The 48151-nt window shown below is 52.8% G+C and carries 48 protein-coding genes and 1 riboswitch; of the genes, 32 read left to right on the top strand and 16 right to left on the bottom strand.

The genetic code is table 11. The features are described from left to right. From ACFSX3_RS21590 to ylbJ, 5 genes are all read right to left on the bottom strand, one after another. Nucleotides 1–771, bottom strand: a 771-nt coding sequence (locus ACFSX3_RS21590) for a transposase (protein ID WP_379313242.1), incomplete at its 3' end; no start/stop codon positions are given. Between the two features lie 347 nt (nucleotides 772–1118). After that, nucleotides 1119–2570 (bottom strand): S41 family peptidase, encoded by a 1452-nt coding sequence (locus ACFSX3_RS21585; protein ID WP_209993189.1) that lies wholly within the window; start codon nucleotides 2568–2570, stop codon nucleotides 1119–1121. A gap of 33 nt (nucleotides 2571–2603) precedes the next feature. After that, nucleotides 2604–3782: a copper amine oxidase N-terminal domain-containing protein gene (locus tag ACFSX3_RS21580; RefSeq protein ID WP_209993188.1), complete on the bottom strand. Its 1179-nt coding sequence runs from the start codon at nucleotides 3780–3782 to the stop codon at nucleotides 2604–2606. Between the two features lie 243 nt (nucleotides 3783–4025). After that, nucleotides 4026–4823: an NAD kinase gene (locus tag ACFSX3_RS21575; RefSeq protein ID WP_209993187.1), complete on the bottom strand. Its 798-nt coding sequence runs from the start codon at nucleotides 4821–4823 to the stop codon at nucleotides 4026–4028. 132 nt (nucleotides 4824–4955) lie between these two features. Beyond that, the gene (ylbJ, locus tag ACFSX3_RS21570; RefSeq protein ID WP_209993186.1) at nucleotides 4956–6224 is read right to left on the bottom strand and encodes a sporulation integral membrane protein YlbJ; all 1269 of its coding nucleotides are present in this window, start codon (nucleotides 6222–6224) and stop codon (nucleotides 4956–4958) included. A gap of 483 nt (nucleotides 6225–6707) precedes the next feature. Here ylbJ and ACFSX3_RS21565 point away from each other — a divergent pair, with 483 nt between their 5' ends. Together ACFSX3_RS21565 and ACFSX3_RS21560 are read left to right on the top strand one after the other, a co-directional pair. Then, nucleotides 6708–7091 carry a globin domain-containing protein gene (locus ACFSX3_RS21565; RefSeq protein ID WP_209993185.1) on the top strand — a complete coding sequence of 128 codons (384 nt, stop codon included), beginning with the start codon at nucleotides 6708–6710 and terminating at the stop codon, nucleotides 7089–7091. A gap of 29 nt (nucleotides 7092–7120) precedes the next feature. Beyond that, nucleotides 7121–7825, top strand: coding sequence for a DUF2225 domain-containing protein (locus ACFSX3_RS21560; RefSeq protein WP_379313240.1), 705 nt, complete (start codon nucleotides 7121–7123; stop codon nucleotides 7823–7825). Between the two features lie 119 nt (nucleotides 7826–7944). On the opposite strand, the gene ACFSX3_RS21555 is transcribed toward ACFSX3_RS21560, so the two are convergent. Together ACFSX3_RS21555 and ACFSX3_RS21550 are read right to left on the bottom strand one after the other, a co-directional pair. Next, nucleotides 7945–8175, bottom strand: a complete 231-nt coding sequence (locus ACFSX3_RS21555) for a hypothetical protein (RefSeq protein WP_209993183.1) — start codon at nucleotides 8173–8175, stop codon at nucleotides 7945–7947. Then, nucleotides 8172–8360, bottom strand: a complete 189-nt coding sequence (locus tag ACFSX3_RS21550; RefSeq protein ID WP_209993182.1) for a YycC family protein — start codon at nucleotides 8358–8360, stop codon at nucleotides 8172–8174. The genes ACFSX3_RS21555 and ACFSX3_RS21550 overlap by 4 nt, the downstream gene beginning before the upstream one ends. Nucleotides 8361–8465: 105 nt before the next feature. Here ACFSX3_RS21550 and ACFSX3_RS21545 point away from each other — a divergent pair, with 105 nt between their 5' ends. Both ACFSX3_RS21545 and ACFSX3_RS21540 read left to right on the top strand, forming a co-directional pair. Next, nucleotides 8466–10265 carry a M3 family oligoendopeptidase gene (locus tag ACFSX3_RS21545; protein WP_209993181.1) on the top strand — a complete coding sequence of 600 codons (1800 nt, stop codon included), beginning with the start codon at nucleotides 8466–8468 and terminating at the stop codon, nucleotides 10263–10265. Between the two features lie 392 nt (nucleotides 10266–10657). Next, entirely contained in the window at nucleotides 10658–11032 is a 375-nt protein-coding gene (locus ACFSX3_RS21540; RefSeq protein ID WP_379313265.1) for an O-methyltransferase, read from the top strand. Nucleotides 11033–11146: 114 nt separating this feature from the next. On the opposite strand, the gene ACFSX3_RS21535 is transcribed toward ACFSX3_RS21540, so the two are convergent. Together ACFSX3_RS21535 and ACFSX3_RS21530 are read right to left on the bottom strand one after the other, a co-directional pair. Continuing rightward, complete coding sequence (locus tag ACFSX3_RS21535; protein WP_036701727.1) at nucleotides 11147–11380, bottom strand: alpha/beta-type small acid-soluble spore protein; 234 nt, start codon at nucleotides 11378–11380, stop codon at nucleotides 11147–11149. Nucleotides 11381–11484: 104 nt separating this feature from the next. Further along, the gene (locus tag ACFSX3_RS21530) at nucleotides 11485–12453 is read right to left on the bottom strand and encodes an aldose 1-epimerase (protein ID WP_209993179.1); all 969 of its coding nucleotides are present in this window, start codon (nucleotides 12451–12453) and stop codon (nucleotides 11485–11487) included. A 448-nt stretch (nucleotides 12454–12901) separates the two neighbouring features. Here ACFSX3_RS21530 and trpS point away from each other — a divergent pair, with 448 nt between their 5' ends. Further along, nucleotides 12902–13897 (top strand): tryptophan--tRNA ligase, encoded by a 996-nt coding sequence (trpS, locus tag ACFSX3_RS21525; protein WP_209993178.1) that lies wholly within the window; start codon nucleotides 12902–12904, stop codon nucleotides 13895–13897. On the opposite strand, the gene ACFSX3_RS21520 is transcribed toward trpS, so the two are convergent. Both ACFSX3_RS21520 and ACFSX3_RS21515 read right to left on the bottom strand, forming a co-directional pair. Beyond that, the gene (locus ACFSX3_RS21520) at nucleotides 13894–14085 is read right to left on the bottom strand and encodes a hypothetical protein (protein ID WP_036701722.1); all 192 of its coding nucleotides are present in this window, start codon (nucleotides 14083–14085) and stop codon (nucleotides 13894–13896) included. The two genes, trpS and ACFSX3_RS21520, sit on opposite strands and share 4 nt — an antisense overlap. 552 nt (nucleotides 14086–14637) lie before the next feature. Beyond that, a complete protein-coding gene (locus ACFSX3_RS21515; RefSeq protein WP_209993177.1) occupies nucleotides 14638–15642 on the bottom strand; it encodes a metal-dependent hydrolase in 1005 nt (334 codons plus the stop codon). Nucleotides 15643–15848: 206 nt separating this feature from the next. On the opposite strand from ACFSX3_RS21515, the gene cyoE reads away from it, so the two are divergent. After that, nucleotides 15849–16781 (top strand): heme o synthase, encoded by a 933-nt coding sequence (gene cyoE, locus ACFSX3_RS21510; RefSeq protein WP_209993176.1) that lies wholly within the window; start codon nucleotides 15849–15851, stop codon nucleotides 16779–16781. A gap of 31 nt (nucleotides 16782–16812) precedes the next feature. Continuing rightward, nucleotides 16813–17430 (top strand): SCO family protein, encoded by a 618-nt coding sequence (locus tag ACFSX3_RS21505; protein ID WP_209993175.1) that lies wholly within the window; start codon nucleotides 16813–16815, stop codon nucleotides 17428–17430. 107 nt (nucleotides 17431–17537) lie between these two features. Here the strand turns inward: ACFSX3_RS21505 and ACFSX3_RS21500 are convergent, their stop codons facing one another. Then, nucleotides 17538–17897, bottom strand: coding sequence for a DNA primase (locus tag ACFSX3_RS21500; RefSeq protein ID WP_209993174.1), 360 nt, complete (start codon nucleotides 17895–17897; stop codon nucleotides 17538–17540). 111 nt (nucleotides 17898–18008) lie between these two features. Continuing rightward, nucleotides 18009–19187 carry an MFS transporter gene (locus ACFSX3_RS21495; protein WP_209993173.1) on the bottom strand — a complete coding sequence of 393 codons (1179 nt, stop codon included), beginning with the start codon at nucleotides 19185–19187 and terminating at the stop codon, nucleotides 18009–18011. 253 nt (nucleotides 19188–19440) lie between these two features. Here ACFSX3_RS21495 and ACFSX3_RS21490 point away from each other — a divergent pair, with 253 nt between their 5' ends. The 14 genes from ACFSX3_RS21490 to ACFSX3_RS21425 all read left to right on the top strand — a co-directional run bounded on the left by ACFSX3_RS21490 (nucleotide 19441) and on the right by ACFSX3_RS21425 (nucleotide 35702). Next, nucleotides 19441–19884 carry a hypothetical protein gene (locus ACFSX3_RS21490; protein WP_036722049.1) on the top strand — a complete coding sequence of 148 codons (444 nt, stop codon included), beginning with the start codon at nucleotides 19441–19443 and terminating at the stop codon, nucleotides 19882–19884. 51 nt (nucleotides 19885–19935) lie between these two features. Then, nucleotides 19936–21075 carry a transglutaminase domain-containing protein gene (locus ACFSX3_RS21485; protein WP_209993172.1) on the top strand — a complete coding sequence of 380 codons (1140 nt, stop codon included), beginning with the start codon at nucleotides 19936–19938 and terminating at the stop codon, nucleotides 21073–21075. Between the two features lie 107 nt (nucleotides 21076–21182). After that, complete coding sequence (locus tag ACFSX3_RS21480; protein WP_339220104.1) at nucleotides 21183–23246, top strand: peptidoglycan D,D-transpeptidase FtsI family protein; 2064 nt, start codon at nucleotides 21183–21185, stop codon at nucleotides 23244–23246. Nucleotides 23247–23279: 33 nt separating this feature from the next. Next, on the top strand, nucleotides 23280–25394 hold the full coding sequence (locus tag ACFSX3_RS21475) for a peptidoglycan D,D-transpeptidase FtsI family protein (RefSeq protein ID WP_209993171.1): 2115 nt from the start codon (nucleotides 23280–23282) through the stop codon (nucleotides 25392–25394). Nucleotides 25395–25488: 94 nt separating this feature from the next. Continuing rightward, complete coding sequence (locus tag ACFSX3_RS21470) at nucleotides 25489–26268, top strand: Cof-type HAD-IIB family hydrolase (RefSeq protein ID WP_209993170.1); 780 nt, start codon at nucleotides 25489–25491, stop codon at nucleotides 26266–26268. Nucleotides 26269–26532: 264 nt separating this feature from the next. Next, nucleotides 26533–27018, top strand: a complete 486-nt coding sequence (locus ACFSX3_RS21465) for a DUF456 domain-containing protein (RefSeq protein WP_209993169.1) — start codon at nucleotides 26533–26535, stop codon at nucleotides 27016–27018. Nucleotides 27019–27044: 26 nt separating this feature from the next. Continuing rightward, nucleotides 27045–28673 (top strand): putative polysaccharide biosynthesis protein, encoded by a 1629-nt coding sequence (locus ACFSX3_RS21460; protein ID WP_209993168.1) that lies wholly within the window; start codon nucleotides 27045–27047, stop codon nucleotides 28671–28673. 114 nt (nucleotides 28674–28787) lie between these two features. Next, nucleotides 28788–29132, top strand: a complete 345-nt coding sequence (locus ACFSX3_RS21455; protein ID WP_036722030.1) for a thioredoxin family protein — start codon at nucleotides 28788–28790, stop codon at nucleotides 29130–29132. Nucleotides 29133–29217: 85 nt separating this feature from the next. Further along, on the top strand, nucleotides 29218–30162 hold the full coding sequence (locus tag ACFSX3_RS21450; RefSeq protein WP_379313264.1) for a COX15/CtaA family protein: 945 nt from the start codon (nucleotides 29218–29220) through the stop codon (nucleotides 30160–30162). Between the two features lie 61 nt (nucleotides 30163–30223). Beyond that, nucleotides 30224–31996, top strand: a complete 1773-nt coding sequence (locus ACFSX3_RS21445; protein ID WP_209993166.1) for a UbiD family decarboxylase — start codon at nucleotides 30224–30226, stop codon at nucleotides 31994–31996. 26 nt (nucleotides 31997–32022) lie between these two features. Beyond that, nucleotides 32023–32769: a Cthe_2314 family HEPN domain-containing protein gene (locus ACFSX3_RS21440; RefSeq protein ID WP_209993165.1), complete on the top strand. Its 747-nt coding sequence runs from the start codon at nucleotides 32023–32025 to the stop codon at nucleotides 32767–32769. Between the two features lie 91 nt (nucleotides 32770–32860). Continuing rightward, nucleotides 32861–32995: riboswitch (SAM riboswitch) on the top strand. 100 nt (nucleotides 32996–33095) lie between these two features. Next, nucleotides 33096–34112, top strand: coding sequence for a methionine ABC transporter ATP-binding protein (locus ACFSX3_RS21435; protein WP_209993164.1), 1017 nt, complete (start codon nucleotides 33096–33098; stop codon nucleotides 34110–34112). Continuing rightward, nucleotides 34112–34780 carry a methionine ABC transporter permease gene (locus ACFSX3_RS21430; protein WP_209993163.1) on the top strand — a complete coding sequence of 223 codons (669 nt, stop codon included), beginning with the start codon at nucleotides 34112–34114 and terminating at the stop codon, nucleotides 34778–34780. Before ACFSX3_RS21435 ends, ACFSX3_RS21430 begins: the two co-directional genes overlap by 1 nt. Nucleotides 34781–34838: 58 nt before the next feature. After that, entirely contained in the window at nucleotides 34839–35702 is an 864-nt protein-coding gene (locus ACFSX3_RS21425) for a MetQ/NlpA family ABC transporter substrate-binding protein (protein WP_209993162.1), read from the top strand. A 186-nt stretch (nucleotides 35703–35888) separates the two neighbouring features. Here ACFSX3_RS21425 and ACFSX3_RS21420 read toward each other — a convergent pair whose 3' ends face one another. Beyond that, nucleotides 35889–36137 carry a NifU family protein gene (locus ACFSX3_RS21420; protein WP_036701687.1) on the bottom strand — a complete coding sequence of 83 codons (249 nt, stop codon included), beginning with the start codon at nucleotides 36135–36137 and terminating at the stop codon, nucleotides 35889–35891. An 82-nt stretch (nucleotides 36138–36219) separates the two neighbouring features. Between ACFSX3_RS21420 and ACFSX3_RS21415 the strand changes: the two genes are divergently transcribed. Beyond that, nucleotides 36220–36474, top strand: a complete 255-nt coding sequence (locus tag ACFSX3_RS21415; protein WP_209993161.1) for a YuzB family protein — start codon at nucleotides 36220–36222, stop codon at nucleotides 36472–36474. Between the two features lie 10 nt (nucleotides 36475–36484). Here the strand turns inward: ACFSX3_RS21415 and ACFSX3_RS21410 are convergent, their stop codons facing one another. Both ACFSX3_RS21410 and mqnE read right to left on the bottom strand, forming a co-directional pair. Beyond that, the gene (locus tag ACFSX3_RS21410; RefSeq protein ID WP_209993160.1) at nucleotides 36485–37546 is read right to left on the bottom strand and encodes an NAD(P)/FAD-dependent oxidoreductase; all 1062 of its coding nucleotides are present in this window, start codon (nucleotides 37544–37546) and stop codon (nucleotides 36485–36487) included. 78 nt (nucleotides 37547–37624) lie between these two features. Continuing rightward, the gene (mqnE, locus tag ACFSX3_RS21405) at nucleotides 37625–38731 is read right to left on the bottom strand and encodes an aminofutalosine synthase MqnE (protein ID WP_209993159.1); all 1107 of its coding nucleotides are present in this window, start codon (nucleotides 38729–38731) and stop codon (nucleotides 37625–37627) included. A gap of 396 nt (nucleotides 38732–39127) precedes the next feature. Between mqnE and ACFSX3_RS21400 the strand changes: the two genes are divergently transcribed. The 10 genes from ACFSX3_RS21400 to ACFSX3_RS21355 all read left to right on the top strand — a co-directional run bounded on the left by ACFSX3_RS21400 (nucleotide 39128) and on the right by ACFSX3_RS21355 (nucleotide 47870). After that, nucleotides 39128–39487, top strand: a complete 360-nt coding sequence (locus ACFSX3_RS21400) for a HesB/IscA family protein (protein WP_209993158.1) — start codon at nucleotides 39128–39130, stop codon at nucleotides 39485–39487. Between the two features lie 651 nt (nucleotides 39488–40138). Next, a complete protein-coding gene (locus ACFSX3_RS21395; protein WP_209993157.1) occupies nucleotides 40139–40801 on the top strand; it encodes a GntR family transcriptional regulator in 663 nt (220 codons plus the stop codon). A 21-nt stretch (nucleotides 40802–40822) separates the two neighbouring features. Continuing rightward, nucleotides 40823–41983 carry an amidohydrolase gene (locus ACFSX3_RS21390; protein ID WP_209993156.1) on the top strand — a complete coding sequence of 387 codons (1161 nt, stop codon included), beginning with the start codon at nucleotides 40823–40825 and terminating at the stop codon, nucleotides 41981–41983. A gap of 42 nt (nucleotides 41984–42025) precedes the next feature. Next, nucleotides 42026–43069, top strand: a complete 1044-nt coding sequence (locus tag ACFSX3_RS21385) for a methionine ABC transporter ATP-binding protein (protein WP_209993155.1) — start codon at nucleotides 42026–42028, stop codon at nucleotides 43067–43069. Then, on the top strand, nucleotides 43044–43703 hold the full coding sequence (locus tag ACFSX3_RS21380) for a methionine ABC transporter permease (protein WP_209993154.1): 660 nt from the start codon (nucleotides 43044–43046) through the stop codon (nucleotides 43701–43703). The genes ACFSX3_RS21385 and ACFSX3_RS21380 overlap by 26 nt, the downstream gene beginning before the upstream one ends. 27 nt (nucleotides 43704–43730) lie before the next feature. Further along, nucleotides 43731–44750, top strand: coding sequence for a uroporphyrinogen decarboxylase family protein (locus ACFSX3_RS21375; RefSeq protein ID WP_209993153.1), 1020 nt, complete (start codon nucleotides 43731–43733; stop codon nucleotides 44748–44750). 12 nt (nucleotides 44751–44762) lie between these two features. Continuing rightward, complete coding sequence (locus tag ACFSX3_RS21370) at nucleotides 44763–45596, top strand: MetQ/NlpA family ABC transporter substrate-binding protein (RefSeq protein WP_209993152.1); 834 nt, start codon at nucleotides 44763–44765, stop codon at nucleotides 45594–45596. A 22-nt stretch (nucleotides 45597–45618) separates the two neighbouring features. After that, nucleotides 45619–46428 carry a pyrroline-5-carboxylate reductase gene (proC, locus tag ACFSX3_RS21365; protein WP_209993151.1) on the top strand — a complete coding sequence of 270 codons (810 nt, stop codon included), beginning with the start codon at nucleotides 45619–45621 and terminating at the stop codon, nucleotides 46426–46428. Continuing rightward, entirely contained in the window at nucleotides 46428–47204 is a 777-nt protein-coding gene (locus ACFSX3_RS21360; protein WP_209993150.1) for a VOC family protein, read from the top strand. The genes proC and ACFSX3_RS21360 overlap by 1 nt, the downstream gene beginning before the upstream one ends. Nucleotides 47205–47318: 114 nt before the next feature. Beyond that, a complete protein-coding gene (locus ACFSX3_RS21355) occupies nucleotides 47319–47870 on the top strand; it encodes a GNAT family N-acetyltransferase (RefSeq protein ID WP_209993149.1) in 552 nt (183 codons plus the stop codon). Nucleotides 47871–48151 lie beyond the last annotated feature (281 nt).

Below are 48151 nucleotides of genomic sequence, written 5' to 3'. Positions count from 1 at the left end.
CTTGCTAAAACTGTTCCGGTCCCCAAGCAGCTTTTGATATTGTTCGTACTTCTGCAGTCGAGGGAGCAAATCCTTACGCAACTTCCGAACGGCTTTTTTCAGGGGCTTGTCTTTGGGTTTCTCAAGCAGTTGTGACTCCAGCGCCTGAGTCATTTGTTCGAGTTTCTCACTGCTGATCTCAGCGGACTCGCCAAGTTCGCTCAGGTCCTGGCCGCGGTGTTCCTGTTCTTCTTGTTTCTCTGCAGCCTCAATGCCCTCAAACAAAGCCTGTACCTTTTCTTGCAGCTTGGACTTATGTTTACTAACGGCTTTGCCCCATACGAAGGTATAGCGATTGGCGTTGGCCTCAATCTTGGTTCCGTCCACAAAGTAATGCTCCAGGGAAACGTATTTTTCGTCAGCCAAAAACTGAAGCACGGCGGTAAATACCGTTTCAAGGACATTCTTCATCCGCTGGGAACGGAAGCGGTTCAGCGTACGAAAGTCAGGTCGCTGCCGTCCGGCTAGCCACATGAAGGGGATGCTCTCACGCACCGCTTTGGCGATTTGACGGGAGGAATAGATGCGTTGGGTGTAGGCGTAGATCATGACTTTAGTAAGCATTTTGGGATGGTAGCTGTCGCGGCCGCCGCCAGGATAAGCAGCGTCAAAGATGGAGTCGTCCAGCCGATTCACAGCTGTGTTAACGACACGAGCGAGGTGGTTCGAAGGAATATCTTCTTCGAGATCCATTGGCAAGCAAAGTAGGTTCATGGTATATTGAATGTACAAAGAAACCCCTCCTTTGAAATGGTTGTGTGGTAACTCCATTTTAACAAAAGAGAGGTTTCTTTTTTTGCGTTTTTATAAATATTGTCGTCCATTTTCCGCTTAAACAGCGGAGAGAACGGAACGATTGTGGAAAAGCGGCAGCGGTCGCCTTGGTCTCCGGATTTTCACCGCTAAGGGGAATGAAAAAAATCTGGAGACCACAGCGATTGGAACAACGGTCCGTTCGCGCAGCGTCCACCCAAGTGCTCACGTTGATTCTACTTCAAAACAAAGGGCTGTCTCAAGCAGCCATTTGATGGCTTTTGGGACAGCCCCTTTTGCCGGATGCCCCCACAGGCGGGCAGATTCTATTTCACAGCTAATTTGAGCTGTTTCAGTGAAGCATTGTAGCTCCATACGAGCGCAGGGAACTTTTTCTTGAAGGCATTCAGCTCGATGAAGGTCTCACCGTCCTGGAACAGCGCCTCTTTGGAGGCCAGGGTGAACCCGGATACGTTACCGGCGCCGGTGGTCAGCAGCACCTTTTTGTTCTTGGCATCCCAGGAGACTTCATTCTCCACAAGAGCAGACAATATACGGGAGGCGGCATATACCTTATCGCCCTGCTTGATTAGACCTACATTTCCGGCAAAAGCAGTGCCGTTAACATCCAGAATATGATGGTCACCAGAGGCGACAATCTCCTTCATCCCGGCAATTTGCAGCGCGGTAATCAACTGGGCGGTTTTGCCCTTGACCTCGATATCAGGTGCAAGTCCGATATGGTTGAAATCCTCCTTGTTCGGAGTCAGATACTTCATGGTGGTCAGCTTCAGCTCGCCGCCGCCGGACATAGGAATCAGGCTCTGAATCCGTGCCTTTCCGTAAGAGCGCGTGCCTACAACCGTAGCCAGCTTATTGTCACGAAGCGCACCGGTTAAGGCTTCAGAGGCGCTGGCCGTGTATTCATTGGTCAATACCACTACAGGAACGCCGATCTTGCTGCCGTCCGTAATTGCGACCGGCTTCAGTGCACCTGTCTGGTCGGAGGTGTACATCATAATGCCGGCATCCATGAATTTGGAGACGATATTCTGGGCGCTATCCATGTAACCGCCCGTATTATCGCGCAGATCAAGAACCAGCGATTTCATGCCGCCTGAACGCATTTTGTCCAGCGCGGCGGAGAATTCCTCATCGGCAGTCTGGGTGAAGCCGTTGATGGAGATATAAGCAATTTTGGAGCTAAGCATCTTGCTGGTTACCGAGCTTGTAGCAATTTCACTGCGGGTTACCGTATAGGATTTGTTAGCTCCGTTTCGCTGAATAAGCAGCGACACCTTCGTGCCCGCTTTGCCGCTCAGCTCATCGCCATTCGTCTCAGCCACCCGCACCCCGTTGATCTTGAGAATGGAGTCACCGCGTTTTAGTCCCGCAGCCTCGGCCGGGGAACCGCTCATGACCTCTTCAATGTACAGCTCTTTGGCAGTATACATCAGCCGGACCCCGATGCCGACATATTCCAGATCGACCTGATGGCCAAAGTCCGCAGCCTCCTCCTTCGTGAAGTATTGGCTGTAAGGATCGTCCAATGTGCCTACCATACCGTCAATCGCACCGCGGATAAGCGTATCCTGGTCTACGCCCTCGACGTTGTAATACTCCAGATATTGCATAATTTCATTGATGATCTCCGTCTTCGAGGCTTGCGCGGCGTCGGTGGTGGTGGCAGCGTCTGCCGCTGAGGCAGCAGGAGCCCAGGCGATGGATAGCGCCAGACAGCCGCTTAAGAGTGCGGTAACGATTTTGGCTGATTTCATGAGTTCATACATCCTTTTGATGAATTTTTGAATTTAGGATTTCACGGTGAATTCTATATGATAAGTGTTGTCGATCGTCCAGGTACCGCTCTCCGACTTGGAGAGCAGGAGGATCAGAGACTGGGTATAGGTCTCCTTCGATTCACCGTCGGTAATGACCACATCCGCATAGACTGCGGCTTCATCGGCAGCATAATAGAAGACATTTGAGGAAGACACCGCATAGCTAAGATCGTAGGTTTCAAAATGATCACTTAGCTCCTCTTTGTAAGAGTCATCCACTTCCGCACCGTACGAGGTCATAGAGGCAAGGACTGCGTCAGCATTGCGGTCATTCATACCCTGATAGTATTTGCTGAGCGTATCCTTAATCGCGGTCTGATCGCCCTGAGGCAGCAAAGCCGGTTTCATGCCTTGTTCACGTGTCAGCAGCACGGAGGATTCCTGCAGCTCCATTTCGGAGATCTTCCAGGCGCCGTCTTGACGAATCAGCGTATATAAATATTCGTACTGCTCATCCGGTGTATAATAACCGCCGGTTCGTACTGCTTTTTCGACAGTATAGGCTGTAGCTTCATTGCCCGTAACACTGAGGACTTTAAGACTCTCGATCGTGTTCTTGATGTCATATAGCTCGAACTGGGAATTCATATTGCTTACAGCTTCCGTATTATCCGACTCTGCATCAACGAGCGAATAGAAGCTGATGGCCTTCTCTTCATTATAATATTGGTTAGCTAGTTGAATGATAGCCTTGATCTCCTGCTCACTGGAGGCGGAGGAGGGCGATGCGGTAATCTTCACGCTGCGGCTGGCCGAATCCCAGACCGCTGTGCCCCCGGTAGCTTCTGCGATGAAGCGCAAGGGGATGTAAGTGGTCCCGGCGTTAGAGACAGGAGCGACAGTAAGCTGCTTGACGGTTCCGTTGACACTGGCCCGCTTACTGCCTACCTTAAGGCTAATATCCAGGCCTGTTCCGGTGCCAGTCACCGTACCCGCCTTGGAGTCCCACAGCACCCGCAGCCCAAGCTTCTCAAAAACAACGCGGAAAGGCACAAGCACCGTATTATCCTTCAGATAAGGAGTGCCGGCTGTGAAGGCAAGATTGCTGCCGTTAATATACACTTTAATGGGTTTGTCTGCGGCAAAAGCGGGAACCGCCAGCACAAGGGCCAGCAGACTGATGCCTAGCAGGGATACTAATTTCTTCAATAGATTCGCTCCTTCAAATAGAAAACTATGTAAAATAGATCCATTATACCATTTGAAATTTCCGTCTGTCTACGTATTCTGCGGGTTGCTGCAGAGCAGAGCACGGTTCATGGAAATAGGCATAATAAAAGCCGGAGAGCAGGGGCATCTCCGGCTTTTATTATGGATATCCTGCAGAAACGGACCGTCCTTTGTAAAGGGCGCAATACCGTTCCCGCTTGTGCATGAGCAACAGGGATCCGGCTAGACCAAGAAGGCCTCCCGGACACGGTTCCAGAAGGGGAAGGGGCGGTAGCGGGCGAAGCTGATTTTTTTGTCCGCTACCTGAGCGCGTACCGAAATCAGATCATCCACCGGGATATTATTATGGTCAATGGTCAGCAGCAGGCGCTGCTCCTTGCGCGAGAAGATATCGCAGTGATGATGCCCCGGCAGCAGCAGCGGCGAGCCCATGGTCCGGAATACCCGGTTATTAATGGAGGCAATTTCAGCAATCTGCAGCGCCTCGATCGAGGGGTGCACCATAGCGCCTCCCAGACTTTTGTTATAGGCGGTACTGCCGGAAGGTGTGGATACACAGAGGCCGTCCCCGCGGAACATCTCGAAGGTCACATCATTAATATCCACCTGGATCACAACCGTCCCGTCCACCCCCTTAAGGGTGAATTCATTCAGGGCAATGTGCTTGCTGGAGCCGGATTTCTTATGTATCTCCAGTTCGAGCAGCGGGTACTGTACGATACGCGGTTTATGCGGCCCTACCTCTCCGCACATGTAATCAATCAGGGACGGCAGCTCTTCGGCCTGCCAGTCCGCATAGAAGCCTAAATGGCCGGTATGGACGCCAACAAATGCGAGGTTCGGGATCTGATCGATAAACGTATGAAAAGCGTGCAGCATCGTGCCGTCGCCGCCAATCGAAATTACGATTTCCGGTGACTTGGCATCCAGCTCCAGATTCCGGTCTGCCGCCAGCTTGTGAAATTGCTCCGCTAGTTGGATGGACAATTCATCTCCGCGGTCCAGAACATAATATCTCAAGATGTACAGGCTCCTTTGTCTAATTCAGTCATACACCGATCATAATCAATCTTGACCCGGAACACAATATTAGCGCTGTGAAAAACCGGAATCCGCTGCAGTGCTACAGCGGCAGAGCCGTGGCATATTGAGTTACCTGCGGACATAGGGAGGCCGCCGCAGCTTACCCAGCAGCAGAACCACAAGCGACAGGACAAGCATGAAGGCCAGCAGCAGGCAGAGCAGGCTGACGCTGCTGAGCAGGGCGGATTCTGGAGCGGCCAGCCCGGAGGCGGCGGGGAGTAGGGTCCACTGTCCGGCAAGCCCCGAGCGGACCACCGGCTTCCAGAGCAGGAGAAGCAGAGCCGTTGAAAGCAGGGCATGTACCAGACGGGCGGCCATGAAAGGGAGATAGCGCAGTCCGGTGCCGTTCAGGATACTGGCAACCTGTGCATGAACAGATAAGCCGCCCCAGGAGAGAATGAACACTGCGGCAGCAGCCTTATATTGCAGCGGAACCCCTCCGGCAGCTTCGCCCGCCGCCCGGGCGCCCAGCGTCACCTCGAATAAGCCGCTGACCAGGGCCGCAGAGAGTTCAGGCGGGAAGCCGGCCAGCGACAGCAGCCGCCCGGTCATGCTGAACAGGGCGGACATTACACCGGCACGGGCTAGCAGCTCCATCAGCACGTTGAAGAAGACAACCAGGCCGCCGACAACGATAATAAGCTGGAGTGAGGAGGTAACAGCGCTCTTAAGCAGCTCGCCGAGACTCCTGCCGTCTACCCGGCGCGCGTCTGCCATCGCGTTCAGCGCAGACCGCAGCCTGCCGGAGCCTTGTCCTTCCAGAGATGCAGAAGAGCTGGCTGGAGTGGTAAGGACGGAGTTCGTATCCGCTTCTTCCGGCCTGCCCCGGCCATGGAAGGACATCAGCAGACCTACAATCAGCCCTCCTCCGTAATGGGCAAGGGCAAGCACAAGCCCCAGAGAGGCGTCATGAAAGAACCCCACAGAGACCGCACCCAGCAGAAAAATCGGGTCCGAGGAGGTTGTGAAGGCGACGAGCCGCTCGCCTTCAATTCGGCTAATCATTCCCTCCTCGCGCAGCTTGGCGGTTAATTTCGCGCCTACAGGGTATCCTGATACATATCCCATCGCTAGGGCAAAGCCTCCGCTGCCGGGTATATTGAAGAGCGGGCGCATCAGCGGATCAAGGAGAGCGCCGAAGAGATGGACAATGCCGAAGCCCAGCATGATTTCAGAGATGACGAAGAACGGGAACAGCGAGGGAAACAGCACATCCCACCAGACGGCGAGCCCGCGCAGCGCTGCATCCAGAGAGCTTGCGGGATGCACCAGCATCAGCAGCATACAGCCCGCCAGCACGATTCCGAGCAGGGGGCTGGCGATTTTGTTCAGGGTCATCGGTTTCTCGCCTCCAGTTCTATGCTTAGTTGTATGCCGGAAGCTGGACAAACAGCACAAAAAAACGAAGAAAACGGTTACATTTACCGGTGCTTTTTCACTGAAATTATGGTATTATAAACTTAATTAATGCACATCTTGTTGAGATAGATTTTCAGGGATGGAGTGATGGTGATGAGCGTAGTTGCCGGAGTGCTCGTTTGTGCTTTTGTATATGTGATCCGGGTCTCCCTTGTCCCGCCTGGTGATGAAGAATTTAGAACATACTGATTAACTTACGAGCGCTGAACTCCGGTTTGGCGCCTTTTTTTGTTTAAAACTTGAAATAATCTGGGCTTTCTGTTGCACACGGGCAGCATCCTGCCCTTCCTGTCCCGGAATATGAACATGTCTTTAGGCAGGGATAACTGTGCAGCGCGTTTTTTGGTATAATGATAAGCAACTGCTTAGTTAGATTAATATGGAAGAAGGCGAAACCTCCAATTGAATCCGAAAGAGAGCCTGTATGACAGCCTGGGAGGCGCTGAGGGGATACACCACCTGGTGACTGTGTTTTATTCCAAGGTGCAGCGTCACCCGCAGCTCAGCCCGTTATTCCCTGAAGATATTACTCCGGTGCTGGAGAAGCAATATCAGTTCTTGAGCCAATTTTTTGGAGGCCCTGCCCTGTTTTCCGAGCAGCACGGCCATCCCATGATGCGAGCCAGACATATGCATATCCCCATCACTCCTGCTCTGGCAGAGGATTGGCTCGCCTGCATGAAGGCGGCGCTGGAGGAGACCGGTGTGGAGGAGTCCCTGCGTACGTTTGTCCTGAGCCGGCTGGCGGGTCCCGCCCATCATTTTGTCAATATGCCCCATGAATAAAGTGTAATTGTGAAAGGATGAGGGCACCCGTGCCGGAATTAATACCGCTGTACTCGATTAAGGTTACCTGCTGTAACTGTGAACATGAATTTTTAACCTCAAGAGTACGTCCCAGCCTCAAAAAAGCCATCCGCCGCGATGCGGACTTCTGCTCCTATTACAAGGCGGAGAATCCCGATTATTATGTGGTACGGGTCTGTCCGAAGTGCGGCTTTGCCTCCACGGAGAACTCAGCAGACAAGCTGGCCGACTGGCAGCGGAAGTCCTTCGATGCCCAAGTAGGAAGACGGTGGCAGGCCCGCGACTTCGGAGAGAAGCGTAGCTGGGAGGAAGCCCTGGAGACGTACAAGCTGGCCCTGATCTGCGCGCAGAGCATTAAGGACAAGGAACGTATTATAGCAAGCCTGCTTCACCATATTGCCTGGCTGTACCGTTATCAAGGGGATACGGTGCAGGAGCAGCGTTTCCTGGCCTATTCGCTGGATGAGTATGTGAAGGTGTTTGAGACTGATTCATCCGGTGGTAATGATGCGCGGCTGATGTATCTGATTGGTGAGTTGAACCGCCGGATTGGGGAGTTCGCCGCTGCTGTGCGGTGGTTCTCAAGGGTTATTAATGACCAGCGGATTACGGATGCGGCCATGATCCGGGCTTCGCGCGAGCAATGGGCCATTCTGCGTGAGCAGATGCGCGGGCTGGACGTTGATCCGGACGGGCTTCCCGCAGGTACATAGAAGGTTACATGAGGGTGTTAGAGCGTCTATCCGGTATATCGGTACGCAAAAAGGCGTAGAAGGAATCCCTCTTCTACGCCTCTGCCCGCTTAAGCGGGGCCTCAGCCGGACCTCCGCGCTTAACGGACCGCCCGGTCAAACAGCAGGTAGTCATTGTCATTATCAATGACGGTGGGACTTGCACTGCAGCAGGGAAAGACCAGCAGCTTCTTTTTGCCGTCACGCACATTCTGCAGCTCCTTAGGCTTCATTGGCAGAAGAACATTCTCATGGTCGCAGAAGGGGCAGTATTGTACGTACATGTCGCCAAGAATAATGTCATAAGGCCAGGTATGGCTGAAGGGGATCATTGCTTGTCCTTCTCATCAGAGGGAGCAGCGCTGCCTTCGGGGGCCTCACCAGCGGCCTTCTTGGATAATTCAGCGATCTTTTGCAGCAGGATATGTTGGGGCATATGCATCAGGTGTTCCAGCGGAACGCCGAGTTGTTTCGATAAGGTAATGGCCGTCTCCGGCGATATTTGCAGTGGCTTCACAAGGATGCCCTCCTTACAATTAGTGGAGTATCATGATTCACTTTACCATGGCTGTACCGCAAATACAAAGAAAACTACTCTATAACGAAGGAATGGTGGACATACATGAAACAACCTTTATCACTGACATGGGAACTGGAATCGATTTTTCCGGGAGGCTCTGCTTCTCCGCAGTTTGAGAGCTTCCTGAGTGTGCTCCAATCTGACATTGAGAGCTTACGCGGACAAGTGGCTGCCGCTGCTGTACCGGCGGATGCGGCCTCGACGATGCTGCTGGACCCGGTCATTGAGCTGCTGCAGAGCTGCGCGGGCCGCCTTACACAGGCGTCGGAATTCGCTGGTTGTCTGGGTGCGCAGAATCAGCTCGACAAGGGGGCTGTGAGACTGTCCTCCAAGGTGACGGGGCTGCGCGCCGGATATGAGGGCATCAGCTCTGCCTTCGATAACGTGCTGCGTCAGACCTCTGACGCGGTATGGACGGAGTGGATGGCCCGGCCGGAGATTGCCCCGCTGAATTTTGTGCTCAGTGAGAGCCGGAGTCTGGCCCGTGAGAAGATGAGCCCGGAGCTGGAGAGCCTGGCACTGGAGCTTGCAGTTGACGGCTATCATGGCTGGAGCGAGCATTACGAGACGATTGTCGGGCAGATCCAGATTCCTTGTGAAGAAGACGGGGAACAGAAGCTGCTCTCTGCCGGGCAAGCCTTCAACAAGCTGACGGATGAGAATCCGGAGGTCCGCAGTACGATGTTCCGCAAATGGGAAGAGGCCTGGGGCGGCGCGGCCGACTATTGTGCAGATACCTTGAATCATCTGGCAGGCTTCCGCCTGAAGCTGTATAAAGGCCGCGGCTGGGAGGATGTGCTGAAGGAGCCGCTGGGCATCAACCGTATGTCCCGTGAGACCCTGGATGTGATGTGGGATGTTATTACGAAGAGTAAGCCAGCCCTGGTATCCTATCTGAAGCGCAAAGCGGAAATTCTGGGTCTGGACTCACTCGCCTGGGTCGATGTGGATGCGCCAGTCGGCAAGTCCTCCGGCAAAATTCCCTATGAACAGGCAGCCGCCGACATCGTGACCCAGTTCCGCAAATTCAGTCCGAAGCTGGCGGATTTCGCCGAGCGTGCCTTCGACAAGGACTGGATCGAGGTAGAAGACCGGGCCGCTAAGCGTCCGGGGGGCTTCTGTGTCTCCTTCCCGGAGAGCAAGGAATCCCGTATATTCATGACTTACAGCGGTACGCCGTCCAATGTATCCACACTTGCGCATGAGCTGGGTCATGCCTATCATTCCTTCCTGCTGGAGGACCAGCCGCTGTTCAACCAGAACTATGCGATGAACGTGGCGGAGACGGCTTCTACGTTCGCGGAGGTCATTGTGTCGGATGCACAGGTGAAATCGGCGTCGGACCACGAAGAAAAGCTGGCGCTGCTTGAAGCGAAGATCCAAAACAGTGTGGCGTTCTTCATGAATATCCATGCCCGCTTCTTGTTCGAGACCCGCTTCTATGAGATGCGCAAGGCTGGTCTTGTAAGCAGCGAGGAATTGTCCGCGCTGATGGAGGAAGCCCAGAAGGAAGCCTTCTGCGGGGTTCTCTCCGAATATCATCCTCATTTCTGGGCGTCCAAGCTACATTTCTATATCACGGATGTGCCGTTCTACAACTTCCCGTATACGGTAGGGTATATGTTCAGTACCGGCCTATACCGGCTTGCGCTGCAAGAAGGGGCATCCTTTGCCGATAAATATGACAGCCTGCTGCAGGATACCGGAGTGATGACGCTGGAGGATCTGGTGTCGAAGCATCTGGGCGTGGATCTGTCCAAGCCGGATTTCTGGCAGGGGGCTGTGGATTTAATCGTTGCCGATATTAATGAATTCCTGGAAATGACGGAACAACGCAGCTAAGAATTTGTCGAAAATGAGGCGAATTGTTTTTTTTGCAGTAAAATGATGGCGGTTGAATATGGTATGAATGCGCAAAGACCCCGGTTTCGGGGTCTTTTTATGCTGCGTATTTGTCGATAAATGACGACAAAAGTTTGTATTTTGCTATAAACACTAAATAATTTGCGCATTTATAGGGATTATAACCCAATTATGTTGAATAATGTTGTGCGTGTTTAATTAGTACCCTATAATGAGCCTAAAGCCTTATATAAGCGCTGCTAGACCCACAAAATTCAAACAACTGCTTACGAAGCAAGTTTTGTGTGAGCAGAGCCATGAGGCTGCATCACCCACAAGACTTTTAGGAGGAAATGCATGTGAGGACGGAACAATTATCGCTTGCAAGACAGATGGATCTGGTATTTCATGAGCTGCAGGAGGAATTGTCAGGACTGAATTCAGGAACCGTATTTGTACAGATCAGGAATAATATCATCGGTAAATTCGGGGTCCGCCATAATCCGCTCGCCGGACGCAGAGGAAGCTTCGCAGCCGAGCAGGAGGGGCTGACTTCCGGCCAGCAATCCTCATTCCGCGTCATGGCGCTGGAGAGCCTGAAGTATAAGAAACGGTGGACGCATGGAGAGATAAGCTACGAATTCGCTGTACGCCAGGGCATGGTGGTGGTGGATGCCACACTGGAGTCCAATTACAATATGGCGAACCTGATGATCCGCTATCCGCGCAGCAGTCACGGCGATGCCTCGGACCAATCCTTCGGCTGATTCTATACAGATATAGAAAAGCCCCCCTGCGCTTCGACGAGAAGCGCGGGAGGGCTGTGAAGCTGCTCGGTCTATGCCTCACGGCTTAGACGGATTGTAAAGATAAGGTAGCGATTACGAACGACCGGACAGTTGTTGCTCTGCCAGTTGTACCAGACGTTTGGTGATATATCCTCCCAAAGAACCAGTTTCGCGGGAGGTATAGTTCCCATAATAACCGTCAGCCGGGATAGTTACTCCAAGCTCTTGTGCTGCTTCATATTTCAACTGCTGCAGCGCTGCATTCGCTTGAGGAACGACCAGGTTGTTAGAACGGCTACCACGACTTTGTTGACCTGCTTGACCCATGTGTGCTCACCTCCTTCGCCCGTTGTGAAGATAGTATGAGCGCGAGGGGGAGAATTCATGCACGGTTTTTAAAGTTTTATAGGATGGTAATTATATGAAATTTATCATTTCGGATAGATCATCTGCAGGGTATTACCCAGAACAAGTGTCTGGCCGGGTTCAAGCGTGATCAGCCCGGTGAGGGAAGCGTCCTGCTGCAGATTAGGCGCATCCGGAAGGCAGGTGAGCGGTTCAATGCACAGGAACTGGTCAGCTTCGCCTTTGGTATAGAGAATCCAGTGACGGAAGAACTCAGGATCGGATGAATAACGAAGCCCGTAGCCATCTTCCCGCAGCAGTACAGCCTCAGCAGGCTGGCGCTCGGCTATACGCAGGACGGTATCCAGGTCCGCACCTTGAAGATTCAGGCGGGTAGGCAGGACCTCCAGCTCACCAAGCGGCAATAGCTGTCCGGTAGGTAGAAGTTCCTCACTCAGCTCACAGACAGCTTCGGCAGGAAGGGTAACATTCCAGCGTGAGGGCGTTCCGTCCAGCATGAACCAGGTATGATAGCCTGCGCCGAAAGGAACACGCTTGGTGCCGAGATGAGTGACCCTGAGCGTCTGCTGGAGCCGGTCATCCTGCAGACGGAAGGTCATTTCAAGCTTCAGCGGCTCGGGGAATTGTCTGATCCACTCCGGATCATCCGTGGTTATGAATTCAGTGGTGACCGCACAGCCTTCCTCGTCCTCTTCAATATCGCTGACACACCAGGCCTGGGCGCGGTGCAATCCGTGAATATGATGTTCTCCCGCATTCCGGTCGAACTGATAGCTTGTGCCGTCGAACACGAAGCTCCCGCCGCGTATACGCCCTGGCGGCACCAGGAGCGGCAGGCCGAAGTGATAAGGTTTCTGCATATAGGAAGCCAGGTCGCTCTCATCCGGCTGACGGAGGATTTGCCGCTCCATAATGCGGTCCCATAATGAAATTACGTTATTACCCAGCCGGGGCAGAAGTGTGACTTCCAGTTCGCGGCTATGCAAAATATACGTATCATAACCATTCCACTGTCCTTTGGTCACCTGTTTCATAAGAGATATGCTCCTTTGATAAGCTGTAATCAGAATTACATACACACGAATACCCTTATCATACCAGATTTATCCGGCAGAGGTTAGCGATTTGACAACTTCTCCGGCTCGCTCTATGATGGAGGCATCAATGAAATACAGGCAATGTGATGACAGGGACAAGTAAGCATGGACTGTACCTCCAGAAAGCCGGTGGCTGATGTGAACCGGTGGTGCACCTCTGACTGAATGGACCCTCGAGCGCCGCGATCGAACAGGCTGCATAGGCCTCAAGTAGACCGGCCGGCTCTTCCCCGTTAACGGAAGCCAAGGCTGTTTGCGTAAGTTCCCTCCGGGGACTCCAGGCAGCGAATAAGGGTGGTACCACGGTCTCACGTCCCTTGCGGATGTGGGGCCTTTTTGCGTTCTTTGCGCTAGCGGACATTTAATGATGATGGAGGATAAGAGGATGACTAAAAAAGTATTGTCGGGCATACAGCCCAGCGGTTCACTCACACTCGGTAATTATATCGGGGCAATCAAGAATTTCGTCAAGCTTCAAAAGGAATACGAATGTTACTTCATGGTGGTCGATCTGCATGCCATTACGGTAGCCCAGGACCCCGCAGCCTTGCGCGAGAATTCGGAATCGGTAGCCGCCCTGTATCTGGCCGCAGGCATTGATCCGTCCATTGCGCATGTCTACATGCAGTCCCACGTGCCGCAGCATGCCGAGCTAGGCTGGATTCTGACGACTCTTACTGCTATGGGTGAGCTGGAGCGGATGACACAGTTCAAGGATAAGTCGGCAGGTAAAGAATCCGTGGGCGCAGGTCTGTTCGTCTATCCGTCGTTGATGGCCGCCGATATTCTGGTCTACAATGCGGATCTGGTACCGGTAGGCGAAGACCAGAAGCAGCATTTGGAGCTGACCCGGGACCTTGCGGGACGCTTCAATCACCGGTTCGGTGAATTCTTTACGATCCCTGAGCCTTACATTCCAGAAGTCGGGGCGCGGATCATGTCCCTGGATGACGGCACCAAGAAGATGAGTAAAAGCGATCCTAATCCCGGCAGCAGAATCAATCTTCTGGACCCGCCTGATGTGATCCGCAAAAAGATCAGCCGGGCTACAACGGATTCCGGACGTGAGGTCGTTTTCGACCAGGCGGGTAAGCCGGAGATCAGCAACCTGATGAGCATCTATGCCGAGTGCTCGGGAATGAGCCTGCAGCAGATTGCCGACCAGTATGAAGGTCAAATGTACGGCGGCTTCAAAAAAGAGCTGGCTGAAGTAGTCGTAGCCCTGCTTGAGCCGATCCAGCAAAGATACCAGGACATCCGCAGCTCAGGGATGCTTAGCAATATTCTAGCTCAGGGTGCTGAGAATGCGCGTATGAATGCCGCACGGACGCTGGAGGGCGTGAAGGAACGGATGGGCTTCCTGCCTGCCCGCCTAAGTTAAGGGGTAGGTTGGTTGCTCTCCGCCTTGCGTCTCAGCCTGGCTTTGACGATGAAGCCCCAGCCGATGTTGAGCACGCACAGCGCGCCGAGCAGCAGTGCCAGCCAAATGTTATAGCTGATCGAGATGGAAGCTGCTGTGAGTAATAGAATTGAAGAGCAGGCGAACCATAGTGACAGACCTTTACCCATATGTTCCAGCCTTCCTTTCTGTTTGCAATAGCGTTAGGTGAATCCCGGGGTGCAGGAAGCACTCCGGGATTATCAGTTTGAATGTAAGTGAATATAGTAAGTAAATATGGTGGGTAAATACATGCTTGCGCTGTAACCGCTTTATTGTGATTGTGCCTTATGCCGACCCGGGCGTCAAGGGGGCGTCAAGAGAATGGCTCCCCGGTAAATATAGCCTATAATATATCATATGAGCTAGATAATCCTGCACAAATTGCAACATTCCCATTAATAAATCGCCGCTAATCAAAAAATGTTGCACAAAAGGCAGCACTCTTCCTCCTCCAAGCAGCTGAGCGAAGAAATTCCTGCAATTCATGCAACATTCCATACAACTAGCCCAGTATCACGATTCAGTGTTGCAATATTTACAACATCTGAGCTTGGCCTCTGACTACATAGCAAGGCTGACTCATTTTCTTGCTGGAACAGGTAGTTTATGTATTTTAGGGTTAACGTAATTAAAAAGATGGCATCTGCTCCGGCAGATGCCATCTGTCTTCAAAAAACTTCCTACAGCTTGACTGTTCCCGGATCAATGGCGAAGCGCTCGTCCAGCTTCTCGCTGCTTAGCCAGCCGACATAAGTATTCAGCGGTCTATACTCATGGTCCATTACCAGGACCGCCACGAACGGGAATTGCTTACGGTGTAAATAACGGACATCTCCCCAGCGTACAATATAACCAGAGGGCAGCTCCTCAACCTCCGCTACGGCGTACGAGGTGAAGTACAGGAAGGACTGGATATCCGGATGGGATTTGGAATACTCGACGGCGGGGTGAGTGGAGCACACCGCATGCTTAAACCATTCCAGCCGTCCGCTGTTCAGCAGCCCTACGTTGTAGCTGCCGTCCGGTTTGGCTTTGACCACATTCCACCGCGTTGGCGAAATGGTGGGGATCACATAATAACGGTCACCTGCATGGTGGTGAACATCCTTGTTCTTGATGCTGCGTGTAATGCGTGCATGCACCAGGGTACGCCAAATGTAATACAACACGATGCAGGCATACAAGGTAACGAACAGCGGAGCGGGCGGCACCATTCCGCTGATCCAGAGAATAATCGCCGCGGCATGGCTGCCGAAGATAAACGGATCGAAGATATGGATGATGTTCCAGGCGATCCATTTCTCGGTGAACGGGCGGGCAGCCTGAGTCCCGTAGGTATTGAACAGATCGGAGAATACATGGACGGCAACGCCGATGAAGCTCCAGAGCGCAATATGGCTTAAGGTACTCAGGTCCGTGAATCCGAACAACGGCCCGATGACTACTGTGATCAACGCCGGCCACAGCAGTAAAAAGGGCAGGGAATGGGTGATCCCCCTGTGATTGCGGATATATACCGCGTTATCCTTCAGACGCAGGGCGGTATCGGCATCCGGTGCTTGAGAAGCCAGTACAGTAGCTACCATCACTGCTCCGGCAAGCGTTCCATTCGAAGCGACGAGCGGATCGACGAAGGACAGACCTGCAAGTCCAAGTCCCATAACAAAATGTGTGGCAGTATCCATTAGTCAGATCTCCTTTGTACGGAAGTTCTCTATTAATAACTACCCATTATTGGGCTCAGTTATTTACGGACGGGGAAATAAATATTGTCACGTAATTGTCGAATTAATGAACATCATGGTCAATCATTGTCAAAGTCTTTCCCAGTTTGCTATGATAAAGTTAATAGCGGAGTGTTAGAAGTTCCCTAGAAGGAGGAACCCGATACGTGGACAATCAATTGAGATATCAAGCTTCTTCTGATTCCGCATCAATGTCTGCCAAGTCTCCACCGGAAGGTGCAAGCTGGCGTGACTTTATTACCGTTACGAAGCCCGGCATTATCCGCTCCAATCTGATTGCGGCATTCGCAGGCTACTGGGTGGCATCAGGCTGGGATGTACAGTATGGCCGTCTGATTCTGACTTTGCTCGGTACCATGCTGGTCATGGCTTCAGCCTGTGTCTTCAATAATTATTTTGACCGCGATCTGGATATGAAGATGGAACGGACCCGGGAACGCGGATTGCCTACAGGAAGACTGAAGCCGACAACGGTACTTATCTATGGCATTGGACTCGGCATTGCCGGGCTGGGCGTGCTGTTCGCATTCTGCGGCGTACTTGCCGGGTTGTTCGGCATAGTCGGCATGTTCGTATATGTTGTAGTGTACACCCTTTGGCTCAAAAGAACCTCTACCTGGAGCACCTCGGTAGGTGCGATCTCGGGGGCCATGCCTCCTGTCATCGGCTATGTGGCTGTTACAGGAACAGTGGATCTCGGAGCCTGGCTGCTGTTCGCAATGCTCTTTCTGTGGCAGCCGCCCCATTTCTGGGCACTTGGCATCCGCCGCAAGGAGGAGTACCGGGCTGCAGGATTTCCGCTCCTTCCGGTTGTGAAGGGGACACGCCGCACCAAATTCCAGATGATTCCTTATGTGGCGCTGCTGCTGCCGGTGCCTGTGCTGATGTATGCCTATGATTATGCAGGTGTTTATTATCTGGTTGTATCATTGGCCCTCTCAGTGGGCTGGCTCTACTTAACTCTAATCGGATTCAAGGCAAAGGATGATGAGGTATGGGCGAAGAAAAGCTTCCTCTTCTCCATTAATTATCTGACATTAAGTCTGATTGCCCTGGTGCTGAATACCATTCACGTGTAAGCATTCTTAGGATAGAGGGGGAGGGCGTCCTGTGCAGACCTTGAAACGTTACAAATGGACCTGGCTGTTGCTGCTGCTTGCAGTGATTATGGCGGTTTATCTGGCAGTCAAATCGTTTGATTTCGGAGGTGAGAAGCTGCCGGTCATCGGTCAGGTACAGGACTTTTCCCTGGAGAATGTGGACGGGAAGCAGATCAGTCTGGCGGATACGGCAGGCACAGCAAGGCTGGTCTATTTCTTCTTCACGGTCTGTCCCGATGTGTGTCCGATTACCACCTATATGCTGTCAGAGACGCAGGATATATTGGTTAAGGATGGCAGCTTCGGTAAAGACGTTGAATTCGTCTCGATTTCTTTTGATCCGAAGAATGATACAAGGGAAGCGATCAAGGCCTTCGCCGACAAGTTTCATGCCGATTATAATGGCTGGTATTTCCTGCGGGGGGATCAGGAGCAGGTACGCAAGCTGGCAGCGGAGTCCTTCAAGGTGCTGATCTACGGCACGAGCAAGGATGATTTCGCCCACGCGAACCTCATTGGCCTGGTGGACAAGAACAACCGGCTCCGGGGATTGTACGATGCCGGGGATACGGAGAATGTAACACCGGAGTTTCTGGCCAGAACGGTTAAGAAGCTGGCCCGTGAATAGCACAGGAACGCAATAAACGAGGGTGTCCGTGGAGCAGTGGAGCTGCTGCACAGGACACCCTCGTTTTGTGGTGAAAGGTTAAGAATGTATATGCTTCATGCGATGAATTATCCTTCTATTCCCTGCGGATACGGCTGGGGGTAAATAATGAAATCATCAAGTCCGGCCTTCTCCAGCTGGGTGATGTTATATTCATCCGGCGTCCCTTCCACGCCGGCATAACCCTTGCGGGTATACATATGAACGGCATCGGGAAAGGCGTCACGCAGGACTGCACGGATTTTTTTGCCTGAGCTGTCATTGTCCATGTACAGGTAGACTTCCCCGTCCCGGATGGTATTCCGCAGGGATTCCAGCTTCAGGGTATTCAGCGTACCGAAGGTGCATAGAATGTCGACCTCTGGTTCAAGCAGCCGCCTCAGTCTGCTGCGGTCGTTCTTGCCTTCGACAATAATGGTGATGGACATATGCAATCAGCCCCCCGGATCTTAGTTGTTATGACGATATTGTACCTAAGCTGCGCTATTTTTAACAGCGTGGCGGAACAATATGTATTCATTCCCCGGGAAATGTCGCATTCAGGCGGCAGGGCTGTTCCAGCCGGGAGCGTAGGAGGAGAGACGGCCTGATCTGCCCGGAGGCAGCAGCATAAGAGCTGTCATCAGCAGCACGAAGGCGATGAAGTAGGGGGAGACATACTCCCTTAGCTGCCCGGCAGCTACAGGTCCGGCGAAGGCCCCGAGGGACATGGCAATGGATTGCAGCGAGAAGGTGCGGCCCAGCCGGCCTGCGCTGCCCAGACTGATGAAGAGAGAGGCCATTGCCGGGAATAACACCCCTTTTGCTGAACCAAGCAGGAAGAGAACCACTCCGGCCGGGATGCTGCGGAAGGCAGCCAGGGTGAAGAAGCAGAGAGCCATCCCCAGCAGGGCAGCGGCAATCCGGATGCCCGGGGAGAAGCGGTTCAGGAAGAACAGGCAGAGGGTCGCCAGCGCCCCAAGGCTGAGCAGAGAGAGCAGAATTCCGGTGGAGACCATTCCGTCCTGTCCTTGTGACAGCGGAAGCTCGAAGAACAGTACGCCCTGGGAGCAGGAGACGAAGAAGGGCAGCAGATAATAACGTCTGGAGACGGTAGGCTGGGCGGTAGCGGCCAGCCCGGGCTGTAGTTTCTCCTTATCCGGGAGTGCAGGCTTATGCAGGGCCAGGGCCGGATTATGCTTCGGCACACTGAAGAAGGCCATCACACCGGTGAAGATCAGGAGCCACCCTAATGTACTGAACGTGCCGGAATAACCGGCTTTGGCGACGATGAAGGCTCCAGCGGCAGGGGAGACCACCGAAGCCAGCGTGTGGATAATTCCGTTGCCTGACATGTATTTGCCCTGGGTCGCAGGATCAGATGAGAGCGAGGCCAAGAGGGTCATACAGGCAGGGGAGAGGAAGGCCAGCGCGAACCCGCTCGCCGCCCGCAGCACGAGCAGATGCCAAGGCAGCTGGGCATGGGCCTGCAAGAGCAGGATCAACCCTGCTATGGTAAGGGCGAACACGATATAGCGGCGGCTGCCGTTGCGGTCTACAAGCACACCGGCCAGCAGATTGCCAGGGAGGTGGGTCAGGGAATACATCCCCATCATCCAGCCGATAAAGGCTGGGCCCGCTCCCAGTGACATGGCAAAGGGTGTCAGGATAGGATACTGGGCATGCAAATCGAAGAACGCCAGGAACATGAAGAGGTACAGCCACATTGCAGTTTTCACGGATAACACCTCCAGATTAGCGGCCAGCCGCTGATGACGGAACGGATTCCAGCAGAGGGAACAGCCTACTTGTACTTTACGTGCGGCAGCGGGGGCTTATACCATTTTCTTGGCCAGCCCCTGTATGCGGTTCTGCATTCCGGCAACCATGAATTATAAGGGTCATTCATGTATAATAATTAATATTAATGAAATGTCTGACGGGACAGCGTCCCGGAGTGGCGAAATTTGCGATTGGGGTGTTGTGAAATTGATGAATCCGGAAGTGTGGTCACAGTTTATCAGAGAGAATTGGCTTGTTATCGTTATTGCGCTTGTCCTGCTGTTCGCAGTCGTTAACATCGTTAAGACTATGCTGAAATGGGCTATCGTCGTCGTTATTGTTGTGGGGTTGTTCATTTATAGCGGAGTAACCATGGACCAGATCGGTAATGCCGTTAACAAAGTGGCGGACGGGACGGTCAGTACGCTGAAGAATGAGGCGCAGGAGGTCATGCTCAAAGAAGCGCAGGAGGCGGTCTATACCTCTGGCGGTGACGGCACCTTCACCATCACTACTCCTAATCTTGAGGTGAAGGGCTCCGCCGCAGAGGACAAGGTAGAAGTGGTCTTCCGCGGAGTCAGCCTCGGGAAGTGGAGCGTTACGGATACAACCAAGACCTTCATCGACGAAGCCCGGAAGCAGGCGGGCAAGTAACAGTGCAGCTGGCTCAGGATTACCTGCAGCAGCAGAAGGAGGAGTGATCCATTGAATAGCTGGATAGAAAGTCTTCGTGAAGCCAATATCATCTCCATTCTTCTTCTGCTGGTGGTCCTCTTCTCTGCGCTGCAGGGCTGGGGCCGGGGCTTCCGCCGAGCAGCCGGAGGGCTGTTCGGCATGCTTGGATCAGGAGTGCTTGCAGCAGCTTCGCTGGTGATGGCGATTCCGGCAGCCGTGTACCTCTCGCCTGCTGCCGGGAACTGGGCATCCGGCATTACTCCGCCTGAGGACAAGCTAAGCCAATGGCAACAGCTATATTATACCGGTGCCTCCGTTCTGGCGAATTCACCAGTGGTGCGGTTCCTGCTGCTGCTCTTGCTGTGCTACAGCTTAATTCGTCTGCTGCTGGGTCTGTTATTCCTGTTGCTGCCATTCCGCCTGCCGCGCCAGTCCGGGAGGGGTTCGGGGCGGATCACAGGCGCCAGCCGGTTTGTCGGGGCAGTGCTCGGCACCGCCGCAGGGCTTACCCGCGCCTTGGTGCTGGTCTTTGTTCTGTTCATCAGTGTCGCTCTGAACCCGGACAGCGGCTTCAGCCGCTATGTCCAATCGTCGCCGGTCTATAGCCAGAGTGCGGAAGCGGTATTTGAGCCGCTGGCCGGTGAACAGGTCAGAGGGAAGCTCCCGGTGCTGACCAAGGCCGTGGCCGCCGAGATGAGTGATATTCTCCGGCGCAAATATGAGGTGATTGACCACGATATTTCGGTGGATATTGCCGGTGCAGCTGCAGAGATTGCCGGACAAGCAAGCAGCGATGAAGAGAAGGCCAGGCTGCTCTATGACTGGGTAGGCTCACGCATTGCCTATGACTATACCAAGGCGGAGAATTATGAAGAGAGACGAATCTGGCATGAGCAGACCCCGCAGGATACGATGGATACGCGGCTTGGAGTATGCATTGATTACGCGCGGCTCTATGCCATGATGGCCCGCTCGCAAGGGCTTCAGGTGCGTGTCGTCACCGGCAAAGGTTATGACGGTCAAGGCGGTTATGGACCGCATGCCTGGAATGAGGTCTATATCAGCAGCAGCGCAGCCTGGATTCCGCTCGATTCCACCTGGGCCAGCAGCGGCGACTGGTTCAATCCGGGGGATTTCGACTCCACACATATCAAGGAGAACATCCTCTGAGAAGGAGCGGACGCTCTCGTATCTATGGTACAATAACAGCGGGTAAGTTCTTGCCCGTGATCTGACACATAAGCAGCACTGCAAACCATACAAGGAGAGGACTTGCTGTGAGATGGTTCGGTAAAACGGGCTCCGGCCCGGGCAATGGAGAGACCACCAACTACCTGAGCTTACGCATAAATCTGTTTTTTTTCGGCACTTTTTTTATTTTTGTGATCATGATGATCCGGCTTGCGGGACTGCAGTTTGTAGAGAGTCCCGAGCTTAGCGAGGTGGAGGCCAGCCGGGAGACCAAGGATGTTCCGCTTGCGGCGATCCGGGGGACTATTCACGCGGCGGGCGGGGAAGACATTGCACATTCCACACCGATACAGTCATTATTCGTTACATTAACCCAAGAATACACCGCGAAGGTCAAGAATAAGAAGACCGGCTTATATGAACCGACCGCTGAAGCCAAGGCGAATACGAAGGCGTTGGCGGCAGGGCTGTCATCCGTGTTTGAACAATATGGTGATCCCTCTGCGAAGAAGCTGCTCAAAGAGGATATCCTGCTGCTGCTGGACCTTGATTACAAGAAGTCGCTGGGATATGTCCCGCGCAAGATCAAGACCGGTCTTACGATGAAGGAAGTCGCCCATCTGATGGAGAACAGGCAGCGCTATCCCGGAGTATCTGTTGTGGAGGAGAGTATCCGCCATTATGACAAGGACACGGTGGCCGTCCAAACGGTAGGCTATATGAAGCAATTCCGTTTTACAGAGGATTATAATGTATACAAAAATATCCGCAGCGCCATGAAACAAACGGATGCGGACCCGGGGCTTAGCTACAGGGAAGATGAGTTCGTCGGCATCTATGGTCTAGAACAGCAATATCAGCGCGAGCTTCGAGGGAAGAACGGGTATCAGACCCTCTCTGTGAATGCCCAGAATATGGCCGAGAAGGTTATAGCTTTGGTCCCGCCCGTCAAGGGCAACGATATCTGGATGACGATTAACAAGAATGTACAGATGAGAACGGAGCAGGCGATTAAGGATCAGCTCAACTGGCTGCACCGCAACCCTGTACAGGGGAAGCTTCATAAGGATGCGATCACCGGCTATGCCGTTGCGATGGAAGTCGATACAGGCAATGTAGTGGCAATGGCGAATATGCCGGACTATGATACGAATGTCTGGAATGCCGAGAGGCTGCCGCCAGAAGTGTGGGCCAAAATTGAGGGCTATTATCAAAACGGGACGATTAACGATATTTCCTCCGGTGTCTCCGGCAACGGGCTGAAGTCATTGATCTACCTGGGTTCCACGATTAAGCCGTTAAGTGTCCTTATCGGTCTGGAAGAAGGCTTATTCACTACCGGCGATACTTACATGGATAAAGGGATTGCTTATTTCGGTAAGGATAACAGCTCCTCGGTGAGGAATTCCTCCGGCCATGTCCTGGGCCCGCTTAGTCCGGCGAAGGCTATTCAGGAGTCCTCGAATGCTTTTATGGTAGAGTGGGTCGGAAATGCCCTCTACAAGAAGTATCCGGGAGAAGGTATTGCCATATGGGACAAATATATGAAGGCATTCGGGCTTGGGGTGTCTACGCAAAGCGGGCTTCCCGGTGAAAGTGCCGGAGTTGCCGATTATCTTGATCCGAAGAAGGCAGGCTCTACTCAGGCGGCGCTGGTCCATGCTTCCTTCGGTCAGAAGGGGAAATACACCGCACTGCAGCTTGCCCAGTACACGGCAACACTTGCGAATGAAGGCGTACGGATTAAGCCCCAGCTCGTCAGTAAGATTACAGATCCCGATGGGAAGACGGTTAAGCAATTTGGACGGGAAGTCCTGGACAGCATTTCGTTTCACCCTTCTTACTGGAAGGAGATCAAGCGCGGGATGAATACTAAGGTTAAGGCGTTTGACGGATTCCCGTATGACTTCGCCCGCAAGACAGGAACGTCTGAGATGGAAGCCTTCGGGGCCACCCGTGACAATGGGGTATTCATTGCTTATGCTCCGCGTGAGCATCCTAAGCTTGCGGTGGCTGTGATTATTCCCGAAGGCGGCTTTGGGGCGAACAGTGCAGCACCGGTAGCCCGCCAAATCTTTGAAGCCTATGACCAGGAGTATGGCCTGGATGGAGTGCCTAAGAAGAATGTGCCCGAGTCAAGGGTGGACTAAACGGTTTATTTTGATGTAGAGGAGTGAAAAACTGTGGGTGTTTTCCGAAAGCAGGCCTCCCCCCCGGAAGAGAAGGACAGCAAGAGCTCGCTTGGCCTGCGGCTTAACGTGTTTTTCTTCAGCACGTTTGTTATTTTTTGTGTCATTATTATTCGTCTCGCAGTTATTCAATTTGTGGAAGGACCCACGCTGACCGAGGTGGAGACCAGCCGGGATACCAAAAGTGTACCCCTTGCCTCCATCCGTGGAGGCATCCGTGCAGCCGCAGGCGAGCAAATTGCCTACTCCACCTCCGTTCAAACGCTGTATGTTACGCTTACTAAGGAATATACAGCCAAGGCACTGGATAAGGCGACGGGAATCAGCTCGCTGAAGCCGGAGGCCAGGGCCAATGCGTATGCACTGGCGAATAATCTGGTTGCGAAATTTGACGAATATGGCGACCCGAACGGCGAGAAGCTGACTGTTAATGAAGTGATTAATTCTCTGGATTTATATTTCAAGAAATATTCGGGCTATATGGCCCGTAAGATCAAAACCGGTCTGACCACCAAGGAAATCGCTTATTTCATGGAGCATAAAAGCGAATTCCCCGGCCTTGAGATCGTAGAAGAAGGCGTGCGTCATTATGACAAGGATACCGTTGCCGTGCAGACGGTCGGGTATATCAAGCCCTTCAAATCCTCCAACACGCTCAACATCTACAAGAATATTCAGAGTGCGATGAAGAAGATCAGCGCAGATCCCGGCCTGAATTATAAAGACGATGAATTCGTCGGCTTCGACGGCCTGGAGCTGCAATATCAGCGGGAGCTGCGCGGCAAGAACGGCTATCAGGTCATCTCGGTGAATCCGCAGAACATGGCCGAGAAGGTGGAAGAGGTTGTGCCGCCTGTCAAGGGTAATGATATCTGGATGACGATTGACAAGAATGTTCAGCTTAAGACGGAGCAGGCCATCACCGAACAGATTAATTGGCTGCACCGCAACTCTGTACAGGGCAAGACTCATCCTGACGCCAAGACAGGCTACGCGGTGGCGATGGAAGTCGATACCGGCAATATCGTGGCCATGGCCAGTATGCCGGATTATGATACCAATGTCTGGACAGCGGAGAAGCTGGATTCGGACACCTGGAACAAGATCATGGGCAATTACCAGAACGGGACGATCACACCGTATTCTTCGGGCCTGTCCGGTCATGGATTCGGCTCCACGGTGCTGCTCGGTTCCACCATTAAGCCGCTGACGGTACTGGTTGGTCTGAATGAAGGCTTCTTCAGCACTTCCTCTACGTACACTGACAAAGGGATAGCCTATTTCGGTAAGGATGATAAATCCTCTGTCCGCAATTCCTCGGGTCACGTATACGGCCGGATGGGTCCGGCTAAGGCGATTGAAGATTCCTCCAACGTGTTCATGGTGGATATGATCGGCAAGAAGCTTTATGAGCATTACAAGGGTAAGGGCATTGATATCTGGGATAAGTATATGAAGGAATTCGGCCTGGGCGTATCTACGCAGAGCGGTCTCCCTAATGAATACCTGGGACAGATCAACTACACAGATACTAAGGCAGCGGGCAGTGCGCAAGCCGCGCTGGTCTATGCCTCCTTCGGACAGCAGGGCCGTTATACGGTGCTGCAGCTAGCCCAGTATGCCTCGACGCTTGCGAATGAAGGGGTGCGGATCAAGCCGCAGCTTGTCAGCAAGATCACGGATTCAGAGGGCAAGGTAGTCAAGCAGTTTGAGCGCGAGGTTCTGGATGAAGTGACGACCTTTGACAAGTCCTTTTGGAGAGAAATTAAAAAGGGCATGAACAGTAAGGTTACCGCCTTCAACGATTTTCCTTATGACTTTGCCCGCAAAACAGGTACATCCCAGCAGCTGGGAAAAGGGCAATTGCGCGATAACGGGGTATTTATTGCCTTCGCCCCGCGTAATAATCCTAAGTTAGCGGTCGCTGTGGTCATTCCGGAAGGGGGATTCGGTTCTAATAGTGCCGCTCCGGTTGCACGTAAAATTTTCGACGCTTATGACTGGGAATACGGGCTGGACGGTGTGCCTAAGAAAAGCCTGAAAACAGCGAACCCAAATGATGGCGCTGCTTCCGGTGACACTTCCGGTAATACTCCGGCAACAAACTGATGATATTATAGTCAAGATGGACATGGATTAGCGAGAACACCAAATATACGGTTGCCTTCAAACGAAAGAGCAACCAAGAATGGAGGGGTGGCAAATGACTGCCAAATACCGCCTGCTAGCCTTGGATATGGATGGAACCCTACTGAACGACGAACAGAAGATTACCCCGCTTACGGTAGAATGGATCAAAAAAGCGATGGAGGCAGGTGTACATGTCTGCTTGTCTACCGGGCGCTCCTCGCGTAGTGCGATGCCTTATGCAGAACAGCTTGGCCTGAATACTCCGATGATTATGGTCAACGGAAGTGAAGTCTGGCGTGCGCCTCATGAGCTGTACCGCCGGTCCCTGATGGATGTAGAACTGGTCAAAGAGATGCACAAGATCGCTGAAGAATTCGATATCTGGTTCTGGGCCTACTCCGTAGATGAAGTGTACAACCGGGATAGCTGGGACGGGGAGATTGACAGCAGAGAATGGCTGAAATTCGGCTATTCCACCGAGGATAACGATATCCGTCATAAGCTGCTTATGCGGCTGCAGGAGCTGGGCGGGCTGGAGATCACGAACTCCTCGCCGTTCAACCTGGAGATTAATCCGCTGGGCGTCAACAAGGCTTCAGGCATACTTGAAGTCTGCAAGCTGCTGGGCATTAACATGTCCCAGGTTGTTGCCGTAGGCGACAGCCTCAACGACCTGGCAGCTATCCAGCAGTCCGGCTTCGGAGTGGCTATGGGCAATGCGCAGGAAACTGTTAAGCAGGAAGCGGATGCGGTTGTGGCTTCGAACAACGAAGACGGGATCGCGGAAGTGATCCAGAAGTACATCCTCACAGAGGCCGGAACCTCGGCCGGACGCATATCCAAGCAGGCTTAGGCTGAGAGGCGAGTAAAGTGGTTTGGAAAGGTTTAACGTAATACATGAAAAGATAATGACCGTGGGAGTAACGGAGGGGAAGTTTGAGCTGTAGGAGCGTCAGCGACCGCCTTTGTCACCGGATTTCCACCGCTAACTAAATTAAGAAATCTGGTGACAACAGCGGCCGGAAGCCAAAATTCACCGCAGTTACGACCGACACCATTAGAGAATTCCAGATCACATGAGTTTACCTATCGAAACAAACTTAAGGAGTTGAGGGAATTGACAATTCTGGGCTGGATTCTGATCATTGCTTTGTTCGCAATCGGGCTGGCGGGGGCGGTATATCCGATCCTGCCGGGGGCGCTTGCGATTTACCTGGCTTTCTTTGTATATGGCTGGTTCTTTTCCTTCGACTCCTTCGGTCCCTGGTTCTGGATTGCCCAGACGCTGATCGTTGTTGTTCTGTTCATTGCCGATTACGTGGTCGGGGCCTGGGGCGTCAAAAAGTTCGGCGGCTCCCGCGCCTCCGTCATTGGCAGCACCATCGGTCTGATTGCCGGCCCATTTGTGATTCCGGCGTTTGGCCTGCTGATTGGCCCGTTCGTAGGTGCCTTCATCGGCGAGCTGATTGCCGGCGAGAAGGCCGGCAAAGCGGTGAAGGTCAGCTTCGGCGCTCTGCTGGGGCTATTCAGCAGTACAGTCGTCAAGATTGTTCTGCAGATTGTTATGGTCGTCCTCTTCTTTATCTGGATCGGGCGGTTTTAAATTTATTGTGAAGAAGGCGAAACAGTTTGTCCACCAAGAAAGAATCCTTTGTCAAAGGCACGCTTATTCTGGCAGCCGCCGCGCTGGTGGCACGTGTCCTCGGGCTTGCCCAGCGGGTGCCGCTGGAGCATCTATTCAATACAACAGGGAATGCATCATTTACGATCGCTAATAATGTATATTTGCTGCTGCTGCCGCTGGCGACAGCCGGAATACCCAGCACACTGAGTAAAATGGTGTCCGAGCGTTACGCGCTGAACCGCCCGCATGAAGCGCAGCAGGTGTACCGGGCCGCTCTCATCTTTGCTGCAATTGTTGGTGTGCTTATGAGTGTGGCGCTGTACATAGCCGCTCCGTATTATGCAGAATACAGTAAGGTTCCCGAGAGTACGCTGGCCATCCGGGCGATTGCTCCGGCGCTGCTGTTGTTCCCCGCAATCGCGATGATGCGCGGGTATTTCCAGGGCCGTAATAATATGATGGCCGGGGGCATTTCACAGATTGTCGAGCAGATTGCCCGGGTATCCACGGCCATTCTGCTTGCGTTCATTCTGCTGCGCCAGGGATACAGTAACACCTGGATGGCGGCAGGTGCATCCTTCGGCAGTGTGCTCGGCAGTATCGGCGCCTTCGGCGTGATGCTGTATTATGCCAGGAAGCTGCGCAACAGCGAGGAGAAGATTGCTCTTTATGAATCCAGTGAAGCACGTCTGCCTCTTCTGAAGATTTACAAGGATATTTTCAAGCTGTCCATACCGATTGTATTATCCTCCGTTACTGTGCCTGTAGTGAACTTTATTGATACTTCTTTTATTGTACCGCTGCTTAGCGGTCAGATCGGGATGGAGCGGGCTACCTGGGCCCTAAGTATCTTCGGTAGCCGTGCACAGAGCGTTGCCGGTATTCCTCCGGTATTGTCGATCGCCCTAAGTGCATCGCTGATTCCGATTATATCTGCCGCCTTTGCCCGCAAAGATGAGCAGCACCTGCAGCGCCAGATCACACTGGCCATGCGGGTGTCCATTCTGACCGGCACACCGGTTGTGCTCTCACTGGTCGTGGCTGCCTATTCCGTTAATGGCCTGCTGTTCAAAACTCTGGACGGCAGCGGTATTGTGGCGATGCTGACGCTCGGTACTATTTTCCAGATTACGATGATGACTACCAACTCGATCCTGCTCGGAATGGGCAAATCGCGGATATCCATGTATTACGTGCTTGTTGGTATCCTCGTGAAGTTTGGTTCTAACTTCTTGTTCAGCCAGTGGTTCGGCATCTATGGCATTATCGGCTCCACAGCCCTGTGTTTCATTGTCATAACGCTGCTTAATCTGCGGATGCTCAAAAAAATCGTCCCCTTCGCCATTCTCGGCAAACGCTGGGGAGGCTTCTCCATTGCGGTCCTGGCTTCGGGGGGAATCGGTTATGGCCTTAATGAAGCAGGTATATTGATGACTCAGCTGATGCCGGCCCGTCTGGCCTTCCTGATTACCTGTCTGGTAGTTGGAGCGGCAGTCGTGATCGTCTATCTGGTTCTCCTGATTATTCTGGGCGTACTCAGCAGCCAGGAGATTGCCGGTTATCCCCGTCCGCTGCGCAAGGTGCTGGGTCCTCTGATGAAATTGCAGCCGGCCCGTGTACGCGCTGGTGAATAATGATATGACTATTGTCTTGATTTGTCATTATTGTTTGACTTATTCCGTACATTTTGATTCACTTAAAGAGCAAGCTTCGTGTGGAACTTTCTGATAGAAGGGAATGGTCAATTGATGGACAAAATCAGCTCGCCTGCCCAGTTCCAGGTAGCAATTCAGTCTCCGCGCCTGACGGTGGCAGTCTTCAAGGCAGATTGGTGTGTGGATTGCAAATTTATTGATCCGTTCATGCCTGATGTGGAACAGAAATATGCTGAGCGTCTTACCCTGGTCGAAGTGGATGTCGATGCCGTAGGCGATGTCAGCCAGGAACAGAATATACTGGGCATTCCTAGCTTTGTCGCGTACACTGATGGACGGGAACTGGTCCGGTTTGTGAACAAGCTCCGGAAGTCCCGGGAGGAAATTGAGAAGTTCCTTGATACGGCGCTGGACGTTTATCTCAGCATTCACAAGTAATTCCGCAGCACCGCTTTCGCCCTATCCGAGCAGAAGCGGTGCTTTTTTTCTATTCTTTGACGCTACTCATTCCTATACAATACGGGTGATATTATTGACGACACTTCAATTAAAATGGCTCAGCTATCTGACCTGTCTCATTATGTTCATGGCGCTGTTCGGCGGGGTTGTGGTGACCAAGACCGGTTCGGGACTGGAGTGCGGAAATCAGTGGCCGCTGTGCCACGGGAAGCTGATTCCAGCCTATACGATCGGCTCTCTGATTGAATATACCCACCGCTTGTTCAGCGGCCTGGCTGGCCTGCTGTCCCTGGCTTCCATGGTTGCCTTCTGGCGTTATGCCAGGCACCGTAAAGATCTGCTGGCCTATGCCCTGCTGACCCTGATCTTCGTCATCGTTCAAGGCGGGATGGGAGCGCTTGCAGTAGTGAAGTCGCAGTCGGCTGCGGTTATGGCCCTGCATATGGGCTTCTCGCTGATCGCCTTCGCCGGTTCGCTGATGCTGGCGCTTGGGACCCGGTGGACATTCTCCCCAGGAGCGGGTCTCAGCATGGGAAGTCCCAAAGTCCGCCCAGCCTTCCGCAACTTAACCTGGGTTACTGCAGTATATTCATATATCGTTGTCTACATTGGGGCCTATGTAAGCCACACCAGCTCCCAGGGCGGATGCTCCGGCTGGCCGCTGTGTAACGGACAATGGATTCCGGAGATGAGCGGCGGAGTAGGGATCGTATTCGTGCACCGGATTGCGGCGGCGATTCTTTTCCTGCTGACGGCTATGCTTGGGCATCTGGCCTTCTGGAAGTATAAGGAGCTGCCTGAGCTGAGGGCTCTGGGAGTAGCGGCAGTTCTGCTATGCCTGATGCAGGTATTCAGCGGAGCGGCTGTGGTATACACACTGAATAATGAAAAATTGTACATATTTGCTGCGATGTCTCATATTGTGCTGATCTCCGGGCTCTTCGGGGTTCTGTGCTACATGAGTGTAAGGGTCTGGCAATTAAGCGGAGCTGGCAGGAGCAGCAAGTGATAAGCATACGGCAACGGTGGACGGGATAAGCATAACGTCCTGTTTGAGGAGGAAGGCTATAGTGCGTTACGGTAATTTACGACAATGGATCGAGCAGCTCCGCAGGGATAAGGATCTGGCAGTGATAGATACGCCTGTTGATCCTTATCTGGAGCTTGCCGAAATTCACCGCCGGGTGGTGCAGGAGGAAGGCCCGGCACTGCTGTTCACGAACGTGCAAGGAACACCGTTCCCGGTTGCTACGAATCTGTTCGGTACAGTCCGGCGCGTCAACAAAGCCTTTGGGACAAGACCGGAGCAGCTGCTGAAGTCGCTGACAACGGCGATGGAGCAGCTGATTCCGCCTTCCGCCGCCGGCGTATGGCGGGAAAAGACGGTGCTGCTTGAGCTGCTGAGGGCAGGCACCAAGAATATACCGCAAGGAGAGGCTCCGGTGCTCGGCGTCTGCAGCAGCAGTGACCCTCTGAAGGAGCTGCCCCGGATTACAGCCTGGCCTAAGGATGGCGGGGCGTTCATCACGCTTCCTCTGGTCTATACGGAGAATATCACCAACCCGAAGGATCATAATCTCGGATTGTACCGGATTCAGGTGTATGACGACAGCACCACAGGCATCCACTGGCAGATTCATAAGGGCGGCGGCTTCCATCATTCGCAGGCAGAGCTTCTCGGCGAGACCCTGCCGGTGTCTGTCTTCATCGGCGGACCGCCGGCCCTGATTGCTGCGGCAGTGGCACCGGTCCCGGAACGGATTCCAGAGCTGCTGCTGGCCTCGCTGATGCTGGGCGGCAAGCTCCCCATGGTGAAGGACCCCTTGGGCGGGCACCAGATTCCGGCCGAGGCGGAGTTCTCCATCCGGGGGCGTGTGTCTCCGCTGGAGCGGAGAGCGGAAGGGCCGTATGGCAGCCAGTCCGGCTACTATTCCATGCAGCATGATTTCCCGGTCATGCATGTTCAACGGATGTGGCACCGCAAGGATGCCATCTTCCTGGCGACCATCACCGGCAAGCCGCGCCAGGAAGACTATTATCTGAAGGATTATTTGCAGCGGCTGCTCGCTCCGGCCTATCCTCTGCTGATTCCTTCGGTCAAAGCCTTATGGTCCTACTCCGAATCGGGTTCACATTCACTGACTTCAGCGGTTGTGAGGGAAAGCTATCCGCGTGAGTATATGGTGTCAGCGTTTCGTATTTTGGGGGAAGGCCAGCTCTCCTTAACCAAATTCCTGCTGCTGACAAATGTTCAGGTGGAGCTGACCGATTTCCCTAAGCTGCTCGAAACGGTGCTTGAGCGCTTCAACCCGCAATCGGATCTGACGATCTTTGCCAATACTTCCATGGATACGCTGGATTATACCGGCCGAAAGCTGAATCACGGCAGCAAAGCGGTGATGGCGGGCCTCGGCAGTCCGGTCCGTCAGCTGCCAAGGACGTATACAGAGGGTCTGCTTCCATCAATCACCGCCGCTGTGCCTTATTGCGGAGGATGTTTAGCCGTTTCCGGTGCATCCTATGAAGAGGACCCGGAGCTGCCGGAGCGGCTGGTGTCTGTCTTCAAGGAGAGGGAGACCGCCTGGCCGCTGATTGTACTGGTCGATCAGGCGGAAGAAGCGGTAAGCACGCAGACCTCATTCCTGTGGAGCGTATTCACCCGCTTCAATCCGGCGGATGATATCTATTCGGCGGCCCAGGTACACCGCGGCACTGTCAGCTATACGCTGCCGATCATTATAGATGCCCGGATGAAGCCGGGATACCCGGAGGAGCTGGCTCCGAGCGAGGATATTGCAAAGCGGGTAGACCGCAACTGGAACCGTTATTTTCCTCTAGTGTAAAAGTGAACTTTAAGGAGGGTCAAAATATGCTGCGGACATTATTGGGAGAGCCGCCCCGCGTGAACAGCGGTGTGCTGGCTGAAGCTATGGAGTCCATGGCGAAGGCTGCCTCCATGCTGCGCAAGGAGATGGCGGCACATGAAGACCATGACCATGAATACCGCAAGCTGGAAATCTGGACGCGCGGCCTGATCTCCTCCCTGGATGAGCTGGAGCAGAGCTGGTTCGCAGCCGCCTTTTTCCGAAAGTCAGTGGTTGCCGGTTATATGGATGATATGTCGTCCACCGAGCAGGGGGAGTACGCCAGATATGTGTATTTCTATAAGGATGGCTTCATTCGTGTCTTCTCGCTGCTGGACAAGCTGGGCACGGTGCTGAATAATCTGTACAATCTCAATACCGCCAAGGTGAAGGTGCATTTCTCTTACTTCACGGTGCTGCGGCAATTTCAGCTGCTTCAGGCGCACCATCCGCTGGCGGACGAACTGGAGCGAATCAGGAACTCCTACCGGGAGCCGGTAGAGAATCTGCGCAAGCGGCGCAACGCTGAGATCCATTACATGAATGCGGAGATGACGGACGATCTCTGGCAGCGTCACCAGGGACTGCATGACAAGATTCGTCTGGAGGATCTCGACAGCCATTTGGAGGATTTGAAGCAGAGCCTGGAGATGGTATGCCAATCTCTGGCTGCCGCATACAGGTACGGTAATGAACAATGGCACAAGAATAAAGCGGCCTCAGGCCTGAAATCCGGACATGCCCGTTCGTAAAAACTTACCTTTGACAAAAAACTCGAAACTGAATATACTTAGGCATACATTAACTTCTGACAGGATACGGAATATATAACTTCATACTTTTATCTTATCGAGAGCGGCGGAGGGATAGGCCCGATGAAGCCCGGCAACCGGTTTGAATTCAGTTAAGTGCTGCATCCAAATGTCATGGTGCTAATTCCTACAATGCCTTCAATTCGGGGTATTTGGCAGATGAGAAGGCATTGTCATTATACACACAGGGCCTCTTGCGATCTGCACGGATCGTAAGGGGCCTTTTTTGCAATGATGGAAGCTAGAACAGAAGGGGGACGCAGCGGTTGATAGAATTGAAGGATATAACCAAAGTGTACGGCAAAGGCAGTAAGCAGGCAACTGCACTCTCTGCGCTGAGCCTGTCGATTAAGAAGGGGGAAATCTTCGGGGTGATCGGTCACTCCGGGGCCGGCAAAAGCACGCTGATCCGCTGCATTAATCTGCTGGAGCGCCCGACTGCGGGCGAGGTGTGGGTGGACGGTGTGGAGCTGACAGCGCTCAGCCAGGGACAGCTGCAGGAGCAGCGGCGCAAGATCGGGATGATTTTTCAGCATTTCAATCTGCTCTCATCGGCTACAGTCTATGATAATATCGCGTTTCCGCTGCGGCTGATCGGAGCTGGAAGAACCGAGATTGAACAAAAGGTCAAGGAACTGCTCGCCCTGGTCGGACTGGAGGAGCACTGGAATAAGTACCCGGCTCAGCTATCCGGCGGACAGAAGCAGCGTGTCGGGATTGCCCGGGCGCTGGCGAGTGATCCGGACGTTCTGTTATGCGATGAAGCGACCTCGGCGCTTGACCCGCAGACGACAGACTCCATTCTGCACCTGCTGATGGATATCAACAGCAAATTCCATCTGACCATCGTGCTGATTACCCATGAAATGCATGTGATTCAGAGCATCTGCGACCGCGTTGCCGTGATTCATGGCGGAGGAATTGTGGAGCAGGGTGAAGTGGCCCAGGTATTTCTGAAGCCGAAGCATGAAGTTACCAAAGAATTCATCCGCAGTGAGACTCAGTCGGGCGGACCGCTCCGGCAGGCGATTGATGCTGTACAGCCAGGCTATACGAAGTCGGTCAAGATCACTTTTCTCGGGCACAAGACTTACGAATCCACGCTCTCCCAGGTGGTTCAGGGAACCGGGGTTCATTTCGCCATTCTCCATGGCACCATCTCAACGATCAAGGATGTTCCTTACGGGCAGCTGATTGTCCGGTTCGAAGGACCTGCCAATGCGGTTGAAGCCACGCTTACAGAGCTAGTAGCGCAAGGTCTTGATGTGGAGGTGATTTCCTGATGGGCGGACTGGATTTTAATAAGATTGATTGGGCAGAAATGCTCGATGCAACGGTGGCTACACTTAACATGGTTGTTATTTCAGGAATATTCACAATTATCCTTGGTTTACCGCTCGGAATTATGCTATATTTATGGGGTGGATCAAATAACGTTATTATCAGAGCTGTTTACTCGGTATTATCGTTCATCGTAAATATCCTGCGTTCCGTTCCGTTTATCATTCTAATGGTCGCCCTGATCCCGCTCAGCAAGATCATTATGGGCACCTCCATCGGTGTGCGTGGAACCATTCTGGCACTGGTGATCGGTGCGGCTCCCTTTTTCGCCAGACTGGTGGAAACGGCGCTGCGGGAGGTTGACCGGGGAATTATTGAAGCAGCGCAGGGTATGGGGGCATCCACCGGGCAGATCGTTATGCGCGTCTTGCTGCCGGAGGCTCGTCCGGGCTTGCTTGCCGGAATAACCATTACTATAGTGACCATTGTCTCGTATACTGCCATGGCGGGATTTATTGGCGGCGGCGGCCTGGGAGACCTGGCGATCCGTTACGGATATTATCGTTATGAGAAGGAAGTCATGATTATCTCAGTAGCTCTGATAGTGATTCTGGTGCAGCTGCTGCAAATGGCCGGTGACCGGCTGGTAAGACATTTTACACGGAAATAAGGTACGTCCACATATAGCCTTATTCAATAAACCATATGGATTAGAGGGGGATTTACAGATGAAAAAAGTACTGCTTACATTCTTCAGCCTGACCTTGGTATTGGTGCTTGCCGCTTGCGGAAACAACAAGGCGAATAACGCCACGAGCTCTGCTGCGACAAAGGCACCTACAGAAGCGGCTGCTACAGAGCCTGCTGCCGACCCGGTAACCCTGGTAATTGGTGCTTCTGCTGTACCACATGCGGAAATCCTCAAAGCGATTGCCCCGCAGCTTGAAGCCCAAGGCATTAAGCTGGAGATCAAAGAATTCTCGGATTATATCCTGCCCAATACACAGCTTGCTGAGAAGCAGCTCGATGCGAACTTCTTCCAGCACAAGCCTTATCTCGATGATCAGAACACCAAGAACGGTACGGATCTCGTATCTGTAACTGCTGTTCATGTAGAGCCATTTGGTGCCTATTCCAAAAAGATCAAATCGATCGACGAATTGGCAGAAGGTGCCAAGGTTGCGATTCCGAATGATGCGACGAACGGAGGCCGGGCCTTGATTCTGCTGGCGAAGAACGGTCTGATCAAGCTGAAGGATGACACGGATATTGCTTCCACCAAAGCGGATATCACAGAGAACGCTAAGAAGCTGGATATCATTGAGCTGGATGCAGCCATGCTGCCCCGTCAGCTGGATGAAGTGGACCTGGCGCTGATTAACACCAACTTCGCACTGGATGCCAAGCTGTCTCCAACGAAGGATGCGTTGTTCATTGAAGGCGGAGATTCTCCATATGCCAACCTGCTGGTAGCCCGTCCTGACAATAAGGACTCCGATGCGATCCAGAAGCTGGCAGCAGCGCTGACTTCCCCGGAAGCGAAGGCGTTCATCGAGAAGCAGTATGAAGGTGCGATTGTTCCGGCATTCTAAGCTTAAGCTTAGGGAAGCTGAATAATCCTAAGAAGACCAGAAGAAGCCCGGTAGCCGGAGATGGCTGGCGGAGCGGCTTCTGGTTTTTTTTTGAAATAGCCAGAAGGTTGATCCTACAGGCGAAATCCACTATAATAAAAAAAATCCCGGCCTCTTAGCGGAGGCCGGGATGGTTATGAAACGGGATTAGAATACCTGAACGACTTCTTCCACGCCTTCTACTTCTTCAATCAGGGCGCGTTCGATCCCGGCTTTTAGCGTGATCGTGGAGCTTGGGCAACTGCCGCATGCACCCATAAGCTTCAGCTTGACGATGCCGTCTTCAACATCAATCAGTTCCACGTCACCGCCATCGCGCTGCAGGAACGGACGAAGTTTATCAAGGACTTCCAGTACTTCATCGTACATGGTTGCGCTTTGTACATTCTCACTCATTTCTCAATCACTCCTTTCGTATGTTTATTATAGTACAAAAACTTAAAAAATAAAATGGTTAAGGCAGAATAGGGAGATCATCATGAGACCAATTATAGAATTCTGTGCCAGCAACATCGGCCACGGCACTGAACCGCTCAAGCTTAAGCTGGAACAAAACCCTGAATATGATGTAGTGGAGTACGGCTGTCTGAACAACTGCGGAGAGTGTTACCTCCAGCCGTTCGCCATGGTTGATGGCGAGATTATTGAAGCCGATTCCCCCGCTGCTCTGGAAGAGGCTATTGAAGCCGCTATAAGAGAAGCAGAGGCCTGGGACAGCCTGGAGATTGACTAAGCCGGGATTATCAGCCGAAATGGCGTTTGGACATCCACAGGACGCCGCTCTTCAGCAGGCGTGGAACCCGGCCCATGACGGAGCGGCGGCCCATCAGGCCGAAACCGGCATTTTTGCCGAGTGAACCGAGGGTTCCCTTCAGCTTGATCTTATGCAGCTTCGGGGTTTCCCCCCGCCATAGCGCCTGAATAATCTGGCCCACCTGCTCGCCCTGGGCCCCCGCCGCCTGTGCACTGGGCGCGAAGGGCAGGCTGGCACAGTCTCCGATCACATATACCTCCGGATAATCAGCGATATTGTAATATTCCCCCACTATGAGCCTGCCTCCGCGGTCCTTCGGAAGCTCAAGCTGCTGCACGACCTTCACCGGCTGAATGCCGGCAGTCCATACCGTAACATCCGCAGGAATAGCCTGGGTGCCATTGAAGATGGCATCCTTTTCTACATGAGAGACCGACACCCCGCCAATCGTCTCCACCTGATGCTCACTGAACCATTCCTCGACATACCTGGACAGCTTGGCCGGAAAAGAAGACAAAATACGTTCTCCCCGGTCCATAAGCGAGATATTCAGATCCGGCCGGCTCTCCCGCAGCTCCGAAGCAATCTCTACGCCGCTTAGCCCGCCGCCCACGATGTTGACGGTTCCATAAGGCTTCACATCATTTAGCCGGCGGTAAGTTTCCCGGGTTCCGGCGAAGCTCTGAATACTGCAGGTGTATTCCTCTGCACCCGGAATGTTATGGTAATTATCCGTACAGCCGAGGGCAATCGCCAGGATATCATAGGCTATCGGCTCCCCGGAATCGAGCAGGACCAGCCTGCTCGCCAGATCAATGGAGCCCACCTGCCCGTAACGTACGGTCAGGCGGGGGTGTACCGGGAATTGAATCCGCAGATGGTAATCGGTGACGGTGCCTGCGGCCAGTGCATAATATTCGGTCTTGATCCCCTGATAGGGCATCCGGTCCACCAGAATGATTTCCCAATCAAGAGGGAGATGATTATCCAGCAGTTGCTGAATGAGGGCAAGACCGCCGTAGCCGCCGCCCAGGACAAGTAGGGTTCTCATGCGAACTGATCTTCCTTTCGGGTACATAATGGACAAGGCAGTTCTGCGTTCACTGGCTGAGGTAAGCTTGTTCTTTTCTTATTCGTATACCTTGATCTCGTTATAGAAGGTATCCCGCTCTACCGGAATCCGTCCGGCGCCCTTCACGAGCCAGATCAGCTCTTCCCGGGTCAGTCCCTCTGGTGTCAATGCTCCAGCAGCGTGGCTGATCCGTTCCTTAAGGATGGTACCATGCACATCAGAGGCTCCGAAGCTAAGAGCTACCTGGGTAAGCTGGGCCCCGATATTAATGAAGTAAGCCTTGATGTGGTCGAAGTTATCCAGCATCAGACGGCTGACCGCAATGGTCTTCAGATCCTCGTAAGCAGAGTTGCGGCGCATAATGCCAGCATTTTTGTTCTTTGGCTGCATGGACAACGGAATGAATACCATGAATCCGCCGGTCTCGTCCTGCAGGTCCCGAATTTGCAGCATATGACGGATGCGGTCCTCGCGGGACTCAATGGACCCGTACAGCATGGTGGTGTGTGTCTTCATGCCGAGGTGATGGGCCGTCCGGTGCACTTCGAGATACTCCTCAACGTTGGCCTTATCTACGCGCATTTTTTTGCGGTACTGGTCGGACAGGATCTCTGCTCCTCCACCGGTAAGGGTCTTCAATCCGGCGGCGCGCAGCTGCTCCAGCACTTCACGGATACTGAGTCCGCTGATGCGAGTGAAGAAGTCGATTTCTGCCGCAGTGTAAGCCTTGAGAGTAACCTCCGGGAAGCGCTCGTTCAAGGCAGAAAGCGAATCAACATAGTACTGGAAGGGTACATTATCATTATGACCGCCGACAATATGGAATTCGCGCACGCCGGGATGAATATGCTGCTCGACATATTGCACCATTTCCTGACCGGAAAGGGTATAAGCCCCTTCTTCGCCTTCATCCTTGCGGAAATTGCAGAATGCGCAGCGGGATTCGCAGACATTGGTGAAATACAGGCTCATATTTTCAATAAAATAGACTTTATTCCCGTTTTTTCGCAGATTGACCTCATTGGCCAGCTGTCCGATTGTTAAAAGATCGTTACTCTCATATAAATAAACGCCGTCTTCCAAATTCAATCGTTCTCCGCCGCGAACCTTCTCAATGATGTTCGCCATCCGGGCATCTGTGTGGGGTGTAATAAGGGTAGACATATAAGTTCCTCCTGAAGGTTGGCGAGGCGACTGCATCGCATAATCGTGTACCTGAGCATATCCGGCAACAGCCGGCATTATAAATAGAGGTTAGCTGCAACCTCCGTGACAAATTTCCGAATTTTTTTGAAAATAGACTATTTTATCGCTTTTCTTATTATAAACCTCTACTTGAGGGGGAGCAACCGCCAGAAACCGCAGGACTTCCGGTATAAATTGCATATCAGCGGAGAGTTTGTGACTTGAGGGCAGAAGAATAGTGGAGTATACTGAATTTATGAGGCGCAGCAAATGATTTACATCATATTCATTATAAGCTTTGCCACTCCGTTCTTAACTTGAAGCCGGAAGGCTGATTGATAAACAAACTAATTCATTCTCCGGGAGGTTATCATTATGATTAACATAAGTGAAACAGCAGCAGGCCAATTGAAGACGATGCTGGCTGAGCAGGAAGTGCCTAACATGTTCCTCCGTCTGGGCGTAACCGCCGGGGGTTGCAGCGGATTCTCGTACGCGATGGGCTTCGATGATGCCGAAAGCGAGCAGGACATCTACATGGACGTTTCGGGTCTGAAGGTGGTCGTCAGCAAAGACGATATCCGTTACCTGAACGGTCTGGAGATCGACTTCGAGGAATCCGGCATGACCGGCGGCTTCACCATCAACAACCCGAATGCCAGCGCTACATGTGGTTGTGGGTCTTCCTTCCGTACGAAGGAAGAGGCAGGGAATCCGGCGGCGGAGCCTTGCTAAGCCTGTGAATGCTGAATTATTGATAAGGTAAGCGTGGATTACGGCTTCCGAAACCTCTTAATTGTGTATGGTGCAAACTGTACTTAATTAGGAGGTTTTTTTATGTTGAGTTGAACCATTATATGTTAAAGAATAGTGATGAAACAATACACAAATGCAAGTGTGCTAACACTGAATATAGATTGGGACAATGAGCAGGGAATTGAATCCAAATCTCATCCGCATAACCATTACGAACTATATATTAATGACCAATATGACTGCCGAATGATTTTCAACAAGAGTGAGACAGGTGATGAGATAGTATTTGAAACTTAGATAGGGAATAGCCCTCCACACCTAATAGGTGAAGGAGGGTTATTTATCGTTTGCCCTATATTTCTCTGGAGTCACGGCTAATCCTAAAACATGAAAATTATTGTGTAAATACTACTTTTTTTGTCCAACTAGTGTCGATTATTGATTCCCCTATAAAACATACTTGACTAGTGGGTATAATGGGATTATAGTATGAAAAAAGCTTGATTGCACAGAGAGATTTTCAACCGATACTTTCATTTTATCTTGAATATCTCTCATCTTTAATAATTGTATACAATTATACAGTTGACCGGGCGACCCGCAAATGAATGGCGAGGAGCAATGAAATCTATGGAAATGCGTTCACGAAGATTGTCGAAGGATAATACCTACTATGCACTTAAGCAAAAAATAATAGACAGCGAGCTGGAGCCGGATCAGGCGGTTAACGAAGAGAGCCTGGCAGCACTTCTCGGGGTCAGCCGGACTCCGTTACGGGAAGCGATTCAGCGGCTGGAGAATGAGGATTTCCTGGTGCGCCAGCCCAACGGCAGGCTGCGTATAGCCCCCTTAACGATTAAGGAGGTCGAGGAGATCTTCCAGATCCGCAGCATGCTTGAAGGCCATATCGCCAGAAGTGCCGCCAGAAACGCTACCATTAAGGATATTCAGCAGTTAACGCTGATTCTGGAGAAGCTGAAGCAATCTTTCCAGATGGGGGATCAGCAGGATGTTGTATCCTATGGCTTCGAATTCCATGATTACTTGTGGGAGATCAGCGCGCTGAAGACTTTTGAGAAGGTGCTGAACCAGCTAAGAGACCGTTCCCTCCGTTATTGTCGTTACGTCTCTCTGCACGGGGACTGGAATACGCAGGCGGATGAGGAGCATCTTGTGATTCTGCAGAGAATCATAGCCAGGGATGAAGAGGGTGCGGAGCGGGCAATGCGGGAGCATATCTTAAGTAGCCTTGCGACTGCACTGGAGCGGATTAGAGGAATTGAGCATACGTAATGAAGGGGGAAGAACAAGCCTATGAGACCACAGCATGAGACGGAAGAAGCACTGGCAGCCCGGCTAACCGAAGTGCGGAGGAACCTGCACCGTGAACCGGAGCTTAGCAATCGGGAGTACAGAACCACGGAGAAGCTGCGTAAATGGCTGACAGAAGAGAATATATCGATCCTGGACCTCCCGCTGGAGACCGGACTTATAGCGGAGATTGGACAAGGTGACAGCAGCATAGTAGCGATCCGTTGCGATATCGATGCCCTGCCGATTGAAGAGCAGACGGGCCTGCCTTTCGCATCAGAGATTCCGGGAGCCATGCATGCCTGTGGCCATGACTTCCATACCGCTGTCATCCTGGGTGCGGCCAGCCTGCTGAAGCAGCGTGAGCATGAACTGCCGGGCAAGGTCAGAATCCTGTTCCAGCCGGCAGAAGAGACGGGTCATGGTGCGGAGGACGTACTGGCATCCGGCGGGCTAAGCGGGGTGGAGGCCATCTTCGGATTACATAATTCTCCGGACCTGCCTAACGGGGCGTTCGGTACAAGAACGGGAGCTTTAACGGCGGGGGTAGACCGCTTTGAGATTACGGTAAAAGGGGTCGGCGCTCACGCAGCTACACCGGAGAAAGGGGTAGACACCATTGTTACCGCGGCGCAGATCATTACGATGCTGCAAACCGTAGTAAGCCGCCTGAATAACACGCAAGAGCCGGTCGTGCTCAGTGTGACCCGGATCAACGGGGGCTTCACCTGGAATGTCCTGCCGGAGAAGGTGGAGCTGGAAGGTACAGTACGTACCTATAACGAAGAGATCCGCAGCAGCATCCCGGCCCAAATGACGAGGATCATAGAAGGGATTGCAGCCGCAGCCGGAGCAGAGGCGAAGCTGCACTGGTATCCCGGCCCGCCCGCTACCGTCAATCACGGAGCATGGACAGACTTCACCAAAGAGGTCGCGGCACAGTCAGGTTATGAGGTACATGATATTCCGCCGCAGATGGGCGGCGAGGATTTCGCTTATTATTTGCAGCAGATCCCGGGTGCTTTTGTGAACATCGGAACCGGCCCGAACCATGCGCTTCATCATCCCTGCTTCGATGTCGATGAGGCGGCCATCCTGCCAGCAGCCAAGTATTTCGCTCTGCTGGCAGAAGGGGCGCTTGTGAAGCTGAAGCAGCAGGCTTGAATCCTGAATCCTAAATTTACCAGATGATTGAGGGGAACAACTATGATTGAACTACGGAATGTGTACAAGACGTTCACCCGCAAAGAGGTGAAGATTGAAGCGCTGAAGGGGATCAGCCTGAAGGTGGAGAAGGGCGATATCTTCGGCGTCATCGGCTACAGTGGAGCCGGAAAAAGCACGTTAATCCGCCTGGTCAATTACCTGGAAAGGCCGTCTGAGGGCCAGGTGCTGGTAGACGGACATGATCTGGGCGCGTACAGCGACAAAGAGCTGCGGGCAGCCAAGAAAAACATCGGCATGATTTTTCAGCATTTTAACCTGCTGGAGTCCAAAAAGGTGTTCGACAATGTGGCCGTTCCACTGGTCCTGCTGAAAAAGGGCAAGGCGGAAATCCGCAAGCGGGTGGAGGAGTTGCTCGAATTCGTCGGGCTAAGCGACAAGGCTGGAAGCTATCCGAGCGAGCTGTCAGGCGGACAGAAGCAGCGGGTCGGGATTGCCCGGGCGCTTGCCTCGAACCCTTCAATACTATTGTGTGACGAAGCTACTTCCGCTCTAGACCCGCAGACGACACAGTCCATACTGCAGCTGCTCAAACGGATCAATGCGGAATACAACATCACAGTGATGATCATCACGCATGAGATGTCGGTGATTCAGGAGATCTGCAACAAGGTAGCCGTGATGGAAGAGGGACGGATTATCGAGCAGGGCAGCGTGCTGGATGTGTTCGGAGAACCGAAGCATCTGACGACGCAGAATTTCGTCAAGACTGTCATTCAGAACAGCATGACCACAAGCGTCCGCAGAACACTGAAGGCAGAGCAGGGGAGCCGGGTGTATAAGCTGAATTTTGCCGGGGAGAGCGCTTCTGAGCCTGTGCTGTATGAGATCATCCGGTCTTATGGCGTTAAGGTTAACATTCTGTTTGCGAATACGACAGAGATTCAAGAGACGACGCTCGGCACGATTATCGTACAGCTGCAGGGTGAAGCGGCCCAGATGGAAGCAGCCTTGAATTACATGAAGCAGCATGAGGTCCGGGTAGAGGAGGTGAAGTCCTATGTTCTCGACATCGATCACAAGTGAGCAATTCCTGAAGGCAATTATTGAAACGATTCAGATGGTGGGCGTATCGCTATTCATCGGCTCGCTGCTGGGTATTCCGCTGGGCATCCTGCTAGTTATTACCCGTCCGGGCGGCGTGCTGGATAGCAAGTGGCTGTATACATTACTGAATCCCTTAATTAACGTCATACGTTCGGTTCCGTTTATTATTCTGCTGTTCGCAATTATTCCGTTAACAAGAGCAATTGTTCATACCTCGATTGGGACCAGTGCCGCAATTGTTCCGCTGATTATCTATATCGCACCCTATATCGCACGGCTGGTGGAGAATTCGCTGCTGGAAGTGAATCCGGGCATTCTCGAAGCTGCAGAAGCGATGGGTGCAACACCACTGCAGGTAATATGGTATTTTATGCTGCCGGAAGCGGTGGGCTCGTTAATTCTCTCCCTGACCACAGCGACGATCGGGCTGATCGGTGCTACGGCAATGGCCGGGGCAGTAGGCGGCGGAGGGGTCGGCGACTTGGCAATCGTGTACGGTTATCAGCGTTTTGACGAGGTGGTCATGTTTGCGACGGTCATTATTCTGATCATTCTGGTGCAGGGTATTCAGTCCCTGGGCAACACATTGGCGCGCAAGATCCGGCGTTACTAGACTATTACATATAAAGGAGACCGGCAAATGAGTGTATGGAGCAAGCAGGAGCGTTTTCAGGCGATCTTATCCGGGGAACTTGCGGACCGTCCGATGGTTAGCGGATGGCGCCACTTTATTGACAAGGAGCAGAACGCTGAGGACTTGGCGTCGTCTACGATTTCTTTTACGTACAAATATGATTGGGACTGGGTCAAAATCAACCCGAGAGCAACCTATCTGGCGGAAGCCTGGGGAAATGAGTATAACTTCGCAGATTACCGGACGGTATTCCCGAGACAACTCACTACGGCGGTTCCGGCTGCCGCGAATCTCTGGGATCTTGAGGTGAAAAAAGCCGTGCAAACCCCTTCGCTGCAGGAGCATCTGGAGGCCGTAAGGAAGATCCGCCAGGGCTTGCCGGATACGCCGCTGATTCAGACGGTGTTCTCCCCGCTCACGGTATTGCTGTTCATTGTAGGACGTTCTGCTTATGTTACGGAGACCGTATTCGGGATCGGGCAGCCGGTGACGCTGGAATCGCTCTTCAAGGAACACCGTGCCGCCGCACATCATGCCCTGCATGCGATTGCCTTGACCTTGGCCGATTATGTGCAGGAGCTGCGTCAGGCGGGATCAGATGGTCTGTTCTATGCGGTGACAGGCACAGCCCACCCCGGTTTATTCGATGAAGCGATGTTCGATGAGCTGTCCAGACCCTATGATTCTATCGTGCTGGAAGCGGCGAGCTATGGCAAAAATATTTTACATACCTGCGGTGCTCATGCCCAGCCAGCCAAATTCAATGATTACCGGATTGACGGGATCAGCTGGGATACGGTAGCCGAAGGCAATCCCGGGCTGGACGCCGATCTCAAGGCCACGAAGGTGGGCGGAGTGGATCACGGGCTGTTTGCCGGAAATGATCTGGAGCAGATTGAACAGCAGGCTAAGGAAGCCTTGGCCAAGATGAAGGGCCAGCCGTTTATTCTGTCGCCAAACTGCGCCATTCCGCTGACGGTTACTGACGAGGCATTAGTGCATTTTAAAAACACAGTATTAGGATAGGGGATGAGAGTGATGAAAAAATTACTGGCGGTTCTACTGATTAGTTCGATGGCGGTGCTGGCGGCTTGCGGCAACAATAAGGAAGCGGCAAGCTCCGGGGACAAGAAGGAAATCACAGTAGGATTCGGCGTAGGTACGTATGAGGAGCAGTTCCGGCAATCCATTCTCCCGATCCTGGAAGGAAAAGGGTATACTGTAGATATCAAAACCTTCTCGCAGAATATGCAGGTCAACCCGGCGATGAAGGAAGGCTCGATTGATGCGAGTATCTTCCAGAGCACGGCCTATATGGATGCGATCAATAAGGAAATTGGCGCCGATATGGTGGGGGTTGCTTATGTTCCAGGCGCTCCGCAGGGGCTGTACTCGGTTAACCACACGTCGCTTGACGATGTGAAGGACGGCACTACCGTCGCGATTCCGAACGACCCGGTTAATCAGGAGCGCGCGCTGCGAATTCTGGAGGAGCTGGGTTGGGTCAAGATCAAAGAGGGCGCCGGGGTAGTGGATTTCAATGTGAATAGCGTGGAGCCGGACAAGTTCAAGATTGATCTTAAGGTGCTGGACCCTGCGCAGATTCTGGTCTCGCTGCAGGATGTTGATTATGGTGTAGTGAACGGGAATTATATCGCTAACGCTCCCGACCGCAAGATTACAGATGCGCTGAAGATTGAGAATACGCCTATGCAGCATAGAATCATCGTATCGGTGAACAAGAAGGACCAGGATGCCCAGTGGGCCAAGGATCTGAAGGCTGCGTATGAATCCAAGGAGTTCGAGGCTTACATTCTGGGACAAGCGAAATATGCCGGGTTCATTCTGCCGGAGGCTTGGGCTAACAACTAATCTAATCAGGGAGTGAGTGGAAGTGTCAAAAGGCAAGATTCATTTCATTGGCGGCGGGCAGATGGCGGAAGCGATCATCCGGGCCTGCCTGGCAGGCGGTACGCTGGCTGCCGGACAGATCAGTGTGTCAGATATTAATGAGGGCCGGCTTGGGCTTCTAAAAACCAAATATAACGTAGACACGGAGAGCGCACAGGAAGAGGCCCTCTCCGGCGCAGAGCTAATCGTTATTGCTGTTCGTCCACAGGATGATCTGACTGCACTTGGAGCCCTGATCCGGCAATCCGCCGCACCGTCTGCGGTCATTGTATCGATTGTGGCGGGGGTAACGATTGCTCAGCTCGGAGATTATTTCGGAGCCGAACGCCCGATTGTCCGCGTTATCCCGAACACCCTGACCGCTACCGGTTACGGCTACAGCGGTGTAGCCCTGAATGCAGCCGCTTCACTGGAGCAGGTGGAAGCATTCCTGCTTGGCTTCGGCAAGGTGCAGGTTCTGGACGAGTCCTACATTGATATCTTCACCGGCTTCGGGGTAGCCGGACCGAACTACATCTATTATTTCATTGAGTCGTTCACGGATGCCGGAGTTCTTGCCGGATTGCCACGGGAGCAAGCCTGGAAGGTGGCGCTGGAGAATATGCTGGGAGCGGTAGCGATGCTACAGCAGACTGGACTGCATCCAAGACAACTGCTGGATATCAACAACTCGCCTGGCGGCGTCGGGATGCACGGCTTGTATGAGCTGAACAACAGTGATTTTGCTGCCGGATTGCAGCGGAGTGTACTGGCCGCAGTGAAGCGGACCACGGAGCTGGGAGTGAAGAAGTAATGGCCGTGCTGAAATGGGATCACCTGGTACACTATGTGAATGATCTGGACCAGCCGGTGAAGTTCTTCGTGGAGCATGGCCTGACAGCCTTCCGGGGCGGATCGCATAAGGATTGGGGAACGTATAACGCCTTGAGCTATTTCGGGCTCACCTACCTGGAGTTCCTCGGGATCGAGAACCTGGAGCTGGCGCGTAGGACTAAGCATAACGTAGTTGTGCGGGATGCAGTTACCGTTCTGCCGGAGCACGAGGTCTTGAGCAGAGTGGTGCTGCGGACAGATGATATTGTGGCAATAGAGGGTAAACTGAAGGCTGCGGGATTGGCACTGTCACCCATTATTGACGGCCGGCGTCTGGACAACCAAGGCCGGATCATCGAGTGGCGGATGATGACCATTGACGGCGACTTTCAGGGACTGGTCTATCCGTTCATTATCCAGTGGAGTCAGGCGGATGAGGAGCGGCTGGACAGCCTGAACGCTGCCGGAATCAATCAGCCCCATCCTGCCGGGAAGGTAGACATGGCGGGTGCAGTCTTCCGTGTCTCCGAGCCTGCCGCTGCCGCTAACCACTGGAGTGAGCTGTTCGGTCTTCCAGTGAGCGGGCCTGCGGACGGTTTGGACGGCAGCTACAGTCTTAAGGCAGGAGATCAGCAGACCTTCAATTTCGTGCAGGGCACGGAGAACCAGTTCAGCCGGGTCATTCTCCGGACCGATTCCCCTCAGCTTAAGGGACAGACGCTGACTGTGGGTGAAGGAGAATACGTATTTGAATAGACGCGTGAGCGCGTAAGGGACAGGCTCGTTACCGCAGTTTGCGGTGGCAGGCCTGTCCTTTTTGTGGTAAAGTTTTACACTAATATGGGGAAATCTGAAGGAGGCCGCAGAAATATGGAATTTGAGACCAGACGTCTGATCATCAGGGAATTCATCGAGGAAGACATGGTGCAGGTGCATGAGTATGCTTCTGACCCGGCAGTGGTAACGCATTCGATCTGGGGGCCGAATTCATTGGAGGATACCCGCGGCTATATCCGCCATACGCTGGAATTGCAGCAGGAGGAGCCGCGCCAGGGATTCGAATATGCGGTTATCCTGAAGGAGAACGGGCTGCTGATCGGCGGCTGCGGCCTGCATATTACCGGAACAGGGCAGGGAGAAATCGGCTATTGCTACAACAGGCTGTACTGGGGACAGGGTTATGCTACTGAGGCTGCTGCCGTACTGCTGGATTGGGGCTTCCATAAGCTGGAGCTTCACCGGATCTATGCGACCTGCCGCCCCGAGAATATCGGTTCAGCCCGTGTGATGCAGAAGCTTGGCATGACATACGAAGGGCATCTGCGGGGACATATGTATCATAAAGAGAAGTGGATGGACTCCTATCAATATTCGATTCTGGAGGATGAGTATAAGGCGCTGCATCCGCGTGCCGGGCTGTAGGGCAAGGGGGGGAGGCTGTGGGCCTGTAGGCCGCCAGTTAGGTGGTCCTCTCACTCCAATGCATTTTCTACACTAGATTTTACTTTATTTCACCTTAAAATGTAATCTGCTGTATTTGGTACATTTGATTTTTGGATTTTGGTTAGGGAATGTCTATTTGCTGAGATTCTGCTGCACGAAGGAGTCAATTTCATAATTCGATTTGTTAAATAGCAAGACTGGGCCAAAATCTAAGGTCACATTTTTAAAAAGATTAGGCGATTTGCTGAGAGTTTCTCAAC

The sequence above is a fragment of the Paenibacillus rhizoplanae genome (assembly GCF_042684125.1).
GTDB lineage: Bacteria > Bacillota > Bacilli > Paenibacillales > Paenibacillaceae > Paenibacillus_AQ > Paenibacillus_AQ rhizoplanae.
This window is presented reverse-complemented; position numbering and strand designations above follow the sequence as displayed.

Coding starts and splice junctions, on each gene's coding strand:
- ACFSX3_RS21585 (WP_209993189.1), bottom strand. CDS start 2,570: ATGAAATCAGCCAAAATCGTTACCGCACTCTTAAGCGGCTGTCTGGCG.
- ylbJ (WP_209993186.1), bottom strand. CDS start 6,224: ATGACCCTGAACAAAATCGCCAGCCCCCTGCTCGGAATCGTGCTGGCG.
- ACFSX3_RS21555 (WP_209993183.1), bottom strand. CDS start 8,175: ATGATCCCCTTCAGCCATACCTGGCCTTATGACATTATTCTTGGCGAC.
- ACFSX3_RS21545 (WP_209993181.1), top strand. CDS start 8,466: ATGAAACAACCTTTATCACTGACATGGGAACTGGAATCGATTTTTCCG.
- ACFSX3_RS21540 (WP_379313265.1), top strand. CDS start 10,658: ATGGATCTGGTATTTCATGAGCTGCAGGAGGAATTGTCAGGACTGAAT.
- ACFSX3_RS21535 (WP_036701727.1), bottom strand. CDS start 11,380: ATGGGTCAAGCAGGTCAACAAAGTCGTGGTAGCCGTTCTAACAACCTG.
- ACFSX3_RS21530 (WP_209993179.1), bottom strand. CDS start 12,453: ATGAAACAGGTGACCAAAGGACAGTGGAATGGTTATGATACGTATATT.
- trpS (WP_209993178.1), top strand. CDS start 12,902: ATGACTAAAAAAGTATTGTCGGGCATACAGCCCAGCGGTTCACTCACA.
- ACFSX3_RS21520 (WP_036701722.1), bottom strand. CDS start 14,085: ATGGGTAAAGGTCTGTCACTATGGTTCGCCTGCTCTTCAATTCTATTA.
- ACFSX3_RS21515 (WP_209993177.1), bottom strand. CDS start 15,642: ATGGATACTGCCACACATTTTGTTATGGGACTTGGACTTGCAGGTCTG.
- ACFSX3_RS21500 (WP_209993174.1), bottom strand. CDS start 17,897: ATGTCCATCACCATTATTGTCGAAGGCAAGAACGACCGCAGCAGACTG.
- ACFSX3_RS21490 (WP_036722049.1), top strand. CDS start 19,441: ATGAATCCGGAAGTGTGGTCACAGTTTATCAGAGAGAATTGGCTTGTT.
- ACFSX3_RS21470 (WP_209993170.1), top strand. CDS start 25,489: ATGACTGCCAAATACCGCCTGCTAGCCTTGGATATGGATGGAACCCTA.
- ACFSX3_RS21455 (WP_036722030.1), top strand. CDS start 28,788: ATGGACAAAATCAGCTCGCCTGCCCAGTTCCAGGTAGCAATTCAGTCT.
- ACFSX3_RS21440 (WP_209993165.1), top strand. CDS start 32,023: ATGCTGCGGACATTATTGGGAGAGCCGCCCCGCGTGAACAGCGGTGTG.
- ACFSX3_RS21430 (WP_209993163.1), top strand. CDS start 34,112: ATGGGCGGACTGGATTTTAATAAGATTGATTGGGCAGAAATGCTCGAT.
- ACFSX3_RS21425 (WP_209993162.1), top strand. CDS start 34,839: ATGAAAAAAGTACTGCTTACATTCTTCAGCCTGACCTTGGTATTGGTG.
- ACFSX3_RS21420 (WP_036701687.1), bottom strand. CDS start 36,137: ATGAGTGAGAATGTACAAAGCGCAACCATGTACGATGAAGTACTGGAA.
- ACFSX3_RS21415 (WP_209993161.1), top strand. CDS start 36,220: ATGAGACCAATTATAGAATTCTGTGCCAGCAACATCGGCCACGGCACT.
- ACFSX3_RS21410 (WP_209993160.1), bottom strand. CDS start 37,546: ATGAGAACCCTACTTGTCCTGGGCGGCGGCTACGGCGGTCTTGCCCTC.
- mqnE (WP_209993159.1), bottom strand. CDS start 38,731: ATGTCTACCCTTATTACACCCCACACAGATGCCCGGATGGCGAACATC.
- ACFSX3_RS21400 (WP_209993158.1), top strand. CDS start 39,128: ATGATTAACATAAGTGAAACAGCAGCAGGCCAATTGAAGACGATGCTG.
- ACFSX3_RS21395 (WP_209993157.1), top strand. CDS start 40,139: ATGGAAATGCGTTCACGAAGATTGTCGAAGGATAATACCTACTATGCA.
- ACFSX3_RS21390 (WP_209993156.1), top strand. CDS start 40,823: ATGAGACCACAGCATGAGACGGAAGAAGCACTGGCAGCCCGGCTAACC.
- ACFSX3_RS21385 (WP_209993155.1), top strand. CDS start 42,026: ATGATTGAACTACGGAATGTGTACAAGACGTTCACCCGCAAAGAGGTG.
- ACFSX3_RS21380 (WP_209993154.1), top strand. CDS start 43,044: ATGTTCTCGACATCGATCACAAGTGAGCAATTCCTGAAGGCAATTATT.
- ACFSX3_RS21375 (WP_209993153.1), top strand. CDS start 43,731: ATGAGTGTATGGAGCAAGCAGGAGCGTTTTCAGGCGATCTTATCCGGG.
- ACFSX3_RS21370 (WP_209993152.1), top strand. CDS start 44,763: ATGAAAAAATTACTGGCGGTTCTACTGATTAGTTCGATGGCGGTGCTG.
- ACFSX3_RS21360 (WP_209993150.1), top strand. CDS start 46,428: ATGGCCGTGCTGAAATGGGATCACCTGGTACACTATGTGAATGATCTG.
- ACFSX3_RS21355 (WP_209993149.1), top strand. CDS start 47,319: ATGGAATTTGAGACCAGACGTCTGATCATCAGGGAATTCATCGAGGAA.